The sequence below is a fragment of the Pseudomonas fluorescens genome (assembly GCF_041354075.1).
Classification (GTDB): domain Bacteria; phylum Pseudomonadota; class Gammaproteobacteria; order Pseudomonadales; family Pseudomonadaceae; genus Aquipseudomonas; species Aquipseudomonas fluorescens_CE.
This window is the reverse complement of the sequence record NZ_JARZGC010000026.1, coordinates 1-57,671: the sequence shown is the minus strand read 5'-3', so window position 1 is coordinate 57,671 and position 57,671 is coordinate 1. Positions and strand designations below refer to the sequence as shown.

The following is a 57,671-nucleotide window of genomic DNA, read 5'->3' as shown; positions in this document are numbered from 1 at the left end:
TGATCGCCAAGAACCAGTTTGGCCTCGGCAAGTTCCAGTTGGTGGAGTCCAGCGAGGCCGGCATGCTCGCCGCCGTGGATCGTGCCGTGCGCCGCAAGGAAGCCGTGGTGTTCTTCGGCTGGGCGCCGCACCCGATGAACGTCAACGTGCAGATGACCTACCTGACCGGCAGCGACGACGCCCTGGGCCCGAACGAAGGCATGGCCACCGTGTGGACCGTCACCGCCCCGACCTACGCCGAACAATGCCCGAACATCGGGCGCCTGCTGACCAACCTGACGTTCACCGCCGAGGACGAGAGCCGGATGATGCAGCCGCTGCTGGATCACAAGGACGCGTTCGAATCGGCCCGCCAATGGCTCAAGGATCACCCGCAGGACAAGGCGCGCTGGCTTGAAGGCGTCACCACGTTCGACGGCAAGCCGGCGGCTGAAAACCTGAAACTCACCGCTAACTGATCACCCGACCCAACCACCGATTCGCAGCCCGACCGGGCTGCGAACGGCACCACCACGCCTGTAAGGAACCGCCCAATGAACCACGACGTCATCATCACCTGCGCACTCACCGGTGCTGGCGACACGACCGCCAAGAGCCCCCACGTGCCGGTCACCCCCAAACAGATCGCCGCCGCCGCCGTGGAAGCGGCCAAGGCTGGCGCCACCGTGGTTCATTGCCACGTCCGCAACCCCGAAACCGGCAAGTTCAGCCGTGACGTGGCGCTGTACCGTGAGGTCATGGAGCGCATCCGCGAAGCGGACATCGACATCATCGTCAACCTCACCGCCGGCATGGGCGGCGACCTGGAGATCGGTGCGGGTGAAAACCCCATGGAGTTCGGCCCGAACACCGACCTGGTCGGCCCGTTGACCCGCCTGGCCCATGTCGAGGAGCTGCTGCCGGAAATCTGCACCCTCGACTGCGGCACCCTGAACTTCGGCGATGGCGACACCATTTACGTCTCGACCCCGGCGCAGTTGCGTGCCGGCGCCAAACGCATTCAAGAGCTGGGCGTGAAGGCCGAGCTGGAAATTTTCGACACCGGTCATCTGTGGTTCGCCAAGCAGATGATCAAGGAAGGCCTGCTCGACGACCCGCTGTTTCAGCTCTGCCTGGGCATCCCATGGGGCGCCCCGGCGGACACCACCACCATGAAAGCCATGGTCGACAACCTCCCGGCTGACGCGGTCTGGGCCGGATTCGGCATCGGGCGCATGCAGATGCCGATGGCGGCGCAAGCGGTGCTGCTGGGCGGCAACGTACGGGTCGGGCTGGAGGACAACATCTGGCTGGACAAGGGCGTCCTGGCGACCAACGGCCAACTGGTCGAGCGCGCCAGCGAAATCCTCAGCCGCATGGGCGCCCGCGTCCTGACCCCGGCCGAAGGCCGCAAGAAAATGGGCCTGACCCAGCGCGGCTGACCCCAGCAAACACTTCACCAGTGGGAGCGGGCTTGCTCGCGAATACGGTGGTTCTGCCGCAGGAAATTCGGCGGATGTACCGTCCTCATCGCGGGCAAGCCCGCTCCCACAGGGTTCCACGAACTCTTCAGGATGCGAACATGACCTTCATCACCCACATCAAAACCTTCGCCGCTCTGGGCAGCGGTGTCATCGGCAGCGGCTGGGTTTCCCGCGCCCTCGCCCATGGCCTCGACGTGGTGGCCTGGGACCCGGCCCCCGGCGCCGAAGCGGCCCTGCGCAAGCGCGTCGCCAATGCCTGGGGCGCACTGGAGAAACAGGGCCTGGCCCCTGGTGCCTCGCAGGATCGCCTGCGTTTTGTCGCCACCATCGAAGAGTGCGTGCGCGATGCCGACTTCATCCAGGAAAGCGCTCCGGAACGCCTGGAACTGAAACTGGAACTGCACAGCAAGATCAGTGCGGCAGCCAAGCCCGATGCCCTGATCGGCTCCAGCACCTCGGGGCTGCTGCCGAGCGAGTTCTACGAGAGTTCGACCCATCCGGAACGTTGCGTGGTCGGCCACCCGTTCAACCCGGTGTACCTGCTGCCACTGGTGGAAGTGGTGGGCGGCAAGAACACCGCCCCTGAAGCCGTGCAGGCAGCGATGAGCGTTTACGAATCCCTGGGCATGCGCCCACTGCACGTACGCAAGGAAGTGCCGGGCTTCATCGCCGACCGCCTGCTCGAAGCGCTGTGGCGCGAGGCGCTGCACCTGGTCAACGACGGCGTGGCGACCACCGGTGAAATCGATGACGCGATCCGCTTTGGCGCCGGCCTGCGCTGGTCGTTCATGGGCACCTTCCTCACCTACACCCTGGCCGGTGGCGATGCCGGCATGCGTCACTTCATGGCGCAATTCGGTCCGGCGCTGCAATTGCCCTGGACCTACCTGCCGGCGCCGGAGCTGACGGACAAATTGATCGACGATGTGGTGGAAGGCACTGGCGAACAACTGGGCACGCACAGCATTTCGGCGCTGGAACGCTACCGTGATGATTGCCTGCTGGCGGTGCTCGAGGCGGTGAAAACCACCAAGGAGAAGCACGGGATGGCGTTCAGCGAATAACGTGTCAACAGGGCTGGCCCCATCGCGGGCAAGCCCGCTCCCACAGGTCTTGTGTACACCGCGCTACCTGTGGGAGCGGGCTTGCCCGCGAAGAGGGCTGATCAGTCACCTCACATTCCGGATCAAACCCGCATGCCCACCCTTACCACCTACCAGACCCGCATCATCCCCGACTGGGTCGACTACAACGGCCACCTGCGCGACGCGTTCTACCTGCTGATCTTCAGCTACGCCACCGACGCCCTGATGGATCGCCTGGGCATGGACAGCCACAACCGCGAAGCCAGCGGCCACTCGCTGTTCACCCTGGAGCTGCACCTCAATTACCTGCACGAAGTGAAGCTCGACGCCGAGGTCGAAGTGCGCACGCAGATCATCGGCCACGACAGCAAACGCCTGCACCTCTATCACAGCCTGCACCTGGCCGGTGACGATCAGGAACTGGCAGGCAATGAACAGATGTTGCTGCACGTCGACCTCGCCGGCCCGCGATCCGCGCCGTTCAGCGAGACGACGCTGGCCAGCTTGCAGGCCATCGTCGCCGACCAGACCGACCTGCCGCCCCCCGACTACATCGGCCGGGTGATCGCTCTACCGACAAAAAAATAATCAAGGAGCTCGCCATGAACACCGCCGCAGCGCTCGCCGATTTTCGTACCTATCCGTTGATCAGCGCGCTGAATGGCGTGCAGGCCCTGGCGGATCGTGTTCTGGTCAAGTGGGCCGACAACCGCGTCAGCCCCTTCCATCATCAATGGCTGCGGGACAACTGCCCGTGTGCACAATGCGTCTACACCGTGACCCGTGAACAAGTGCTGGAAATCGTCGACGTCGCTCAGGACCTGACGGCCACTGACGCCGGTATAGACGGCCAAGGTTGCCTGAGCATCGACTGGCAGGATGGTCACCACAGTCGCTTCGACCCCGGATGGTTGCGGGCGCATGCCTACGATGACGAATCCCGCGCCGAGCGCCTGGCCAGCAAGCCCGGGGCCAGGCTCTGGTACAGCGATCTGGCGCTGCCGGTCTTCGAGTATTCGGCGCTGATGAACGACAACTCTGCGTTGTTGCAATGGTTACTGGCCGTGCGCGACATCGGCCTGACCCAGGTGCGCGGCGTGCCCACCGAGCCAGGCTCGCTGAAGTTGATCGCGCAGCGGATCTCGTTCATCCGCGAGAGCAATTTCGGTGTGCTGTTCAACGTGCAATCCAGGGCCGACGCCGACAGCAACGCCTACACCGCCTTCAATCTGCCCCTGCACAGCGACTTGCCGACCCGCGAGTTGCAACCGGGGCTGCAGTTCCTGCATTGCCTGGTCAACGACGCCGAGGGTGGCGAGAGCATTTTCGTCGACGGTTTTGCCATCGCCCAGGCGTTGCGCGAGGAAGATCCCGGATCGTTCCAGGCGCTCTGTGAAATCCCCGTGGAATTTCGCAACAAGGACCGCCACAGCGACTACCGCTGCCTCGCGCCGATCATCGCGCTGAACGCCCTGGGGCAGGTCTCGGAAATCCGCATGGCGAATTTTCTGCGCGGGCCGTTCGACACCTCGGTGGAACAGATGCCCACCCTTTACCGGGCTTATCGGCGGTTCATCGAAATGACCCGCGAGCAGCGCTTTCGGGTGATGCAAAGGCTCAACCCGGGCGAGCTCTGGTGCTTCGACAACCGCCGCACACTGCACGCGCGCAATGCGTTTGACCCCGCCACCGGGGCGCGGCATTTCCAGGGGTGTTATGTGGATCGCGATGAGCTGTTGTCGCGGATCCTGGTGTTGCAGCGGTAGACCGCATTGACTTCATCGCGAGCAGGACCACCCAAACCACACAAAACCCCAGGACTCACAGACAAAAAAATCCCCGATCAAGCCGTGACAGGATCGGGGCAGAGGGTACTGTTGAGGAGCCGCCATGCGAGGGTGACCAAACCTTCGTGAAGCAAGCTGGGGCCAGTGTGCCCAGTCCACGGAATGGCAAGTTAGCCGAAAACGACATGCTCATAGCCAATGTGGACATCGAGACAAATCGCCCTTGCCGCCACTTCCCGTGCCTCCCAGAATCGAGCCACGACCTCCATTGCCAAAGAAGGATTCGCGTCATGATGCATGCCGACTTGATTGACCAGGAAGACCTGTTGGGCCAACTGAAGTCGTTGGGTTTTCAAGTACCGAATGGCTCTACCGCCGAGCAGGCCTGCGAATGCGCCGTGCGCGGCTTGAACGATGAGCGGGCGATGACGTTGCGCACCATGGTCAAGCAGATGTACACCAGCAGCGCGACCATCCTGCCCGCCGTGCGCCAGGCGATCGACAAGCAGTTGTTGCCGGCGCTGGCGGCGTATCAACAACAGGGCCGTAGCGCCTGATACAGCCCATCGCGAACCGTTCGAATCGTCGCACCGACCCTCCCACAGCAATCCGACCTCGGAACTGTGGGAGCGGCGGTGCGACGATTTGCCTTGCCCGCGATAAAAGCGCCTCGGCCTAGAGCCTTACGCTGGCAAAGGTCGACTCGTTCCGCGCCTGGCTCAGCGCCGACAACGGCCCGGACAGTGGCGACAGTACCAGCGCTTGCGGCAGTGGCATCAATGCCACTTGTTGGGTGGTGTTGGAGCCCACGCGTTCGTCACGCGGTGGAATGCCGAAGTATTCGCGGTAGCACTTGGAGAAGTGCGGCGTGGAGACGAACCCGCAGACCGACGCCACTTCGATGATCGACATCGGCGTTTGCTTGAGCAACTGGCGAGCGCGGATCAGCCGCAGTTTCAGGTAGTAACGCGACGGCGAGCAGTGCAGGTATTTCTGGAACAGGCGCTCGAGCTGACGACGGGAGACGGCGACATACACCGCCAGTTCGTCGAGATCGATCGGCTCTTCGAGGTTGGCCTCCATCAGCGCGACGATTTCCTGCAGCTTCGGCTGGTTGGTGCCCAGCATGTGCTTGAGCGGTACACGCTGGTGATCCTGCTCGTTGCGGATACGCTCGTAGACGAACATCTCCGAAATCGCTGCCGACAGTTCGCGGCCGTGGTCGCGGCTGATCAGGTGCAGCATCATGTCCAGTGGCGCGGTGCCGCCGGAGCTGGTGAAACGGTTACGGTCCAGGGTGAACAGGCGGGTGCTCATGGCCACACGCGGGAAAGCTTCCTGCATCGAGGCCAGGCATTCCCAGTGCACGCTGCAATCGAAACCGTCCAGCAGACCGGCGCAGGCCAGAGCCCAGCTGCCGGTGCAGACCGCACCCAGACGCTTGGACTGCCGCGCCTGGCTTTGCAGCCACGACACGTGCTCACGGGTCACGGTGCGTTGAATACCAATACCGCCGCAGACAATGATGGTGTCCATGGCCGGGGCTTTGTGCATGGAGGCGTCGGGGGTGATCTGCAGGCCGTCACTGGCCCAGACCTGGCCGCCGTCGACGGTGAGCGTGGTCCAGCGATACAACTCGCGACCGGACAACTGATTGGCCATGCGTAGCGGTTCTACGGCAGAGGCCAGGGAAATCAGCGTGAAATTGTCCAGCAGCAGAAAGCCGATGGATTGAGGCGCACGGTTCTGGGGTTGGGCCCCGGAATTGAACGACGTCATCGCGGTATCTCCTCACACAAAGCGGGTGATGGCCTCAGGCGGAGGCTCTTGTTATTGCCATCGTTCTCGCGCGGGAGACGGGCTTTGTAATGACAGAGCAAATGCCATGCCTAAAGTTGAATGGCCAATCAATAACTCCTGAAAACGACCTCCGCACGTGTCTAAATAAGACACGCGGCAAGTAAGGGTTATAAGTGCCATCAGGGGTGAAGACTGCGCCTCACAGGGGCATGTGAGCAGATCGGTAGCACTTGTGGGATCAGGGCTGCGGGCCTCCCGGGGGGAGTGTCACCGCAGGCACAAGGTGGCGGGTGGCCAGGGTGCCGACGTATCCCTGACCGACAAGTCATGATTTACCTGTTTGCGACGCGCCAAAAGGTAGCGCGCTGGATGGGCGGTGTTCAATTTACGCGCAGTTTTGACTGGTCTGGCGCTATCGCGCGCAGGCTCGCTGCCACCAGTGGGATTCGGCCTACTGTGAGAACGAGCCTGCTCCGGGCCTCAACACTCGACAGCGCTGACGGCCAACCCGCCCCGGGATGTCTCTTTATACTTGTCATGCATATCCGCGCCGGTATCGCGCATGGTGCGGATCACCCGGTCCAGGGAAATGAAGTGCTGGCCGTCACCACGCAACGCCATCTGCGCCGCGTTGATCGCCTTCACGGCGGCGATCGCGTTGCGCTCGATGCACGGCACCTGCACCAGACCGCCCACCGGATCGCAGGTCAGGCCGAGGTTGTGTTCCAGGCCGATTTCCGCCGCGTTGCACAACTGTTCCGGCGTGGCCCCGAGAATTTCCGCCAGACCCGCCGCCGCCATGGCGCAGGCCGAGCCGACTTCCCCCTGGCAGCCGACTTCGGCGCCGGAAATCGAGGCGTTCTTCTTGCACAGGATCCCCACCGCTGCTGCACCCAGGAAGTAGTCGACCACGTTGGCGTCGGTCACCGCCTCACTGAACTTCATGAAGTAATGCAGCACCGCCGGAATGATCCCCGCCGCGCCATTGGTCGGCGCCGTCACCATGCGCCCGCCGGCGGCGTTCTCTTCGTTGACCGCCAGGGCGAACAGGTTGACCCATTCCATGGCGCTCAAGGTCGAGCCGATCACGTTGGGTTTGTTCAATTCCTGCAGACTGCGGTGCAGCTTGGCCGCCCGCCGGCGCACATTCAGGCCGCCGGGCAGGATGCCTTCGTGCTTGAGTCCGTGCTCGACACACTCCTGCATGGCGCGCCAGAGCTTCATCAGGCCGGCGCGGATTTCATCTTCGCTGCGCCAGACCCGCTCGTTGGCCATCATCAATTCGGCCACGCGCAGGTTGTGCCGCTTGCACAGTTCAAGCAGCTCGACTGCGCTGGAAAAATCGTAGGGCAGCTCGGTGCGATCCAGATCCACCACACCGCTGCGGGCTTGCGCCTCATCGACGACAAAGCCACCGCCGACGGAATAGTAGGTGTCGCGGTGCAGCTCGCCGTCGGCGCCATCGGCCACCAGGGTCATGGCGTTGGGATGGAACGGCAGGTTTTCATCGATCAGGCGCATGTCCCGGGCCCAGATGAACGGCACCGGCAGGCGACTGTCGAGCAACAGCGTGTCGGTTTCGCGCAAGGTGGCGATGCGGATGCCGATTTGCGACGGATCGATCGCATCCGGCCACTCGCCCATCAACCCCATGATCACCGCGTTGTCGCTGCCGTGACCGATGCCGGTGGCCGACAACGAGCCATACAGCTGAACCTCCACGCGCTGCACCTGTTCGAGCAGCCCCTGCTCACGCAAACCCTGCACGAACAGCGCTGCGGCACGCATCGGCCCGACGGTGTGCGAACTGGAAGGACCGATGCCGATTTTGAACAGGTCGAAAACGCTGATAGCCATTGCTGCCGAACTCCTGGATGTGCCAATTCCAGGCGCAGGAGCGCCCGGTGACGGAGCTGCTACGCTCAAGCTGCAATCCGCCGAGATGGCCGCATCATCAGGCTTTTGCGGTGCCGTGCGACGTCTCGAACCGACGCACTCATGTCCACGAACGCCGCTGGCGTTTTACGCCATGTTTCGCCGCTTTTTTGCGGCTCAGCGCGGCAAATGGACCTGAAAAAATCTGTAAACGACGTCACCGACACTGGATGCGACCCTCCCTGTACTGGTTACGACGCTGCCTGTAGGCGTCAGATTTTCACTGGTACATGATCTTATCGACTCGATTGCAAGGCGCTGCGGTAGAGCTGTCACAAGAACGCCACCCAACCGCAACCCATAAGTGCGGTGGTCCCAGTCGGAACACTGCCAAAAAAAAACACCAAGGAGTCCATTCATGAAAGGTTCCCCGTCGTTGTTGTTGGCCGCCATGCTTAGCCTGCCGTTTCTGGCGCAAGCCGCCGAACCGGCGCAATGCAATACCGTGAACTTCTCCGATGTCGGCTGGACCGACATCACCGCGACAACCGCCACCACCAGCGTCGTGCTCAACGCACTGGGCTACAAGACCAAGACCACCATGATTTCCGTGCCGGTGACCTACAAGTCCCTGGCCGACGGCAAGAACATGGACGTTTTCCTCGGCAACTGGATGCCGACCATGGAAAACGACATCAAGGCCTATCGCGACGCCGGCACCGTCGAAACCGTGCGCACCAACCTCAAGGGCGCCAAGTACACACTGGCCGTGCCTCAGGCCCTGTACGACAAGGGTCTGCACGACTTCGCCGACATCGCCAAATTCAAGAAGGAGCTCGACGGCAAGATCTACGGCATCGAGCCCGGCAACGACGGCAACCGCCTGATCCAGAGCATGATCGACAAGAACGCCTTCGGCCTGAAGGACGCCGGTTTCAAGGTCGTCGAGTCCAGCGAAGCCGGGATGCTGTCGCAAGTCGACCGCGCGCAGAAACGCGACACCGCCGTGGTGTTCCTCGGCTGGGCGCCGCACCCGATGAACAAGCGCTTCAAGATCCAGTACCTCACCGGCGGCGATGATTTCTTCGGCCCGGATTTCGGTGCCGCCACCGTGGCGACCAACACCCGCAAGGGTTACGCCGAGGAATGCAGCAACGTGGGCCAGTTGCTGAAAAACCTGGAGTTCACCGTCGACATGGAAAGCGAACTCATGGGCAACATCCTGGACGACAAGATGAAGCCTGACGCGGCCGCCAAGGCCTGGCTGAAAAAGAACCCACAGGTCCTCGATACCTGGCTCGCTGGCGTGACCACCATTGACGGTAAACCTGGCCTGGAGGCCGTGAAAGCCAAGCTGAATCAGTAATCGCTTATGCCGGGCAGGTTCGCCTGCCCGGGCTGTTTATTTCCTTGCATGCGGACGTTCACTACCATGCTGATTGATCAGAAAATACCTCTAGGCCAGTACATTGCCGGCTTCGTTGATTGGTTGACGCAACACGGCGCCAACACCTTCGACGCCATCGCCGTGTCACTGGAAACGATGATCCACGGCGTGACGTTTGCGCTGACCTGGTTCAACCCGCTGGTCTTGATCGGCCTGATTGCCCTGCTGGCACACTTCATCCAGCGCAAATGGGGCCTGACCGCCTTCGTCGTTGCCTCCTTCCTGCTGATCCTCAACCTGGGGTACTGGCAGGAGACCATGGAAACCCTCGCCCAGGTCATGTTCGCCACCCTGGTCTGCGTACTGATCGGCGTGCCGCTGGGCATCGTCGCCGCGCACAAACCCATGTTCTACACTCTAATGCGACCGGTACTCGATCTGATGCAGACCGTGCCGACCTTCGTATACCTCATTCCGACCCTGACCCTCTTCGGGCTGGGTGTGGTCCCGGGTCTGATTTCGACAGTGGTGTTCGCGATTGCCGCGCCCATTCGCCTGACCTACCTGGGTATCCGCGATGTTCCACAGGAACTGATGGACGCCGGCAAGGCCTTCGGCTGCTCGCGTCGCCAACTGCTGACGCGCATCGAACTGCCCCACGCCATGCCGAGCATCGCAGCGGGCATCACCCAGTGCATCATGCTGTCGTTGTCGATGGTGGTGATCGCGGCACTGGTGGGCGCCGACGGCCTCGGCAAACCGGTGGTCAACGCACTGAACACTGCTGATATCGCCTTGGGCTTCGAAGCGGGCCTGGCGATCGTACTGCTGGCGATCATGCTCGACCGTATCTGCAAACAACCCGACGCTAAAGTAGGGGGTGACGCATGAGCATTATTCGCTTCGAAGACGTCGACGTAATCTTCACCAAGGATCCGCGCGAGGCTCTCAAGCTGCTGGATCAGGGCCTGACCCGTAACGAGATCCTGAAAAAGACCGGGCAGATCGTCGGCGTCGAAAAAGCCAGCCTGGATATCGAGAAAGGTGAAATCTGCGTACTGATGGGCCTGTCCGGTTCCGGCAAGTCGAGCCTGCTACGCTGCATCAACGGCCTCAATACCGTGAGTCGCGGCAAGCTGTTCGTCGAGCACGAGGGCCGGCAGATCGACATTGCCTCCTGTACCCCCGCCGAGCTGAAAATGATGCGCACCAAGCGCATTGCGATGGTGTTCCAGAAGTTTGCTCTGATGCCCTGGCTGACGGTGCGCGAGAACATCAGTTTCGGCCTGGAAATGCAGGGCCGCCCGGAGAAGGACCGCAAGAAACTGGTCGATGAAAAACTCGAACTGGTGGGCCTGACCCAATGGCGCAACAAGAAGCCCGACGAACTGTCCGGCGGCATGCAGCAGCGTGTCGGCCTGGCCCGCGCCCTGGCGATGGACGCCGACATCCTGCTGATGGACGAACCCTTCTCGGCCCTCGACCCACTCATCCGCCAAGGGCTGCAGGACGAGTTGCTGGAACTGCAACGCAAGCTCAGCAAGACCATCGTGTTCGTCAGCCACGACCTCGACGAAGCCCTGAAGCTGGGCAGCCGCATCGCGATCATGAAAGACGGGCGGATCATCCAGTACAGCAAGCCTGAAGAGATCGTCCTGAACCCGGCGGACGACTACGTGCGCACGTTCGTGGCGCACACCAACCCGCTGAACGTGCTGTGCGGTCGCAGCCTGATGCGCACTCTGGACAACTGCAAGCGCATCAACGGTTCGGTATGCCTCGATCCGGGCGGCGATTCGTGGCTGGACCTGGCGGAAGGCAACACGATCAAGGGCGCCCGCCAGAACGGCTCGGCACTGGACCTGCAAAACTGGGCGCCCGGCCAGGCCGTCGAAGGCCTGGGTCGCCGTCCGACCCTGGTGGATTCCAGCATCGGCATGCGCGACGCCTTGCAGATCCGTTATCAGACCGGCAACAAACTGGTGCTGCACGACAACAACAGGGTGGTGGGGATCCTCGGCGACAGCGAGCTGTACCACGCACTGCTGGGCAAGAACCTGGGCTGAGCAGGCTGCATAAACGAAACGCCGCGATCCTTTCGCGGCGTTTTCGTTTGTGCGCCTTGATCGCTCCCACGATCTGCGTGGAACGGTCAAAAGCCGACGAACGGATGTTATAAAGACATGCCGAAATGAGCTTCCAACCTGCAAGCGCCTGCGCACGGCGGTTTCGAGCCAATCGGGATGTCGGTGGAACACCCTGTACATAGGGGCATAACCGGCAAGGAACGACGATTTGTCGTAACGCTGACTTTTTATTGATTGAACGTTCAATCAAATCAAAATAGACTGGCCCTCAAGCCGGTAGTCGCTTGACGACTGCCGCCAGGCCTCAAGGAGAAGTGCAAGATGCCCAAGGTCGGTATGCAACCCATCCGTCGCCAGCAGTTGATCGAGGCCACATTGCAGGCCGTCGATCAGGTCGGTATGGGGGACGCCAGCATTGCGCTGATCGCCCGTTTGGCCGGTGTCTCCAATGGCATCATCAGCCATTACTTTCAGGACAAGAACGGCCTGATCGCTGCCACCGCGCAGTACCTGATGACGGTCCTCAGCGAGAACGTCACCGCGCGCCGTCAGGCGCTGGCAGATGACAGCCCGCGGGCGCATCTGCAGGTGATTATCGAAGGCAACTTCGACGCCAGCCAGGTCAATGGCCCGGCAATGAAAACCTGGCTGGCCTTCTGGGCCACCAGCATGCACCACCCGTCCTTGCACAGGTTGCAGCGGATCAACGATCACCGTCTGTATTCCAACCTTTGCTGCCAGTTCCGCCGCGTGTTGCCGCTCGATGATGCGCGCAGCGCAGCCCGGGGCCTGGCGGCACTCATTGACGGCTTGTGGTTGCGCGGCGCGCTCTCGGGAGACGCTTTCGACACCGAGCAGGCGCACCGCATCGCTTACGAATACATGGATTTCCAACTGGCCAAGCGGGTGAGTTAGAGCACATCCAGAATGCTCAACACCCGGATCGAGCCAATCACCGATGCACTTGCGAGGACTTTATGGCCCGTTTCGAATTGCAAAAACTCTACATTGATGGCGGCTACAGTGACGCTGGCAGCGATGCCACGTTCGAGGCCATCAACCCGGCTAACGGCGAAGTCCTCGCAACCGTACAACGCGCCACCCAGCAAGACGTCGAGCGCGCCGTGGTCAGCGCCGAAAAGGGCCAGAAAATCTGGGCCGCCATGACGGCCATGGAGCGTTCGCGCATCCTGCGGCGCGCCGTGGAAATCCTGCGTGAGCGCAACGACGAACTGGCGGCCCTGGAAACCCTGGACACCGGCAAGGCCTACTCCGAAACCCGCTACGTCGACATCGTCACCGGCGCCGACGTGCTGGAATACTACGCCGGCCTGGTGCCCGCCATCGAAGGCGAACAGATTCCGCTGCGCACCACCTCCTTCGTCTACACCCGTCGCGAGCCGCTGGGCGTGGTGGCCGGGATCGGCGCGTGGAACTACCCGATCCAGATCGCCCTGTGGAAATCCGCACCGGCCCTGGCCGCCGGCAACGCGATGATTTTCAAACCCAGCGAAGTCACGTCGCTGACCACCCTGAAACTGGCCGAGATCTACACCGAGGCCGGTGTGCCGGCGGGTGTGTTCAACGTCCTGACCGGCAGCGGCCGTGAAGTCGGCACCTGGCTGACCGAGCACCCGCGCATCGAAAAAATCTCGTTCACCGGCGGCACCGACACCGGCAAGAAAGTCATGGCCAGCGCCTCGAGCTCCTCGCTCAAGGACGTGACCATGGAGCTGGGCGGCAAATCCCCGCTGATCATCTGCGACGACGCCGACCTGGATCGCGCCGCCGACACCGCGATGATGGCCAACTTCTACAGCTCCGGCCAGGTCTGCACCAACGGCACCCGCGTGTTCGTGCCGAGCCACCTCAAGGCCGCTTTCGAAGCCAAGATCGCCGAGCGCGTGGCGCGCATCCGCATCGGCAACCCGGAAGACGAAAACACCAACTTCGGCCCGCTGGTCAGCTTCGCCCACATGGAAAGCGTGCTGGGCTACATCGCCAAGGGCAAGGAAGAAGGCGCTCGCGTACTGTGCGGCGGCAGTCGCCTGACCGAAGGCGAGCTCGGCAAGGGCGCGTTCGTCGCACCGACCGTGTTCACCGACTGCACCGACGACATGACCATCGTGCGCGAGGAAATCTTCGGCCCGGTGATGGCGATCCTGAGCTACGAGAGCGAAGAAGAAGTGATCCGCCGTGCCAACGACACCGACTTCGGCCTGGCCGCCGGTGTGGTCACCAAGGACCTGAACCGCGCCCACCGCATCATTCACCAACTGGAAGCGGGCATCTGCTGGATCAACGCCTGGGGCGAGTCCGACGCCAAGATGCCGGTCGGTGGCTACAAGCAATCGGGTGTCGGCCGCGAGAACGGCATCAGCTCGCTGAACAACTTCACTCGCATCAAATCGGTACAGGTCGAGCTGGGCGATTACGTTTCGGTGTTCTGACACCCGAGTTCTGTATTGCCTGCGAGGGCCCTATCGCTGGCAAGCCAGCTCCCACAGGTTTGGTGTCGATCGCCAAACCTGTGGGAATCCCCGATCACTGTGGGAGCTGGCTTGCGAGCGATTCGAGTGCACAGCACTCGCCGAGGCCGATCTGACCATCTCAACAGAGGGAACATCCAATGTCCCAGGAATTCGATTACATCATTGTAGGCGCCGGCTCGGCCGGCAATACCCTGGCAACCCGCCTGACCGAAGACGCCGGCGTCACCGTTCTGCTGCTCGAAGCGGGTGGCCCGGACTACCGCCTGGACTTCCGTACCCAGATGCCGGCCGCCCTGGCCTTCCCGCTGCAAGGCCGGCGCTACAACTGGGCCTACGAAACCGATCCGGAACCGCACATGGACGGCCGCCGGATGGAATGCGGTCGCGGCAAGGGCCTGGGCGGTTCTTCGCTGATCAACGGCATGTGCTACATCCGCGGCAACGCCATGGACTACGACGGCTGGGCCAAGCTGCCAGGCCTGGAAGACTGGACTTACCTCGATTGCCTGCCGTACTTCAGAAAGGCTGAAACCCGCGACATCGGCCCGAACGACTACCACGGTGGCGACGGTCCGGTCAGCGTGACCACACCCAAAGCCGGGAACAACCCGCTGTTCCACGCCATGGTCGAAGCCGGCGTGCAGGCCGGATACCCGCGTACCGAAGACCTCAACGGTTACCAGCAGGAAGGCTTCGGCCCGATGGACCGCACCGTGACGCCCAATGGCCGTCGTGCTTCCACCGCTCGCGGTTACCTGGACGTCGCCAAGCAGCGCTCGACCCTGACCATCGTCACCCACGCCCTGACCGACAAGATCCTGTTCGAAGGCAAGCGTGCGGTCGGCGTGCGTTACCTGGTCGGCGCCGCCGAAGAACGCGTTGAAGCTCGCGCACGCAAGGAAGTGCTGGTGTGCAGCGGCGCGATCGCTTCGCCGCAACTGCTGCAACGCTCCGGGGTAGGTCCGGCCAAACTGCTGGAAAGCCTCGATATTCCGGTGGTCCACGACCTGCCGGGCGTCGGTGAAAACCTGCAGGACCACCTTGAGCTGTACCTGCAATACGCCTGCACCCAACCGGTCTCGCTGTACCCGTCGCTGCTCTGGTACAACCAACCGGCCATCGGTGCCGAATGGCTGTTCAACGGCACCGGCATCGGCGCCAGCAACCAGTTCGAAGCCGGCGGGTTCATTCGCAGCCGGCCGGAATTCGAATGGCCGAACATCCAGTACCACTTCCTGCCGGTCGCGATCAATTACAACGGCAGCAACGGCGTCAAAGAGCACGGCTTCCAGGCGCACATGGGTTCCATGCGTTCGCCGAGTCGCGGGCGCGTCCAGGCCAAGTCCAAGGACCCGCGCCAGCACCCGAGCATCCTGTTCAACTACATGGCCTCCGAGCAGGACTGGCAGGAGTTCCGCGACGGCATCCGCCTGACCCGTGAAATCATGCAGCAACCGGCGCTGGACGCCTTCCGTGGCCGCGAAATCAGCCCGGGCATCGAGGTGCAAACCGACGAGCAGCTGGACAAGTTCATCCGCGAGCACGCCGAAACTGCGTTCCACCCGTCCTGCTCGTGCAAGATGGGCACCGACGACATGGCCGTGGTCGATGGCCAGGGTCGCGTGCACGGCATGCAAGGCCTGCGTGTGGTCGATGCTTCGATCATGCCGATCATCACCACCGGCAACCTGAATGCGCCGACGATCATGATGGCCGAGAAAATCGCCGACAAGATCCGTGGTCGCCAGCCGTTGCCGCGCAGCACGGCCGACTACTATGTCGCGGGTGATGCGCCGGTGAAGGGCAAGCCACTGCGGGAAGTGAGCCAACCGGCTTAAGACCGCGTCGCCCGCAATCGTCGGAACGCCGCCCGGAGCAGGCCCGCTCCCACATTGGATTTGTGTACGACACAGATCCGATGTAGGAGCGGGCTTGCTCGCGATGGGGCCCTCAGAAACAGCGCATCACCTTGATACATCCCCTCGCAAAGGCCTACTCTAGCGCCACGCAACCGTTTCACCTCCCCTCGCGACACCGCTTCACTCCAGCATCAGGAGGCTCACGAATGTTCGATTTCCACCCCCAGCTCAAGCAACGGTTCGCCGGCTTGCGCACGGGCGCTGAATTCTTTTCCCTGCGATATGTGCGCGAGTCCGGGCAGTATCTGTCGGTGCGCAAGAACGTCGCCGAACCGCCGAGCCTGCGTCGTGACGAAGGGGCCATGCTGACCGTGCGGGTGAACGGCGTCGAGGCCTATGCCGCGACCAACGATCTGTCGCCATCAGGCCTGCAAGCCGCACTGGACAAAGCCGAGCAGCAGGCCCGCCAGCTCAAACCCCACGCCTTGCTCGACCTGCGCGATCAGCGAGTTTCCAGCGACCGCGCCGATTACTTCTCGCCGAATCTCGACCAGCCGTTCCCGTCCCTGAGCGAATGCTACGAGCTGCTCGGGGCCGAATCCGCCGCCGTGCCGAAAGACGAGCGACTGGTGAACTGGCAGGTCAGCATCGGCATGGCCCACGTCGAGCAGATCTACCTCAGCAGCGCAGGCGCCGAGCTGCGCCAGGCCCAGCGTTTCGTCTATCCGGGACTCGACGTCACCGCTTACGACGGCAACGACAGCCAGACCCGCAGCCTGGGCCGCGAGAACTTCGGCCAGCAGGGTGGCGCGGATGTGATCAGTCGCTGCGGCCTGATCGGTGCCGGTCCGCACATCGCCGACCAGGCCCTGCAACTGCTGCTCGCGCCGAACACCCCGCCGGGTGCACGAGACTTGCTGCTGATGCCCGACCAGATGATGCTGCAGATCCACGAATCCATCGGCCACCCGCTGGAACTGGACCGCATCCTCGGCGACGAACGCAATTACGCCGGCACCAGTTTCGTCAAGGCGCAAGACTTCGGGCGTCTGCAGTACGGTTCGCCATTGCTCAACGTGACCTTCGACCCGGACATTCCCGAGCAACTCGCCAGCTACGGCCATGACGACGATGGCAGCGCGGCGAACAAGCAGTTCCTGATCAGGGAGGGCTTGCTCCTGCGGCCATTGGGCGGCGCACTGTCGCAATTTCGCGCCGGCATGGACGGCGTGGCCAACAGCCGCGCCTGCAGCTGGAACCGCCCGCCCATCGACCGCATGGCCAACCTCAACATCGAGCCCGGCGATCAGCCGCTGGCGCAACTGATCGGCAACATCGAGCACGGCATCCTGATGTCGACCAACCGCTCGTGGTCGATCGACGACGCCCGCAACAAATTCCAGTTCGGCTGCGAATGGGGGCAATTGATCGAAAACGGCGAACTCAAGGGCGTGGTGAAGAACCCGAACTACCGCGGGGTTTCCGCACAGTTCTGGAAAAGCCTCAGCGCGGTCGGCGACGCCAGCACCTTCCAGGTCTTGGGCACGCCGAACTGCGGCAAAGGCGAACCCAACCAGGTGATTCGTGTCGGTCACGCATCGCCGGCCTGTGTGTTCAGCGACGTGGATGTATTCGGGGGAGACGCCTGATGAGTGCAACAGACAACCAGGCTGCATCATTCAAGGCCTTGGTCAGCGGGTTACGCGAAGCGATTCGCGAGCCTGAGCAGTTCACCCTCGGCTACGCGGCCGAATCGTCGGCCTTCGTACGCTTCAACCACGCCAAGGTGCGCCAGGCCGGCCAGGTACAGCAGGCCAGCGTGAGCTTGAAGCTGATCAACGATGGCCGGCACGCCGACCTCGACATCACGCTGTCGGGCGATGCCGAGGTGGATGCCCGACGCCTGGCCGACGGCTTGCAGCAACTTCGGCAAACCTTGCCGCTGCTGCCTCCAGACCCTTACCTGCTGCTCAACCACAACGGCTGGCAAAGCAATAATGTTCAGGCGCATCCGTTGCCGGACACCGAGCAGGTAGTCGGCGAAATCACCCGCGCAGCCGAAGGCCTGGACCTGGTGGGCTTTTATGCGGCGGGGCCGATCAGTCGGGGTTTCGCCAGTTCGGCAGGCGCCTTTGGCTGGCATCAGGCCAACAGCTTCAACTTCGATTTCAGCCTGTTCCACGGCAACGGTCAGGCGGTGAAAGCCAGCTACGCCGGGCACGACTGGAGTAGCGAAGGTTTCGCCCGGCGCTTCGCCCAGGCCCGGGAGCAACTGGCGTTTCTCGGTCGACCGCTGCGCACCCTGGCACCGGGACAGTACCGCGCCTACCTGGCGCCCGCGGCGCTGGAGGAAATCATCAGCCTGCTGAGCTGGGGCGGTTTTTCGGCGCAGTCGATTGCCAGCAAGAGCAGCCCGTTGCAGAAGCTCTACAGCGGCGACCATTCGTTCAGCCCGCAGGTGTCACTGGACGAGCAGGTCAGTGGCTCGTTAAGCCCGGCGTTCTCCGGCGAAGGTTACCCGCGCAGCGATCTGAAACTGATCGTCGAAGGCCGGGCCGAGGCGCAATTGGTGAGTTCACGCAGCGCCGCGGAATACGGCCTCACGGCCAACGGCGCCGGTGGCGGCGAGTCACCCAGTGCCTTGACCATGGCGGCCGGCGCCTTGCCCGAGGCCGAGGTGCTCAGGCAACTGGGCACGGGCCTGTACATCAGCAACCTCTGGTACCTGAATTACTCGGACCTGCCGGGTGCGCGCATGACCGGCATGACGCGGTTCGCGACCTTCTGGGTCGAGAACGGCGAGATCCAGGCGCCCGTCAGCACCATGCGCTTCGACGACAGCGCCTTCAGCCTGCTCGGTTCGCAGCTCGAAGCATTGACCCAGGAGCGGGAACTGTTGCTCTCTGCCAGCACCTATACCCAGCGGGCTACCGCTTCTGCGTTGCTGCCAGGGGCGTTGGTGAGCCGGGTGACCCTGACCCTGTAATCGTCACCCTGTAGGAGCGAGCATGCTCGCGATGGTCGTTAACGATAACGCTGGCAACCTGACACCCAGCGGTGCCGGGCCCACCATCGCGAGCATGCTCGCTCCTACAGGTAAAATCGTTCACCGGACAAACTGACAAGAGGCCCCATGCCCAACCGCCCACCGCTCGACGCCGTCACCGCCCGCTGGTTGCCGTGGGTGGTCGCGATCGCCTTTTTCATGCAGTCCCTGGACGGGACCATCCTCAACACCGCCCTGCCGGCCATGGCCAGCGACCTGGCGGAAGACCCCTTGCGCATGCAGGGCGTGATCATCGCCTACATGCTCACCGTCGCCTTGCTGATCCCGGCCTCGGGCTGGATCGCCGATCGTTTTGGCACCAAGAAAATCTTCTTTGGCGCGATCCTGTTGTTCAGCATCGGATCATTACTCTGCGCGCTGTCGAGCAGCCTGGGGATGTTGATCGGCGCCCGGGTGATCCAGGGTCTGGGCGGCGCGCTGATGCTGCCGGTCGGGCGACTGGTGGTGCTGCGCGCCTACCCGCGCTCGGAACTGGTGCGGATCATGGGATTCATCACCATTCCCGGCCTGCTCGGGCCGTTACTCGGGCCGACCACGGGCGGCTGGATGGTGCAGTACCTGTCGTGGCACTGGATTTTCCTGCTCAACCTGCCCGTGGGCGTCATCGGTTGTTATGCCGTGTGGAAATTCATCCCCGATCTGCGCGGCAGCGAGCGCACGCGCTTCGACAGCCTGGGTTTCCTGCTGTTTGGCGCCGCGATGGTGCTGATCACCATTGCGATGGAAGGCCTGGGCGAACTGCACCTGCCGCACTTGCGGGTGATGTTGCTGCTGTTCGGCGGCATGGCGTGCCTGGCGGCGTACTGGCTGCGGGCCGGACACATCGAGAACCCGCTGTTCGCGCCGTCGCTGTTCAAGACCCGCACCTTCGCCGTGGGTATTCTCGGCAACCTGTTCGCCCGCCTCGGCAGCGGCGCCCTGCCCTTCCTCGTGCCGTTGCTGCTGCAAGTGGCGCTGGGTTATTCGCCGTCCCAGGCCGGGATGAGCATGTTGCCGCTGGCCGCAGCGGCGATGGTCGCCAAATCGGTGGCGCGCCCTCTGATCGAACGCCTGGGCTACCGCATCGTGCTCACCGGCAACACCCTGGCGCTGGGCCTGATGCTGGCGAGCATGGGGCTGGTCAGCGAGCAGACGCCTTATTGGCTGCTGCTGGGGATGCTGGCGATCCTGGGCGCGATCAACTCCTTGCAGTTCACCGCGATGAACACCGTGACCCTGATCGACCTCGACGACGCCAGCGCCAGCAGCGGCAACAGCCTGCTGTCGGTGGTCGCGCAACTGTCCCTGAGCCTGGGGGTGGCCTGCGCCGGGGCCTTGCTCGGCGGGTTCACCGCGCAAGTGGGTAACGACGGCGTGGACACGGTGCTGGGGGCGTTCCAGCTGACGTTCGTCACCGTCGGCATCATGGCGATGCTGGCCGCGACGATTTTCTCCCAGCTGTCGCCCAGGGACGGTCGGCGGGTGGTCAGCCGCGAGCACGATATCGAGCACTGAGACCCGTAGCGGCAAAAAGCTATTCGTCCAGAAATTGCAGGCAGGGGCAGCGGGACTGGTACACTGCGCGACATTTTGTTTTGCAGGCCAGTCCCGTGACCACCATTGCCACCGCTTTTAATACTTTGCCGCTGTCCGCCGCCATGCTGGCTAACCTCGAATCCCTCGGTTATGCCCAGATGACGCCGATCCAGGCGCAAAGCTTGCCGGTGATCCTCAAGGGGATGGACCTGATCGCCCAGGCCAAGACCGGCAGCGGCAAGACCGCCGCCTTCGGCATCGGCCTGTTGAACCCGATCAATCCGCGTTATTTCGGCTGCCAGGCGCTGATCCTGTGCCCGACTCGCGAACTGGCCGACCAGGTGGCCAAGGAAATCCGCCGCCTGGCCCGCGCCGAAGACAACATCAAGGTCCTGACCCTGTGCGGCGGCGTATCCCTGGGCCCGCAGATCGCTTCGCTGGAACACGGCGCACACATCATCGTCGGCACCCCCGGGCGCATCCAGCAGCACCTGCGCAAGGGTTCGCTGGTCCTGCATGGCCTGAACACGCTGATCCTCGACGAAGCCGACCGCATGCTCGACATGGGTTTCTACGACTCCATCGAAGAAATCATCATGCAGGCCCCGGAGCGTCGCCAGACCCTGCTGTTCTCCGCGACTTACCCGGTCGGCATCAAGCAACTGGCGGCGAAGTTCATGCGCAACCCGCAGCAGGTCAAGGCCGAGGCGTTCCACGACGACTCGCAGATCGAGCAGCGTTTCTACGAGATTTCCCCGGACGAGCGCATGAGCGCGGTGACCAAGGTGCTCGGCCATTTCCGCCCGGCGTCCTGCGTGGCGTTCTGTTTCACCAAGCAGCAGGTTCAGGAAACCGTCGATCACCTGACCGCCAAGGGCATCTCGGCGGTCGGCCTGCACGGCGATCTGGAGCAGCGGGATCGCGATCAGGTCCTGGCGATGTTCGCCAACCGCAGCACCTCGGTGCTGGTGGCCACCGACGTCGCCGCCCGCGGCCTGGACATCGACTCGCTGGACATGGTGATCAACGTCGAACTGGCCCGTGACTCGGAAATTCACATCCACCGTGTCGGCCGTACCGGTCGTGCCGGTGAGAAAGGCCTGGCGATCAGTCTGGTCGCGCCGGCCGAAGCCCAGCGTGCACAGGCCATCGAAGAACTGCAGAAGACACCGCTGACCTGGGATCAGGTGGACAACCTCAAGTCTCAGGGCGGCGGTCCGCTGCTGCCGCAGATGAGCACCCTGTGCATCGCCGCCGGCCGCAAGGACAAGGTACGTCCGGGGGATATCCTCGGGGCCTTGACCGGTGATGCCGGCATTCCCGGCGCCCAGGTCGGCAAGATCGCGATTTTCGACTTCCAGGCCTACGTGGCGGTGGAACGCGGCGTCGCCAAACAGGCCTTGCAGCGCCTCAACGACGGCAAGATCAAGGGCCGTTCGTTGCGCGTGCGGATTTTGTAACAGCGCTACACCGCCCTTTCTGTAGGAGCGAGCATGCTCGCGATGGACTCGAGAACGCCGCTGGGTGTCAGATGTCCAGCGTCATCGTTGACGACCATCGCGACGGTTCGACGCCTCGACATGCTCGCTCCTACAGATTTGATTTGTGGTGAATCCAGAGGACACCGTTTTGCGTTCTACCGAAGTCGTGATCATTGGCGCTGGCGCCGCAGGGTTGATGTGTGCACTGACCGCCGCCGGGCGTGGGCGTCAGGTGTTGTTGCTCGACCATGCCAACAAGGCCGGCAAGAAAATCCTGATGTCGGGCGGTGGCCGCTGCAACTTCACCAACATGTACGCAGAACCTGCCAACTTTCTCTCGCAGAACCCGCACTTCTGCAAATCCGCCCTGGCGCGCTACACCCAGTGGGACTTCATCGGCATGGTCGCCAAGCACGGCGTGCCCTACCACGAGAAGAAACTCGGCCAGCTGTTCTGCGATAACAAATCCAGTGACATCCTCGACATGCTGCTCGACGAGTGCGGACAGGTCGGCGTCAGCCTGCATCTGGACACCTCGATCCAGAGCATCGAGAAGCTGGAAAGCGGGTACCTGCTGGACACCACCCTCGGCCAGGTGACCTGCCAATCCCTGGTGATCGCCACCGGCGGCCTGTCGATTCCGACCCTGGGCGCCACCGGTTTCGGCTATCAGGTGGCGAAGCAATTCGGCCACGAACTGCTGCCCACCCGCGCCGGCCTGGTGCCGTTCACCATCACCGACCAGCTCAAGGCACTGTGCACCGAGCTGTCCGGCACCTCGGTAGATTGCCTGGTGAATTGCAACGGTCAGAGTTTCCGCGAAAACATCCTGTTCACCCATCGCGGCCTCAGCGGCCCGGCCATCCTGCAGATTTCCTCGTTCTGGGAATCCGGCGATGCGGTCGAGATCGACCTGATGCCGGACCATGACGTGCCGCAGTGGTTGCAACAGCAGCAGGCCGAACGCCCGAACAGCGAACTGAAAACCCTGCTGGGCGAGGTCTTCACCAAAAAGATGGCCACTCTGCTGGCGGACAACTGGTTCGTGTCCAAACCCCTCAAGCAGTACACCCACGCCGAACTGGCCGACATTGCCGAGAAACTGTCGAGCTGGACAGTGGTGCCGGCCGGCACCGAAGGCTATCGCACCGCCGAAGTCACCCTGGGCGGCGTGGATACCCGTGAAGTGTCGTCCAAGACCATGGAGTCGCTGAAAAGCCCTGGCCTGTATTTCATTGGCGAAGTGCTCGACGTCACCGGGCACCTGGGCGGCTTCAATTTCCAGTGGGCGTGGGCCTCGGGGTATGCGGCGGCGCAGTACGTTTGAGTCGATGCCCATACCCCCTGTAGGAGCGAGCTTGCTCGCGATGAGGGTATGTCAGCGGCATTTGATTGGCTGACACACCGCCATCGCGAGCAAGCTCGCTCCTACAGGAGAAAATGCATGCCAGGATAAGGAACAGATTTTGCTGTCAGATGTGATCGGCGCCATTGCGTCGGCGTCATTACTGGCTCAATTTAGCGTCATTGCCTCGGAAGGCCTTCGCACTTCATGTCATCTACCCCTCTTCGTCAGTCTCTGCGTCGTATCTGGGCGCTGGATAAATTCAGCTACAGCGTGCGGGTATTCATCGCCCTGACCGGCAGCATGGCGCTGTGCTGGTATCAGGATGAAATGGGCCTGCTCATTCCATTGTTCCTCGGCATCATCGCCAGCGCCCTGGCCGAGACTGACGACAGTTGGCAGGGCCGCATCAATTCGCTGGCGGTGACGCTGGTGTGTTTCAGCATCGCCGCCCTGTCGGTCGAACTGCTGTTCCCCTACCCGATTCTCTTTGTCATCGCCCTGGCCCTCGCCGGTTTCGGCCTGACCATGCTCGGCGCCCTGGGGGAACGTTATGGTGCGATTGCCTCGGCGACCCTGATTCTGTCGGTCTACACCATGATCGGTGTGGACCAGCGTGGCGGCGCGGTCACCGACTTCTGGCACGAACCGATGCTGCTGGTGGCGGGCGCCGCGTGGTACGGCTCACTGTCGGTCCTGTGGCAGGCGCTGTTTTCCAACCAGCCGGTGCAGCAGAGCCTGGCGCGCCTGTTCCGCGAACTGGGCTATTACCTGAAGCTGAAATCGTCGCTGCTGGAACCGATCCGGCAACTGGACGTGGAAGCGCGCCGGCTGGAACTGGCCCAGCAGAACGGCCGCGTCGTCGCCGCCCTGAACGCCGCCAAGGAAATCATCCTGCACCGCGTCGGCAATGGCCGGCCGGGGTCGAAAGTCAGCCGCTACCTCAAGCTCTACTTCCTCGCCCAGGACATCCACGAGCGCGCCAGTTCTTCGCACTATCCGTACAACGCCCTGGCCGAAGCGTTTTTCCACAGCGACGTGCTGTTTCGCTGCCAGCGCCTGCTGCGCCAGCAAGGCAAGGCGTGTCGGGCGCTGGCGGAGTCGATCCAGATGCGCCAGCCCTTCGTTTACGACGCCAGTTTCGCCGAGGCCCTGGGGGACCTGAATGCCTCCCTGGAGCACCTGCGCATCCAGAGCAATCCCGCCTGGCGCGGGCTGTTGCGATCCTTGCGAGCCTTGTCCGCCAACCTCGGCACCATGGACCGCCTGCTCAGCGACGCGAGCAACCCCGACGCCCTCGCCGACGCCAGCGACAGCAGCCTGCTCGACCGCTCGCCACGCAATCTCAAGGATGTGTGGGTGCGCCTGCGCACGCAGCTGACACCGACCTCGTTGTTGTTCCGCCACGCCCTGCGCCTGCCCCTGGCCCTGACCATCGGCTACGCCATGGTGCATTTGATTCACCCGTCCCAGGGCTACTGGATCATCCTCACCACGCTCTTCGTCTGCCAGCCGAACTACGGCGCCACACGCCGCAAGCTCGGCCAGCGGATCATCGGCACCGCCATCGGCCTGACGGTGGCGTGGGCACTGTTCGACCTGTTCCCCAACCCGTTGGTGCAGTCATGCTTCGCCATTGTCGCCGGGGTGGTGTTCTTCATCAGCCGAACGACCCGCTACACCCTGGCCACTGCCGCGATCACGGTGATGGTGCTGTTCTGCTTCAACCAGGTGGGCGATGGCTACGGCCTGTTCCTGCCGCGACTGTTCGATACCTTGCTCGGCAGCCTGATTGCCGGGCTGGCGGTGTTCCTGTTCCTGCCCGACTGGCAGGGTCGGCGCTTGAACAAAGTGCTGGCCAACACCCTGACCTGCAACAGCATTTACCTGCGCCAGATCATGCAGCAATACGCGGCGGGCAAAAGCGACGACCTGGCCTATCGTCTGGCCCGGCGCAACGCGCACAACGCCGACGCGGCGCTCTCGACGACCTTGGCCAACATGCTGATGGAGCCGGGGCATTTCCGGAAGGAAGCGGACGTCGGGTTCCGCTTCCTGGTGCTGTCCCACACCTTGCTCAGCTATCTGTCAGGACTCGGCGCACACCGCGAAACCCTGTTGCCGGCGGATGTGCGCGAACACCTGATCGAAGGCGCCGGTGTGAAACTGGCGAGCAGCATCGATGAAATCGCCCAGGGCCTGGCGAGCAAAACGCCGATTACGATTCAGAGCGATGAAGAAGAAGCGCTGGCCAATGAACTGGAACAGATGCCGGACGAGATCGATGAAGGTCAGCGACTGGTCCAGACGCAACTGGCGCTGATCTGTCGGCAGCTGGGGCCGTTGCGCACGCTGGCAGCGCATCTGATCAAGGACACTGGCGAGGGTTCGTAGCCGCTGATCCGGCGCCATCGCGAGCAAGCCCGCTCCCATAGGGAAACGCATTCCGGGGTGGGAGCGGGCTTGCTCGCGAAGAGGCCGTCAGCCGCACCGACACTCACATCCCATGCTGCTTGAGTAACCGCGCATAACTGCCGTCCGCCTTCATCTCGGCAATCTCCCGATCAAAGCCGGCGACGATCTGAGCATGTTGCGGATTTTTCAGGCTGACCAGAATGTGCAGGCTGTTTTCGCTCAGCGGCTTGGGCAGAAACTCCACCGAGTTGCGCACCTTGGCCGACTCGCGGGCCAGGTAGTACCGCGCGACGTATTCATCTTCCAGGGTCAGCTTGACCCGGTCGGCGGCGACCATGCGCACCGCCATCGCAAAGCTGTGCACCGGGACTTTCTGTAGCGCGGCATCCTCCTCGAAGGCCGGCGAATAGGCATAGCCGCGCACCACGGCAATGGGGTACATGTGCAGTTGCTGCAGGTTATTGAATTCGATGGGCGTGTCCTTGCGCTTGAGAAAGCGCACGCGATTGAGCAGGTACTCGCCGGAGAACTGTCCCAACCTGGTGCGTTCCTCCGCGTACCAGGCATTGACCAGCACGTCGTAACGCCCTTCGCCAATGCCCATCAACGCTCGGGCCCAGGGCACCTGTTCGAATTCGCTGGCGTAGCCGGCACGGGCCAGCGCGGTGGCGACGATGTCGGTGGCCAACCCGCCGTTGACCAGCGTGGCATCGGTAAAGGGTGGCCAGGCGTCGGCGACCAGTCGCAGCTTCTCCGCTGCCGCGTTTTGAGTCAGCAACAGCCATCCGATCAAGGCCAACGCTCGATGCAATCGCGGCATGCTCGAAAATCCTTAGCGGGCAGGCTGCCCACGTGTTTTCAGCCAAAACTCCAGGGCCCCTTACCGGCAAGACCCAGCTACTTACCTTAGTTCATAGAAGCCACCGCGCAGCGCATCGCTTCAGATTACACAAAGAAGACGAAACCGCACGAAATGAATGATGGCATTTTGGTCTTTCTCACAGATTTCTCCGCCATGCAGACATCCTTCGCCCGGACGCTTAGTATCGGAACCACTGATTCAAGGAAACGTGAAGATGACAATCGATTGGGTCTGCAAACACCACAGCGATCTGGGCAAGGAGCAGCTGTACGCCATTGTGCAACTGCGCGTCGAGGTGTTCGTGGTCGAACAGAAATGCGTCTACCAGGACGTGGATGGCCAGGACCTGGAGGGCGATACCTGCCACCTGATGGCCTGGGACGGGGATCGGCTGGCGGCCTACCTGCGATTGCTCGACCCAGAGCTGCAGGGCGGCGATGTGGTGATCGGACGGGTACTCACCGCGCCTGATTATCGCGGCAAGGGGCTGGGTCATGAGCTGATCGACCAGGCATTGAAGCAGGCTCAGAAGCGCTGGCCGGATGTGCCTATCTACCTGTCGGCCCAGGCGCATCTGCAGGGATACTACGGGCGCTACGGGTTTGAGGTGGCGGGTGAGGAGTATGTCGAGGATGGCATTCCACATATCGGAATGCGACGCTCTTGAGGACCCCATCGCGAGCAGGCTCGCTCCACAGTAATTGAATACAATGGAGATCCATTGTGGGCGCGAGCCTGCTCGCGATAGGCGTCCGATCTACCACGGCGAGAGCTAGGGATACTCCAACACCGCCTTGATCTGCCGCAGATGGCGCTCGATCCACCCACGATCGATCGCCCCCCACTCGCGAATCCGATAACGCCCGGCGTGGTTGCGCGCGCCCTCTTCCTGTTCGAACTCGCAGACAATGTCCAGGTCCGCCAGCGCCGCGATGGTGTCCTGAGCCGTGCGCCGGGGCATGCCCGTCACGTCGGTGAGGGCCGGTACACTGCTGGCCAGCCCGCTGTCGATCAGGTACGCCACGTACAGGCGACGATAGAAGCTGCTCTTGGTCTTGCTCACGTCCATCCACACACTCCTTGGCTACTGCATTTCCCGCCACGTCAGGTACACCCGCAGATCGAATTCCACCTGGTGATACCCCGGCAACATGTGCTCGCACAACTTGTAGAACGCCTTGTTGTGGTCCGACTCCTTGAAGTGCGCCAACTCGTGCACCACGATCATTTTCAGAAATTCAGCGGGTGCTTCCTTGAACAGCGAGGCAACGCGAATTTCCTTCTTGGCCTTGAGCTTGCCGCCCTGCACCCGGGAGATCGTAGTGTGCAGGCCGAGGGCGCGGTGCGTCAGGTCCAGGCGGTTATCGAACAACACCTTGTCGATGGCCGGGGCGTTACGCAGGTATTCCTGCTTGAGATCCAGGGCATAGGCGTACAGCGCCTTGTCGCTCTGCACATCGTGTTGTTGCGGATAACGCCGGCTCAGGTACTCGCCCAGCCGATCCTCGGCGATCAGCTGGCGCACCTGGTCCTGCAACGCAACGGGGTAGGCCTGAAGGTATTTCAAGGCAGTCATGGGGGGGGCAGCACATCAATTACGCAAAGTTCGCCAGTGTAGCGAATTCAGGCCGTCAGCGCGCTCCAGTCGAAGGGTTGCGCGAAGCCGGCGACGTCCTCAGCCACCATCGGGTGTGCCACCAGGAAACCTTGCACGTACTCGCAGCCATTGGCGCGCAGCCACTCATATTGCTCGACAGTTTCCACGCCCTCGGCGATCACCAGAATCGAGTATTGCTTGCACAGGTCGATCACATTGCGCACCAGCGCTGCGTCCCGGGATGAATCAGGCAAGCGGGCGATCACGTGGCGATCGAGCTTGAGTGTATCCAGCTCCAGGTCGCGCAGATGAGACAGCGAGCACGGCCCGGAACCGAAATCATCCAGCGCCACACGAACCCCCAGGTTGTGCAACAGCCGCAGTTGCTTGCGGGTTTCCTCGGGGTTTTGCATCAAGGCTTCTTCAGTCACCTCGACTTCCAGATGACAGGCCTGCAAACCATGGCGCTCCAGCACCTGGCGCAACTCGGTCACCAGGTTGGGCATGCCGAACTGCGTGCTGCTCAGGCTGATGCCAAGCACAAGGTCTTCGGCGAACCCGCTTTCCCACGCCTTGCGCTGTCCGGCGCCACGTTGATAGATCCAGGTGCTCAGACGGCTGATCAGGCGCGCCTCTTCCAGCAAGGGCAAAAACAGTCCGGGAGGCACATCGCCGACACTCGGGTGCTGCCAGCGCAACAGCGCCTCGAAGCCACGAATCCGTCCATCGTCGATGGCCACCTGGGGCTGATATACCAGGTTGAAATCACGGTTCTCGATGGCGCTGCGCACGCTTTCTTCGAGCATCAGCCGCGAACGGGCGCGACCGTTCATGTCGTGGTCATAGAAGCGATACTGCTGGCGGCCGGCACGCTTGGCCTCGTACATGGCGATATCGGCTGCGCGCAACAGGCCATCGAGGTTGGCACCGCAGTCCGGAAAGGTGGCGATACCGATACTGGCGCCCAGGGCGATATCCAGGCCGTCGATCTGTTGGCAGATCGACACCCGCTCGATGAGTTTCTCGGCAATCTTAGCCGCTTGCTCGGGGAACTCCAGATCAAGCAGGGCGGTGAACTCATCACCGCCCATGCGCGACAGAATGTCGAAGGGACGCAGGCAGGCTTTCAACTGCTCGGAGACCCAGCGCAGCACCCGGTCACCGGCGTCATGCCCGAGGGAGTCGTTGACCCGCTTGAAACCATCGAGATCCAGGTACAGCAACACCCAGGCACGCTCGCTACGCTCCCCGCGCAGCAGGAGGTTTTCCACGGTCTGGTAGAAACCCCGACGATTGAGCAGGCCGGTCAAGGGATCGGTGACCGCCTGGAATTCCAGCTGCTGATGCAGGTGGCGCACCACCGACATGTCCAGCACCGTCACCACCATCGCATGCTGCTCGGCGGGCAGCGGCGCGCAGGAAAGAGCCACAGGCACCTGCTGGCCGGCAGCGGTGCGCAGCAATGCGTCGTGCAGGCGAAAGGTTTCCCCGCGCTTGTAACCGCAGAACAGCTCGGAATCGGCCCAGACCGGAATATGCGGTTTTTGCAGAAAATCGAGGAATTCCCGGCCCTGCAGATCCTGCTGCGTGGCATTGAGCAGGCGCGACATGGCCGGGTTGGCAAAGCCGATCACCCCGCCTTCGTCGACCACCAGGATGCCCTCGGCGGCGTTATCCAGCACCGACGCATTGAAGGCGCGCGCCACCTCCAGGTCGTGGCTCAGGCGCTGCAAGGCGCGGCGATTGCGCTGGTGCTCCAGCAACGCCTGCACCTTGGGCTTGAGAATCTGCGGATCGAAGGGTTTGAACAGGTAATCCACGGCGCCGCTGGCATAACCCTTGATCACGGCGTCCTGGGACTGTTCGTTGGCGGTGAGGAAGATGATCGGCGTCAGGCGGGTTCGCTGGCTGCCGCGCATCAGCCGCGCGACCTCGAAACCGTCCATGCCCGGCATCTGCACATCCAGCAGCACCAGGTCGACATCATGCTCGAGTAGAAGGCTGAGGGCTTCAAAACCGGATGCAGCCGTCATCACCTGCCAATCCTGACGCTGCAGCAACGCCCGCATGCTGATCAGGTTTTCAGGGTAATCATCGACGATCAAAAGGGTTGAGGTGCCTTCGGCTGGCGTAGTTTGCGCGCATTCCATGCTGCTTCTCTTATCGGGACGTCGGCCGGTTTCTCATGAAAACCGGACAGTACAGAGCCTTCACTCTAGACCGGGAACTGCGAAAGCAGAAGCTGTCAGTCCGCCATCATTTAAACACAGCCTTCATTTACCGACTAACGGTCACCCCTGCAGCCCGCTAATCATGGGAAAGATGGCGTTTTAACAGGATTTTGACGTCATCCATCTGTCAGTCCGGCATTAACAAAAATTTCCTCTACGATTATAAAGGGCGCCCTCCAAGGCCCGTGCTAGAGCTTCTGGCACGTCCGTGCCGGAAAAACGTTGTGGAAATTTGCCTATGATCGACCTCGCATCCTGGAATCTCAGTGTTCCCGTCGGCAGCCCGCCGTACACCGTTGAAACCAACAAACTGGTGAAGGGATACAAGAACCAGTATTTCCATTCCAACACCGGCACACTGTTTTTCTGGTCGCCGGTGACAGGGACGCGCACCGAAAACGCCAAGTACCCCCGCACCGAACTGCGCGAAACCTACAGCAACGGCACCCTGAAAAACTGGTATTACCCCGACGCCGACAACTCCCTGCGCGCCACCCTGGCGGTGAACCAGGTGCCCAGCTCGGGCAAGATCGTCATCGGCCAGATCCACGCCTACGAAAGCCAGAAACCCATGGTCAAGGTCGAGTACCAGTACAAGACCGCCAGCAAGACCGGCAACATCGTCGCCAAGGTGCGCATGCACCCCGACGACGGCGAAGGCCGGGTCATCACCATCGCCACCGGGGTGAAACTCGATCAGGAGTTTTCCTACCTCATCCACCTCAGCCCCGGCGGCGCGCTCGGCATCAGCGCCGCCGGCTACCAGTGGGACACCAAAATCAGCGCGACCTGGCGCGTCAAGCCCCTGTACTTCAAGGCCGGGGTCTATGTGCAGGACAACACCGGGTACACCAGTGAAGGTGGCAAGGTGACGTTCAGCAAGCTGGATATTGATCACGACAAGTAGCGCACATGAACATCTCAACTGCTTCAGGTGATCACATAAGAGCGGAGAAAACTCAAAGCAACGACTCTACTGGGGGTTGCAGGCACCTGAGCCGCCGGATCGGGAGGTGTCGGCACACCCGGCGCGCTCGCTCCGAACTGTGCTACTTCTAGATCGTAGGTGCCCGGGACAATACCAAGACCGGGCCAAGAACTCGTGTTTATCTCCGCCCTGACAAAAATACCTCGGTTTCTGCGAATTGCACGAAACAAGGAATTATCATCAAGGTGTATTTTCAGAATCAACGTTGGGAAGAGCCCTGAATCTATCAGGAAAACCTCCAGTACATCGCCAACCCTGGTGGATTGTGGCAAGCAATACTCCAATGAAGCCCAGGATGTTTGCTTTACCTGCGAAAGTATTGCGGGCATGCTTCTTAAACGAGGAAACGCATAGACAGCATCGTCGAAGGCTTCCTCCATCAAGACGGCTGGCCCAAAAGGCAGCAGGCTCTGTGGAAACTGCGACACCTGAGCAATGTTCATTACTAGCCCACTCCGATGTTTAACACCCAAGTCTCTTGACTTACTTGATAAAACTACCGGTTACCCACGAATTTAGCACCTGTCAGAAGTTACAGGCCTTTATATAATTTTGTTCTATTCCTGATGGGTTTAGCAGACTTCAACTAGCTCTAACCAGTCGTTCGGGCCAACTAACTAATCAAGGCACCATAAAAAAACCCGCATTTCTGCGGGTTTTTATTGCTGGATGCTGAAGGCTTAGTTGACCTTGGCGTTCAACTCACCCTTCAGGTAACGCTGGTACATCGCTTCCAACGAGATCGGCTTGATCTTCGAGGCGTTGCCGGCGGTGCCGAAGGCTTCGTAACGGGCGATGCACACGTCGCGCATGGCGGTGACGGTGGCGCCGAAGAATTTACGCGGGTCGAACTCGCTCGGGTTGGTGGCCATCAGGCGACGCATCGCACCGGTGGACGCCAGGCGCAGGTCGGTGTCGATGTTGACCTTGCGCACGCCGTACTTGATGCCTTCGACGATTTCCTCGACCGGCACGCCGTAGGTTTCCTTGATGTCGCCGCCGTACTGGTTGATGATCGCCAGCCATTCCTGCGGAACCGAAGACGAACCGTGCATCACCAGGTGGGTGTTCGGAATGCGCTTGTGGATTTCCTTGATGCGGTCGATCGCCAGCACGTCGCCGGTCGGCGGCTTGGTGAACTTGTAGGCGCCGTGGCTGGTGCCGATGGCGATGGCCAGGGCGTCGACCTGAGTGCGCTTGACGAAGTCAGCGGCTTCTTCCGGGTCGGTCAGCATCTGGCTGTGGTCCAGAACGCCTTCGGCGCCGATACCGTCTTCTTCACCGGCCATGCCGGTTTCCAGCGAGCCCAGGCAGCCCAGCTCACCCTCTACCGAAACACCACAGGCGTGCGCCATGGCCACGGTTTGCTGGGTCACGCGCACGTTGTAGTCGTAGTCGGTCGGGGTCTTGCCGTCTTCGCCCAGGGAACCGTCCATCATCACCGAGCTGAAGCCCAGTTGAATGGAACGCTGGCAGACGTCAGGGCTGGTGCCGTGGTCCTGGTGCATGCACACCGGAATGTGCGGGAATTCTTCGATGGCTGCCAGGATCAGGTGACGCAGGAACGGTGCACCGGCGTACTTGCGCGCACCGGCCGACGCCTGGACGATCACCGGAGAGTCAGTCTTGTCAGCGGCTTCCATGATGGCGCGCATCTGCTCAAGGTTGTTGACGTTGAAGGCTGGAACGCCGTAGCCGAACTCGGCTGCGTGGTCCAGCATCTGGCGCATGCTGATAAGTGCCATTGTGTGTCTCTCTCCCGGTTTGGGTCGTTAATCGTGCCAGCCTGCCGGAGCGGCGGCGGCTATTCAAGTTTTTGCAGATCGGGGGTTGGTCCGGCCTGCCAATTCGGTGTTGCAAAATTCTGTACGTTACGCAGAACCCTGTGGGAGCGGGCTTGCTCGCGAATGCGATCTGACATTCAACATCGATGCAAGCTGACCCACCGCTTCGCGAGCAAGCCCGCTCCCACATTTGGTCCGTGGCGTTTCAGTTATTGCGCTTTACAGCCACGGCCAATCAAATCATTGGTGGCGACCCAGTAAACCAGGCCTTCATCACCTTTCATGTGAAACGCCAGCATGTCATTGCTGTACAGCACACCCGACGCACCTGGCTCCTCCTTCAGGCGATAGACCTGATCGGCGCCGCCGAGACGCACATCGACGGCCTTGCGACTGTCATCAGTGTAGCGCCAGAGCACTTTGGCCTGGCTGTCACAGGTCCAGGTGGTCCAGTTGTCCGTCGATTCGGCCGATTTGAACAGGTCGAAATTGGAGCAACCTGCCAGCAGTGCCAACGCCGTAATGGCGATAAACCCTTTCATCCGTGTTCCTCGACTGACGGCACACGCCGCCTGTCCTGAGTAAGGAGTCAGACCCGTCAAGGACAACCATGTTCCTTGGCGGGCGTCTGAGTTTCGTATTTGTCCAGGCCGTCGGGCCCGGATCGCTTGTTGATCACGGGATTGGTTTCCGCTTGCCAGTCAGCCTGGTAGCAGCCCTTTTCCACCGCCTGCGGTGCGGGCTCCGGAGTGGCCTTCGGAGAACTCCCGCAGGCCGCCAGCGCCCCCGCAACGATCAGCAATCCAAGCACCCTGACCATGTGAACACTCCCTTGCCGGGTCAATTCAACGACCTCAGGCCTTGGCCCGACTTTCCAGGACTTCAACGGCCGGCAGCACTTTACCTTCGACAAACTCGAGGAAGGCACCGCCACCGGTGGAGATGTAGGAGATCTGCTCGGCCACGCCATATTTATCGATGGCCGCCAGGGTGTCGCCGCCGCCAGCGATGGAGAACGCCGCGCTTTGCGCAATGGCCTGGGCCAACACTTTGGTGCCGTTGCCGAACTGGTCGAATTCGAACACGCCGACCGGACCGTTCCACAGGATGGTTTTCGAGGACTTCAACAGTTCGGCGAAATTCGCCGCGGTCTGTGGGCCGATGTCCAGGATCATGTCGTCGGCCGCCACGTCGGCGATCAGCTTGACGGTGGCTTCGGCGCTTTCAGCGAACTCCTTGGCGACCACGACATCCACCGGCAATGGCACGCTGACCTTGGCCGCGATGGCACGGGCGGTGTCCAGCAGGTCCGGTTCGTACAGCGACTTGCCGACCGGGTGACCGGCAGCGGCCAGGAAGGTGTTGGCAATGCCGCCGCCCACGATCAACTGGTCGCAGATCTGGCTCAGGCTGTTCAGCACGTCGAGTTTGGTCGAGACCTTGGAACCGGCCACGATGGCCGCCATTGGCTTGGCCGGCGAACCCAAGGCTTTGCCCAGCGCTTCCAGCTCGGCAGCCAGCAAGGGACCTGCCGCCGCGACCTTGGCGAATTTCGCCACGCCATGGGTCGAACCTTCTGCGCGGTGGGCAGTGCCGAAGGCGTCCATCACGAACACGTCGCACAGGGCGGCGTACTGCTGGGCCAGTTCGTCGGCGTTCTTTTTCTCGCCCTTGTTGAAGCGCACGTTTTCGAACAACACGATGTCGCCGGCCTTGACGTCAACGCCGCCCAGGTAATCGGCCACCAGCGGCACTTCACGGCCCAGCGCCTTGCTCAGGTAGTCAGCGACAGGCTTGAGGCTGTTCTCGGCAGAGAATTCGCCTTCGGTCGGACGGCCAAGGTGCGAGCAGACCATCACGGCCGCGCCTTTTTCCAGGGCCAGCTTGATGGTCGGCAGCGAAGCCAGGATTCGCGCATCGCTGGTGACAACACCGTCCTTGACTGGGACGTTGAGGTCTTCGCGAATCAGTACGCGCTTACCTTGCAGATCGAGGTCGGTCATCTTCAACACGGTCATGGGTCGCATTTCCTACTGTTTTGGAGAGCAGTGTTTTTGAGAGTCAGCTGATTGCAGATAGTGTTCTGCAACGTCCAGCATTCGATTGGCAAAACCCCATTCGTTGTCGAACCAGGCCAGGATGTTCACCAGCCGTGGGCCGGAAACGCGGGTCTGACTGGCATCGACGATCGCCGAATGTGGGTCATGGTTGAAATCACAGCTTGCATGGGGCAACTCGGTGTAGGCCAGAAGGCCCTTGAGCGGGCCGCTGGTAGCGGCGTCGCGCAGGATCCGGTTGACCTCGGCGGCGTCGGTGTCGCTGACGGTCTGCATCGTAATATCGAGGCAAGACACGTTCACCGTCGGCACGCGTACGGCTTTGGCCTGAATTCGCCCGGCAAGTTCCGGCAGCAGGCGTTCGATGCCGCGCGCCAGACCAGTGGACACCGGGATCACCGACTGGAACGCCGAACGGGTGCGGCGCAGGTCTTCGTGGTGATAGGCATCGATGACCGGCTGGTCGTTCATCGCCGAGTGAATGGTGGTGATCGACACGTATTCCAGACCGATGGCCTGGTCCAGCAGGCGCAACAGCGGCACGCCGCAGTTGGTGGTGCAGGACGCGTTGGACACCAGCAGTTCGTCACCGCTCAGGCAATCCTGATTCACCCCGTAGACGATGGTCGCGTCGACATCCGCCTCGCTGGCCATCGGCTGGGAAAACAGCACGCGGGGCGCACCGGCGTCGAGGAAACGCTGGCCGTCTTCGCGGGTGTGGTAGGCGCCTGAGCATTCCAGCACCAGATCGACGCCCAGCGACGCCCAATCGATGCCTTCGGGGGTGGCACTGCGCAAAACCTTCACGCAGTCGCCATTGATATGCAGACAATCGCCATCGACCTTCACCTCACCGGGAAAACGCCCGTGGGTGGAGTCGAAACGTGTCAGGTATTCGATACTGGCCATATCCGCCAGATCGTTGATCGCGACAATCTCGAACCCAGCCTTCTCGCCTCGCTCGAACAACGCACGCAAGACGCAACGACCAATCCGGCCGTAGCCGTTGAGTGCAACTTTGTAGGGACGCGGTTGAGGCATGGGGGTTCTCGATGGACGCAGGCAATCTCATAAACAACACAACCCCCCTGTAGGAGCGAGCATGCTCGCGATGGTCGCCAACGATAACGCGGGAAATCTGACTCCCCGCGGTGCCTGAGCCACCATCGCGAGCATGCTCGCTCCTGCAGAGGACGCGGCAGCCTGGGCCGCCGCGTTGTGCCTTAGTCTTCCAGCAGCTCTTCAGCCTGACCCAGGATGTTTTCCAGGGTGAAACCGAACTCTTCGAACAACGCCGACGCCGGCGCCGACTCACCGTAGGTGGTCATGCCGATGACGCGACCTTCCAGGCCCACGTACTTGTACCAGTAGTCCGCATGGGCGGCTTCGATGGCGATACGGGCACCGACCTGCAACGGCAGGACCGATTGTTTGTAGTCGGCGTCCTGGGCATCGAACACGCTGGTGCAAGGCATGGAAACAACGCGCACCTTGCGGCCCTGCTCGGTCAGCTTGTCGAAGGCCTGAACGGCCAGGCCGACTTCGGAACCGGTGGCGATCAGGATCAGCTCAGGCTCGCCCGCGCAGTCCTTGAGCACGTAACCACCACGGCTGATATCGGCAATCTGGCCGGCATCACGGGTTTGGTGCTGCAGGTTCTGACGCGAGAAGATCAGCGCCGAAGGGCCGTCCTTGCGCTCCAGCGCGTGTTTCCAGGCCACGGCCGATTCAACCGCGTCACCTGGGCGCCAGGTGTCGAGGTTCGGCGTGCAGCGCAGGCTCGCCAGTTGCTCGATGGGCTGGTGCGTCGGACCGTCTTCGCCCAGACCGATGGAGTCGTGGGTGTAGACGTGAATCACACGCTGCTTCATCAGGGCGGACATGCGCACCGCGTTGCGCGCGTATTCCATGAACATCAGGAAGGTCGCGCCGTAAGGCACCAGGCCGCCGTGCAGGGCGACGCCGTTCATGATCGCGGTCATGCCGAACTCGCGCACGCCGTAGTACATGTAGTTGCCACTGGCATCTTCCGCGCTGACACCCTTGCAACCTTTCCACAGGGTCAGGTTGGAACCGGCCAGGTCGGCCGAACCGCCGAGGAACTCGGGCAGCAGCGGGCCAAAGGCATTCAGGGTGTTCTGGCTGGCCTTGCGGCTGGCGATGGTTTCGCCCTTGGCGGCCACTTCGGCGATGTAGGCGTCGGCCTTGTCGCTGAAATCAGCCGGCAGCTCACCGCTCAGGCGACGGATCAGCTCGTTGGCTTCGGTCGGGAAGGCAGCGGAGTAGGCCGCGAAACGTTGGTCCCACTCGGCTTCGGCGGCGCGACCGGCTTCCTTGGCGTCCCACTCGGCATAGATGTCGGCCGGGATTTCGAACGGGCCGTGGTTCCACTTCAGCGCTTCGCGGGTCAAGGCGATTTCCGCGTCGCCCAGCGGGGCACCATGGCAATCTTCCTTGCCTTGCTTGTTCGGCGAACCGAAACCGATGGTGGTCTTGCAGCAGATCAGGGTTGGCTGCGCGCTCTTGCGGGCCGTCTCGATGGCGGTCTTGATCTCTTCAGGATCGTGGCCGTCGACATTGCGGATCACCTGCCAGTTGTAGGCTTCGAAACGCTTTGGCGTGTCGTCGGTGAACCAGCCTTCGACTTCGCCGTCGATGGAAATGCCGTTGTCATCGTAGAAGGCGATCAGCTTGCCCAGGCCCAGGGTGCCGGCCAGCGAGCCGACTTCGTGGGAAATGCCTTCCATCATGCAGCCATCACCCAGGAAAACGTAGGTGTGGTGGTCGACGATGTTGTGACCCGGACGGTTGAACTGCGCCGCCATGACCTTTTCTGCCAACGCAAAACCCACGGCGTTGGCCAGCCCCTGGCCCAGTGGGCCGGTGGTGGTTTCAACACCCGGGGTATAGCCGAATTCCGGGTGACCCGGGGTGCGGCTGTGCAATTGACGGAAGTTTTTCAGGTCATCGATCGACAGGTCGTAGCCAGTCAGGTGCAGCAGCGAGTAGATCAGCATCGAGCCGTGGCCGTTGGACAGCACGAAGCGGTCACGGTCGGCGAACGATGGATTGCTCGGGTTGTGCTTGAGGTAGTCACGCCACAGTACTTCGGCGATATCCGCCATACCCATCGGGGCACCGGGATGGCCGCTGTTGGCTTTTTGCACGGCATCCATGCTGAGGGCACGAATGGCGTTGGCACGCTCACGACGGCTGGGCATCGCTGATCTCCTAGGGTTTGAATAAAACGAAACGGAAAAAAGGCGAGCATTTTCCCTCACCGACCCGCCTCGGGGCAATGACAGATAGTCATCTGGAGGCGTTTTTCCGGTGGATAAATTCTCATTCGCCTGGTGAAACCTTTCCGCTGACGATTTGTAGAGTGACTCATCCCCTGAGAAGTGCCATCTATCGAGCAATATCAAAACTTTTTGATATTGCCCTTGCGATGCTTTCCGGCCGTCACTAGACTGCTGGCCCTATGAACTTGCGCGTGCCTTCCATTCAACATGACGATTGCGACGAACTGGCGGCCCTGTGCAAGGCCGGCGGCGATCCGCTGCGCTTGAATGTATTGCGTGCGTTGGCCAACGATTCGTTTGGCGTGCTGGAGCTGGCGCAGATTTTCGGCATCGGCCAGTCGGGCATGAGCCACCACCTCAAGGTCCTGGCCCAGGCCGACCTGGTGGCGACACGCCGCGAAGGCAACGCGATCTTCTATCGCCGCGCCCTGCCGCACACCGAGCTGCTGGGCGGCAAGCTGCACGCCGCGCTGCTCGAAGAAGTGGATAACCTGACCCTGCCTGCCGATGTGCAGTCGCGGATCGGTCAGGTCCATGGACAGCGAGCGGCCGCCAGCCAGGACTTTTTCGCCCGGGTCGCAGAGAAATTTCGCGCCCAGCAAGACTTGATCGCCGGCCTGCCACAGTACCGCGACAGCGTGGTCGCGCTGCTCGACAAACTGAGCTTCAACGAGAGCGCCAGCGCCCTCGAAGTCGGCCCCGGCGACGGCGCTTTTCTGCCCGAACTGGCGCGCCGCTTCCATCACGTCACGGCGCTGGACAACAGCCCGGCCATGCTGGAACTGGCACGCCAGGTCTGTGAACGGGAACAGCTGGCTAACGTCAGCCTGCAACTGGCCGATGCACTGACGGGTGTAAGCCTGCAGGCCGATTGCGTGGTCCTGAACATGGTGTTGCACCACTTTGCCGCACCGGCCGAAGCACTCAAGCACATGGCCGGCCTGCTGCAACCGGGCGGTAGCCTGCTCGTGACAGAGTTATGCAGCCACAACCAGAGTTGGGCCAGGGAGGCCTGCGGTGATCTGTGGTTGGGGTTTGAACAGGACGATCTGGCCCGTTGGGCCACCGCTGCGGGACTCGTTCCCGGGGAAAGCCTCTATGTAGGCTTACGTAATGGTTTCCAGATTCAGGTTCGCGCCTTTCAGCGGCCGGCTGGCGACACTCACCATCGGTAAATTCAGGAAACAATCGAGATGAGCGAATACTCCCTCTTCACCTCAGAGTCCGTGTCCGAAGGGCATCCGGACAAAATCGCCGACCAGATTTCCGACGCGGTGCTGGACGCCATCATTGCTGAAGACAAGTTCGCCCGCGTGGCGTGCGAAACCCTGGTGAAAACCGGTGTGGCAATCATCGCAGGTGAAGTCACCACGTCGGCCTGGGTCGACCTGGAAGAGATCGTGCGTAACGTGATTCTCGACATCGGCTACAACAGCTCCGACGTCGGCTTCGACGGCGCGACCTGCGGCGTGATGAACATCATCGGCAAGCAGTCCCCTGACATCAACCAGGGCGTGGACCGCGCCAAGCCTGAAGATCAGGGCGCCGGCGACCAGGGCCTGATGTTCGGCTACGCCAGCAACGAAACCGACGTGCTGATGCCAGCACCGATCACCTTCTCGCACCAGTTGGTGCAGCGCCAGGCCGAAGCCCGCAAATCCGGCCTGCTGCCGTGGCTGCGTCCGGACGCCAAGTCGCAAGTGACCTGCCGTTACGAAGGCGGCAAGGTCGTGGGCATCGACGCGGTCGTTCTGTCGACCCAGCACAACCCTGAAGTCTCGTACAAAGACCTGCGCGAAGGCGTGATGGAGCTGATCGTCAAGCACGTGCTGCCTGCCGAGCTGCTGACCAAGGACACCCAGTTCCACATCAACCCGACCGGCCAGTTCATCATCGGCGGCCCGGTAGGCGACTGCGGTCTGACCGGTCGCAAGATCATCGTCGACAGCTACGGCGGCATGGCCCGTCACGGCGGCGGTGCCTTCTCCGGCAAGGACCCATCGAAGGTTGACCGTTCGGCGGCCTACGCCGGTCGTTACGTGGCCAAGAACATCGTCGCGGCCGGCCTGGCCGAGCGTTGCGAGATTCAGGTTTCCTACGCGATCGGTGTTGCCCAGCCGACGTCGATCTCGCTGAACACCTTCGGCACCGGCAAAATCAGCGATGACAAGATCGTCAAGCTGGTTCGTGAAGTGTTCGACCTGCGTCCATACGCCATCACCACCATGCTCGACCTGCTGCACCCGATGTACCAGGACACCGCGGCATACGGCCACTTCGGCCGCACCCCGGCGACCAAGACCGTGGGCGAAGACACCTTCACCACCTTCACCTGGGAAAAAACCGACCGCGCCGACGACCTGCGTTCGGCTGCCGGCCTGTAAGACTGCCCACGCGGTACCAAAAGCCCCGCACGGTTCGCCGTGCGGGGCTTTTTGCTGTTGATCCTCTACCGCCCCATTGCGCGCCCCACCTTTTGAATGCATTCCCTGTGGGAGCGAGCCTGCTCGCTAGCGGTCAGTGCGGACGACGGAAATGTCAGGAAAAACACCGGTCCGGTGCGACAAAAAATACCGACTAGCCTTCAAGAACACCCATGAGCAAGGACGCTCAAGATGCTTCAACGGCTGCTATGCGCTTTCATTCTGACGCTGCTCTCTTCAACGGTCCGGGCCTTCGACTGCCCCGACTGGCCACCCGCCAGGGCCGTGAACGAAATCTCCCGCCTGCAAGAGCAGATCGACATCTGGGATGAGAGTTACCACCGTGGCGGACGCTCGCTGGTCGCCGACGAGCTCTATGATCAGGCCCGGTCGCGCCTCACCGAATGGCGCCAATGTTTTGCAGAAGCTCCGGCGCCCTCTCCTCTGCGCACCCTGCGTGGCAAAGTTGCCCACCCGATCGTCCATACCGGGCTGGATAAACTGCACGATGATCGAGCGGTCGAGCACTGGCTACGGGACCGCAGGGACATCTGGGTACAACCCAAGGTCGACGGCGTCGCGGTGACGCTGATCTATCGAAAGGGCGTGCTGCACCAGGCAATCAGTCGCGGCGATGGCACTCAAGGCCTGGACTGGACATCCACGGCACAGCAAATCCCCGCCATCCCCGGCACACTGACGCAGCCCGTGGATATCCTGGTGCAAGGCGAGCTTTACTGGCAACTGACCGCCCACGTGCAAGCCACCTCCGGCAGCCTCAATGCACGCAGCACGGTGGCGGGCCTGATGGCCCGCAAGACGCTCACGCCTGGGCAAACCGCCGGCATCGGGCTGTTCGTCTGGGACTGGCCACAAGGCCCGGCCGAGCCAACCTCGCGCACCCGCACACTGGATGAATTGGGGTTCCCCGCTACCGCGCCGTACACCCAGCCGGTCCTGTCATTCGCGGATGCCGGACAGTGGCGCGACCGCTGGTATCGCTCGCCCCTGCCCTTTGCCAGTGACGGGGTGGTGTTGCGCCAGAGCCGGCGCCCACCGGCCCAACGCTGGCAGGCCAAGACGCCCCATTGGGCCGTCGCCTGGAAATACCCTTTCGCCCAGGCGCTGGCCGAGGTGCGCAAGGTCGAATTCAAGGTCGGTCGCACCGGACGGATCACGCCGGTGCTCGAGTTGAAACCGGTGAGGCTCGACGATCGGCAGATCAGGCAGGTGAGCGTCGGCTCCCTGCGCCGCTGGCAGACGCTGGATATACGCCCCGGAGACCAGGTCGCGATCAGCCTGGCCGGGCTGACGATCCCGAGGCTGGACGGGGTGATTGTGCGCGCCACCGAGCGCCGCGAACTGGAGGTGCCAAGGGCCGCCGACTTCCACCCGTCAAGCTGCTGGCAGCCGACGCCGGGGTGCAAAAGCCAGTTTCTCGCACGGATGGCCTGGCTCAGCGGCAAGCAGGGCCTGGCCTTGCCCCATGTCGGTCCCGGCACCTGGGAGAAACTTTTCGAAACGGGTCACCTCAACGGCCTGTTGGATTGGTTGACCCTTGATGCGCAAGAGCTTGCTAACATTGACGGTTTCGGCGAGCGCCAAACGGCTCGTCTTTTAAACAGTTTCAACAGTGCCCGCCAACGTCCTTTTTCTCGCTGGCTCAAAGCGCTGGGTTTACCGCCAACCGGCCAGGCACCGCTTGCTGATTCATGGCAGGTGCTGGCTCAACGAAACATCGCACAATGGCAGGCCGAATCCGGTATCGGACCGGGGCGCGCAGCGCAATTGAGCGCTTTTTTCCGCGACCCTCAGGTACTGGCCTTGAGTGAAACATTGCGTGCGGCAGGAATCGACGGTTTCCAGTGACCGCGATAGCTCGCCCACCCGGGAACCCAAAGATACCCACGGGCTCAAACGCCCAGCGCCGCATCGACCCGATTGCACATGCACATGGAGCTTTTATGAAATTTCTTGCACCGCTCGCCTTGCTGACCCTATGCGGCGTGATGGCTGCCCCGCTGATGGCAGCCGAGCAGGCGCCGGAGCTGACCGGCTGCGCCGCCAAAAAGCAGAACATCATCAACCAGCTCGAGCAGGCGAAGTCCCAGGGCAACACCGATCAGCAGGCGGGCCTTGAAAAGGCCCTGGGCGAAGTCACCGACCATTGCACCGATGCCTCGCTGAAGAAAGAGCGCGAAAACAAGGTCCTCGACGCCCGGCACGAAGTCGGCAAACGCCAGGCCGATCTCGAAAAAGCCATGAAAAAAGGCGATCCCGAGAAGATCAACAAGCGCAAGGACAAACTGGCCGAGTCCCGCAAGGAATTGCAGGACGCACTGGATGAGCTGGATAAATGAAGACAGCAGGTTGATCACTCCCACGCCAGGCGTGGGGAGGATCGCCGCCCGTCAATGATCCCGAAACTCCTTATGGCACGCACTGCAGGCATCTTCGACTTTCTGTACCGCCGGCCCAAGGTTGCTCGCCTTGTAAGGCTGGACCTTGCTGGCGACTACCAATTCACCGGTGGCCGCTTCGAGGGTGCGAGCCAGTTCCTGAAAACGCGCCTGCTTCTGCCAGACATCATCCTTGGCGCTGGTGTGATCTTCTTCGCGCACCTGCGGGAAATGCTTCCAAGGCTCGTGGGACAGCGTATCGAGCTTCACGGCGCCCTCCGCAAATCGGGGGCCGTCGAACGGAATGCGACCGCGCAACATGCCTCCCAGGTCTTCGCCGGTCTTGAGCATTTGCTTGAAGATCGCCTTGCGTTGACCCAGTGGCGAATTCGGGTCGACGCCGCCACAGGCAGACAACGTCAGGCAGGCCAGCAGTACAACGGTGATTTTTTTCAAAGTCATGGTGGCTTCAGGTCGCGGAAAACGGCGGCCAGTATCCTCGTGTCACCGGCAAACACCAATACCCCTATTAATAACAAGGGTTGCTCGGGCGCAGCAGGCACCCGGGCAACCGTCACAGGAATGAATTCATGAACAGCCGTTTCAAGGCATGGCGGGCCCACCTCGCGTGGACACTGCCGATGGTAGCCGTGCTCGCAGGCTGCACCGGCGGCGACAGCGGCCAACCGAAAACCCACGCCCTGGCGACCTATTCCAGCGCCTCCTGGGATGCGCTGCCCGCCGTCACCGACAGCGACCTGGTCGCCGGCTTTGGCTCATGGCGCAGCGCATGCACCCGACTCAAGGCCGATGCGGTCTGGGGCCCGACCTGCGCCGCTGCCGCCAATGTGCCGCAGACCGCCACCGACATCCGCGCCTTTCTCAAGCAACAGCTCGATGTCTACGGCCTGCGCGCCGCCAACGACAACCCCAACGGCCTGATCACCGGCTACTACGAGCCGGTCTACCCCGGCAGCCTGACCCAGACCAGCGTGGCCAACATTCCGGTGTACGGCGTGCCGGAGGACATGATCATCGTCGCCCTCGACAGCCTCTACCCGGAACTCAAGGGCAAACGCCTGCGTGGCAGGCTCGAAGGTCGTGTGCTGAAGCCTTACGACGATGCAGCCACCATTGAGAGCAAGGGGGTCAAGGCGCCTGTGGTGGCCTGGCTGACCGACCCGATGAACCTGCAATTCCTGCAGATCCAGGGCTCAGGCCGTATTCAGCTCGACGATGGCCGCCAGTTGCGCATCGCCTACGCCGATCAGAATGGTCATCCTTACCGCCCGATAGGTCGCTGGCTGGTGGAACAAGGTGAACTGAAGAAAGAAGACGTGACCATGGGCGCCATCAGCGACTGGGCCAAGGCCCATCCCGAGCGGATTCCGCAATTGCTCGGCAGCAACCCCAGTTATGTGTTCTTCACCCGCAACCCGGACAGCAACGAAGGCCCTCGCGGTTCGCTGAACGTGCCACTGACTGCCGGTTACAGCGCGGCAGTTGACCGCAAGGTGATTCCGCTGGGCAGCCTCATGTGGTTATCGACCACCCGACCGGACGGCACGCCACTGGTTCGCCCGGTGGCCGCCCAGGACACGGGAGGCGCAATTACCGGCGAGGTCCGTGCGGACCTGTTCTGGGGCACGGGTGAAGCCGCCGGGCATCTGGCGGGCGACATGAAACAACAGGGTCAGATCTGGATGTTGTGGCCCAAAGGCATGGCGTTGCCACAAGTGCCGCAGGTGGCTGATCAGTAAGACCATGGGGCAGATAGATCCCATCGCGAGCAGGCTCGCTCCCACCGGTTGACGCATTCCACTGTGGGAGCGAGCCGGGCGGCGTTCCGACGATGAGGCCGGCGAAGTCGAAGAAGGTTGATCAGGCAGATACCACGAAGAAACTGACGATCAACCCCGCCCCCACGAACCACACCAGCGATCGCAACGTCGCCCAGTCCGCCAGGTAGCAAATGATGTACAGCAGGCGGCTGGTGATGAACAGCACCGACAGCACATTGATCGTCACCAGTTCGGCGTTACCCGCCAGGTGGGCGACGATCACGGCGGCGGCAAAGGCCGGGGTGATTTCAAAACTGTTCAATTGCGCCGCGTGGGCGCGCCGGCCAAACCCTTCCAGCGAATCGAGAAAATCCCGCGGGTCATGGTTGTCCTGCAGCCGATAGCCGCCACTGATCTTCGCCACGAGCGTGCACAGGTAAGGCAGGAAAATCGCGATCAAAATGCACCACAGAGCCACCGTCATAAACATCATCCTTCTTGGTTTTCAGGTAGGGAGGCTGTTATCCGTCAGAACTTCATCACCAGGATGCCGATCAACACCAGTCCACAGGCTAAGAGCCGTGGCCGGCCGAAAGGTTCTTTCAAGTAGCGCATGCCGAACAGCACCACCAGAATCACGCTGATCTCGCGCAAGGCCGCCGCTTCGGCAATCGACCCCAGTTGCATCGCCCACAGCACCAGAGCGTAGCTGAACAACACGCAAAACCCGACTGCCAGACCCAAACGCCACTGCTCCCGCCAGAACAGCCTGAAGGCCGGACGCTTGCGCACCAGCGCCAGCAGCGGGAACGGCCAGGCGCTGAGCAGCGTGACCCAGACCAGGTAATCCAGCGGATGCGACCAGCGCCGCAGCGCCTGACCATCGATGAAGGTGTAGCAGCCGATGCACAGGCCGATCAGCACCACCACCGGCAGCATCGACCACGGCAGGCGCGCCCCGCCACCGCCCTGCCACAACAGGCAGAGCATGCCAAAGGGAATGAGCAGGATGCCGAAGATCTGCTGATGGGTCAGCACCTCCCCGGCAAAGATCAGCGTCAGCGCCAGCACCACCAGCGGCGACAGGCCGCGCATCAACGGATAGACCAGCCCCAGGTCACCGACGCGATAAGCCTGGATCAGCAAGAAGCGATAGAGCAGTTCGAACGCCGCCGAGGCGAGGATCCAGGGCCAGATGTCGATCGGCGGCAAAGCCACGAACGGCAGCATCAGCGCAACGAACAACAGTGCGACGCTGTCCATGCACGCCACCACCAGCAACCGTTCGGCGCTGAACTTGATCAACGTGTTCCATGCGGCATGCAACAGCGCCGCCAACAACACCAAGGCCGTTGCAAGCACGGCACACTCCTTTGATTTACGCGCCCCCCCGTAGGAGCGAGCATGCTCGCGATGGTGGATCAGACACCGCTGGGTGTCAGGCTGCCAGCGTTATCGTTGACGACCATCGCGACGGTTCGACGCCTCGACATGCTCGCTCCTACAAGGGGGCGCGCGGGAAATTGATTCGCCATATTTCAGCAGCTGTTTATACTGCAAGCGACCACGCCGCACTCGGTTGCGCACAGACTAATTCCAATAATTTCTGCTTCGAGCCGCTTTCAAGACCACGGTTCCGGGCATGCGTCTGCCTGATCGCTGCACCAAACGATAGAAAGAGACCTTGCGCATGCCCCTCGCCTTGCTTGCCCTCGCTGTTGCCGCATTCGGCATCGGCACCACTGAGTTCGTCATCATGGGCCTGCTGCCCGATGTGGCGCGTGACCTTTCGGTCAGCATTCCCCACGCCGGCCTGCTGATCACCGGCTATGCCCTGGGCGTCGTGTTCGGCGCACCGATCCTCGCAGTCGGCACCGCCAACATGCCGCGCAAGGCGACCTTGCTGGGCATGACGCTGATGTTCATCCTGGGCAACATGCTCTGCGCGCTGGCACCGAACTACGCCACGCTGATGGCCGCCCGGGTGGTGACCGCGCTGTGCCACGGCGCTTTTTTCGGCATCGGCTCGGTGGTGGCCGCCGGGTTGGTGGCCCCGAACAAACGGGCCCAGGCCATCGCCATGATGTTCACCGGCCTGACCCTGGCTAACGTGCTCGGCGTCCCCCTGGGCACGGCGCTCGGACAGTACGCTGGCTGGCGCTCGACGTTCTGGGCGGTGTCGGTGATCGGCGTGATTGCCGCCGTTGCACAATGGGTCTGGCTGCCGAAAGAGATCGCCATGGACAAGGCCAACCTGGCCAGCGAGTTCAAGGTGCTGGGCAAAGCCAATGTGCTGCTCGCCCTAGGGATGAGCGTGCTGGCCTCGACCAGCCTGTTCAGCGTGTTCACCTACATCGCGCCGATCCTGCAGGACATCACCGGCGTCAGCCCCCATGGCGTGACGATCATGCTGCTGTTGTTCGGCGTGGGCCTGACCGCTGGCAGCATGCTCGGCGGCCGCCTGGCCGACAGCCGCCTGCTGCCTTCCCTGGTGGGCATGGCCCTGGCCGTGGTGCTGGTGCTGGCCGCGTTCAGCCAGACCAGCCGTTCGCTGATCCCGGCGGCGGTGACCTTGGTGCTGTGGGGGATTTTCGCCTTTGCCCTGTGCCCGATCCTGCAACTGCTGATCATCGACCAGGCCCATGAAGCCCCCAACCTCGGTTCAACCCTGAACCAGAGCGCCTTCAATCTGGGCAACGCCGCCGGCGCCTGGATCGGCGGGCTGGTGGTCGCCAGCGGCGCGGACCTGGCGGACCTGCCCTGGACCGGCGCCCTGGTGAGCGGCTTGACGGTATTGACCGCGCTCTATTTCATCCATCGCCAGCGCCGTGGCAGTGCGGTAATCGGCGCAACGGACTAGGCCCTCGGCCCTGACCTTTGCTGCGAAACACCCACCGACCCACACAGCAATCTGGACACTGGTTGTACGAAACATCCACAGACGCCCATCCAGCATTCAAAGCTACCCTCCAGAAAGGCTCTATTCAGGGCCTTTCAACGCATATCTCAGGTTGTCCCCCAAAATCGCCAGGCGTGTGTAGCAAGCCATTTCCTCATGCTCCGTCGCGCCCTTGTCTCGCCTAAAGTGCCGCCTTTCAGCCTCCAAGGACGAGACATCCAATGATCAGCCCCACTCTTTCCCCATCGCCCCTTTCAATCCCGTCATCGCCAACCGACCGTCCCGCCGCTCAGGTCTCCACTGGCGGTGATGGCGCCGACTGGGGGGATTTCGCCAAGGGATCTGCACAGGTCGGCCAAGGCCGATCAGAAACGCTCTTGCACGCGTTGACCGAGCGAAACCTGTCGATTCGCCAATTCACCAATGGCGTCGTCGAAGTAGAACTCAAGCGTCCCGCCATCGAACGCCTGGTGCTCAGCGGCGGGGGCGCCAAGGGCGTTGCGATCTCCGGGATGGTCAAGGCATTGGCCGACCATCAGGCCCTGGACCCGGTACGCACCCTCTCGGGTTCGTCGGCGGGCGCCATCTCCGCCGCGTTCCTGGCCAGCGGCATGCAGCCTGCGGACTTTGACAAACTGTCGGATGAAACCAATCTCGTCTCGCTGCTGGACAGCCAGAACAAAGTGCTGGGACCGATACAGCAGGTCAGTTCGACCCTGGGACGCGCTGTGGCCAAGATACCCGGCAAGGCCGGCAATATCGGCCAATTGCTGTTCGACCTGATGCCGCGCCTGCAATCGAAGGCCACGCCGCTGGAAACCCTGATCCGCGAGAAAATGACCGAGTCGATCCAGGCCTGTGTCGATCGGGCGTCCAGTGACCCTCAACGCTCGCTATCGCCGGCAAGCGAGATCTGCATGGCGCAGATAAGGAGCAAGGGGTATGTCACCTTCGCCGACCTGGCGACCCTGAGCAAGGAGCTGCCGCAAATCAAGCAACTGAACGTCACGGGCACCGCCATGTTCGACGGACGCCCGCAAATGGTGATGTTCAATGCCAGTTTGACCCCGGACATGGATGTCGCCCGCGCGGCTCATATTTCCGGCTCCCTGCCGGTGGTCTTCGCCAAACCCTGTGAACAGCAGCTGCCGTTCCAGACCGACACGCAACGCACCGCCTTTCAAGACGGCGGGATCATGCTCAACACGCCGGTGCTGGAGCTGTACGAACCGCAATTTTCGACGAGCGTCATTCCCGACAGTGAACAGTTGGTGTTCAAGTTCGAGAGCGCGGGCAGCGGCAAGAAAAAAGACCGTGGCACCCTGTTCTCGACCTTGGGCGACCGGTTTATCGGTGCGCCCCACTCGGCCCGGCACGCCCAGCAGAACGCCGGACTTGCCGCGTTCGCCAACCAGACCGTCACCGTGCGACTGAAAACCGACAAGGACGACTTCACCGGTACGCTGCAGGGCACCGTCAACTTCAGCATGGCGACCGAGCACAAGAACCAATTGCAGCACATGCTGGAAATCGACGTGAATCAGTACCTGGCCGGTCATCAACAGTGCCAGACGTACACCTTCGCATCGATGGGGGGAGCCCTGCTGGCATTGAACGAGTCGATGTTCGAAGCAGCGGCGCTTGAGTTGCACGATCACCCGGACGCGGCTGCCGTCATCGAGTTCCGGCATCACGCGCAACAGGCGCTGGCCGATCTCAAGCGCACTCTGGTCGCTGTCGTTGCCAGCCAGGAAGGACCATTGACCCTGACCGCGCCCCTTCGCGTCGCCGTGGACGCCCTGGATCGGTTGGGGGATGCGCCCGGCAAACGGGATTGGCTGGCGAGACAGCTCAACCAGGGCAACGACCCGATGTTCATGTCGTTGCTGCAAGCCGTCAAACGCCTGGACGCCGGATCCACGGGGGAAAAATCCCCGGTCATGACCGGGGCGATCCAGGAAATGGATCTGCGCGATATCGTCACCAAAAGCGAGAACGTCATTCGCGAAGTGATCTACCCCTCGCTGTTTCGCCTGGGCCAGCCTGACGCGAACGTCGCGTTGCTGCGCACGGCCATCGAGGACTTGCACAAGGTCGACACGCGCGAAGGGTTCAACGAGGTCTTGCATCGGATCGCCGATCAATACGTCTCGCGCACCTGGCCGTCCTCGACGCGAGCGTTCAGCTCCACGACGGTTGATCAGGCCCGCGCCTGGCTGATCCCTTGAGGATGATCGAAAAAACGCGCGGGCCGACGCCTCACTCCCGGTCGTCCTTGTCGACCGGTGTTGCGGCTTCTGCATCCTTGTCCCTGGGGGTGCCGGACTCGCTACGGATCTGCGCATGGCTGATCAGCGCGAAGATAAAGCTGCCGCCAATGATATTGCCCGCCAGCGTGGGCCCGGCGAACACCAGCCAGAAATCGTTCCACGGCAGCTCGCCGGCAAACACCAGGTAAGACACCTCCAGCGAGCCGACCACGATGTGAGTGAAGTCCCCCAGCGCCATGAAGTAAGTGATGAGGACGATGATCCACACCTTGGCGCTTTCCATGGACGGAATCATCCACACCATGGTGGCGATCATCCAGCCGGAAATGATCCCCTTGGAGAACATCTGGCTGGGGTCGCTTTCCATCACCTTGCGCCCGATGTCGAGGAAGGCGATATCGGTCTTGCTGTCGAAGATCGGCAGTTCCAGCATCACATACGCCACCAGCAAGGTGCCGCAGAGGTTGCCCACCAGCACCACCGTCCACAACCGCAGCAAACGGCCGAAGTTGTTCAGCGTGGGCTTGCTCATGATCGGCAGCACGGCGGTCAGGGTGTTTTCGGTGAACAATTGCTGGCGGGCAAGAATCACCGCAAGAAACCCGGCGCAGTAACCAAAACTGGCAATGACCTTGAAGCCCTCGCCCTCGGGTAGCCGTGAATTGAGCAACCCCATCGCCATCAGTGACAGGCCCATGGTCAGGCCGGCGGCCAGGGCTGACCACCAGAGCGCAGCAATGCTGCGTTCCAGTTCCAGGTCGCCCTGGGTGCGGATGATTTCGTGCAGCACCGCCGCGCGCGGTGGCTGGCTTTTCTCGACTTCGTGCCGCTCTTTTGCCGAGAGGTCCGGCGTCTTGCCGTCTTTTTGGGTATTCATGGAATGTGAACCTGTGGCGTACCTGATGGTACGACACGCGGCGCGCGGCGCTGTTCACTGGCCGACTGAATCATCCTCGCCAGGCTCAGCACCTTCGCGAGCAGGCTCGCTCCCACAGTGGACCTCGATCATCCTTGGGAGCGGGTTTGCCCGCGAAGGGAGCACCAGAAAATCTCATTCGTGGAGATCGTCATCCTTGAACTGATCCTTGACGTAGCGGATCTCGGTCCGACCGTGGGGCGCGGGCAGGCCGTCCTCGCCGAGGTTGACGAAGACCATCTTTTCCACCGTCAGGATGCTCTTGCGGGTGATCTTGTTGCGCACTTCGCAGGTCAGGGTGATCGAGGTGCGGCCGAACTCGGTGGCTGTAATGCCCAGCTCGATGATGTCGCCCTGGCGCGAAGCACTGACGAAGTTGATTTCGGAAATGTACTTGGTGACCACGCGCTGGTTGCCCAGCTGGACGATGGCGTAGATCGCCGCCTCTTCGTCGATCCAGCGCAACAGGCTGCCGCCGAACAGCGTGCCGTTGGGGTTCAGGTCTTCCGGTTTTACCCATTTGCGGGTGTGAAAATTCATACACTCTCCTGACCGTCTTGCCGATTGATGCCTGGCATCATGGCAGAGCCCGGGCCAGAGCTCTATCAGGCATTGACTATGGTCTCGATTACCGTTCGGACATTGACGTGCAGAAAGGCTTTGGAAGATCAGCATAGCCCGCTATAATCGCCCCCGTTTCAAAACGGTAACTTCCAATTGCTACCGTTTTCCCGCCACCTGTCCGAGGGGCGCTGCAGCAGGTTCGACCTGTCAGGCTCGGATGGGGCGTTGTCAGGCCAATGCCCGACACTAAACGCACAACGGCGCCCATTCGCATACATTACGAATGGAGGCTCTTCATGAGCGCTGTCATCACGCCTGCAGATTTCAACGACTACAAAGTCGCCGACATGTCCCTCGCCGCCTGGGGCCGTCGCGAAACCATCATCGCCGAATCGGAAATGCCTGCCCTGATGGGTCTGCGCCGCAAGTACGCCGGCGAGCAGCCGCTCAAGGGCGCAAAAATCCTCGGCTGCATCCACATGACCATTCAGACTGCCGTGCTGATCGAAACCCTGGTCGCCCTGGGTGCCGAAGTGCGCTGGTCGTCCTGCAACATTTTCTCGACTCAGGACCAGGCCGCTGCCTCGATTGCCGCCGCCGGCATTCCGGTTTTCGCCTGGAAAGGCGAGACTGAAGAAGAGTACGAGTGGTGCCTGGAGCAGACCATCCTCAAGGATGGCGCGCCTTGGGACGCCAACATGATCCTCGACGACGGTGGCGACCTGACCGAGCTGCTGCACAAGAAGTACCCGCAAGTGCTGGATCGCGTCCACGGCGTGACCGAAGAAACCACCACTGGCGTGCACCGCCTGCTGGACATGCTGGCCAAGGGCGAACTGAAGATCCCGGCCATCAACGTCAATGACTCGGTGACCAAGAGCAAGAACGACAACAAGTACGGCTGCCGTCACAGCCTGAACGACGCGATCAAGCGCGGCACCGACCACCTGCTGTCCGGCAAGCAGGCGCTGGTCATCGGTTACGGTGATGTGGGCAAGGGCTCGGCCCAGTCCCTGCGCCAGGAAGGCATGATCGTCAAGGTGTCCGAAGTCGACCCGATCTGCGCCATGCAAGCCTGCATGGACGGTTTCGAACTGGTATCGCCGTTCATCGACGGTATCAACAACGGCACCGAAGCCAGCATCGACAAGGCCCTGCTGGGCAAGATCGACCTGATCGTGACCACCACCGGCAACGTCAATGTTTGCGACGCGAACATGCTCAAGGCCCTGAAGAAGCGCGCTGTTGTCTGCAACATCGGCCACTTCGACAACGAAATCGACACCGCTTTCATGCGCAAGAACTGGGCATGGGAAGAAGTGAAGCCACAGGTGCACAAGATCCACCGCACCGGTGCCGGCAGCTTCGACGCCCAGAACGACGATTACCTGATCCTGCTGGCCGAAGGCCGTCTGGTGAACCTGGGTAACGCCACCGGTCACCCAAGCCGCATCATGGACGGTTCGTTCGCCAACCAGGTTCTGGCGCAGATCTTCCTGTTCGGCCAGAAGTACGCCGACCTGTCGCCAGCCCAGAAAGCCGAGCGCCTGACCGTTGAAGTACTGCCAAAGAAACTCGACGAAGAAGTGGCCCTGGAAATGGTCCGCGGTTTCGGCGGCGTCGTGACTCAACTGACCAAGACCCAGGCCGACTACATCGGCGTGACTGTCGAAGGTCCGTTCAAGCCGCACGCTTACCGCTACTGATTGGCTGTCCGCTCCCCCTGTAGGAGCGAGCACGCTCGCGATGGTCGTCAACGATGACGCTGGGTACCTGACACCCCACGGCGTCCTCAAGACCATCGTCGGAGCGCCGCCCGGAACATGCTCGCTCCTACAGGGGAGAGTTCGCCTCACGCGTCTGCAAGGATATGACCATGTCCCAAGATCGTCGCTACAGCTTCGAGTTCTTCCCGACGAAGACCGATGCTGGGCAAGAAAAGCTCCTCGCCACTGCGCGTCAGCTGGCTACGTACAACCCCGATTTCTTTTCCTGCACCTACGGCGCCGGCGGTTCGACCCGTGATCGAACCCTCAACACCGTGTTGCAACTGGAAAGCGAAGTCAAAATCCCCGCCGCCCCGCACCTTTCGTGCGTCGGCGACAGCAAGGACGACCTGCGCGGCTTGCTCAACGAGTACAAGGCAGCCGGCATCAAGCGCATTGTCGCGCTGCGCGGCGACCTGCCGTCCGGTATGGGCATGACCAGCGGTGAGCTGCGTCACGCCAATGAGCTGGTCGAATTCATCCGTGAAGAAACCGGCAGTCATTTCCACATCGAAGTCGCCGCTTACCCGGAAATGCATCCGCAGGCGCGCAACTTCGAAGACGATATCGCCAACTTCGTCCGCAAGGCCAAGGCCGGCGCCGACAGCGCGATCACCCAGTATTTCTTCAACGCCGACAGCTATTTCTACTTCGTCGACCGTTTGCAGGCCCTGGGTGTGGATATTCCGGTGGTGCCGGGGATCATGCCGATCACCAACTACAGCAAGCTCGCGCGCTTCTCCGATGCCTGCGGTGCGGAAATCCCGCGCTGGATCCGCAAGCAGCTGGAAGCCTATGGCGATGATTCCCGGAGCATCCAGCGCTTCGGCGAGCAGGTCGTCACCGACATGTGCGAACGCCTGCTGCAGGGTGGCGCGCCGGGGCTGCACTTCTACTCCATGAACCAGGCCGAACCTAGCCTGGCGATCTGGAACAACCTGAAGCTGCCGCGTTAAGCGAGCCGTCAGGCAAGCCCGAAAAACCGCCGTTTCCGGCAGTGCCCGCAGGCGTTCACACGCTGTAGCAGACACGGCCCGGAACGGCGGTTTTTTTTGCGTTTTGCGCCTGTTTTTTGTGCAGCAATGCACGGAGCCAGAGCTTCGCGAGCGGGTTTCTGGCGGTTTGGGCTTTCTCGTCGTAATCTCAAGCCATGCCTTTGATTACCCGGTTACTTACCCTACTGCTTTTCACTTGCCTGAGCGTCACCGCCCGGGGCGAGAAATTGCGCATTGTCACCGAACCCTGGGCGCCTTACGTCTACGAGGAGAACGGCAAGGCGCGGGGCCTGGACTATGAAACCACGGCCATCGTCTTCAAGCGCCTGGGGATCGAAGTCGAGTGGCAGTTCCTGCCCTGGAAACGCTGCCTGTCGATGCTCGAAACCGGCCAGGCGGATGGCGCACTGGACATTTTTCACAGCGACGAGCGTGATGCCACCCTGCTCTACCCCAGCGAACCCCTCTCGGAAGTCGAGTTCGTGATGTTCTACGCCAACGAACGCCCTCACCCGTTCCGTACCCTCGAAGACCTCAAGGGCCTGACCATCGGCACCTCGCCGGGCTATCTGTACAGCCCCGACTTCAGGGAGTCGCCCCTGTTCATCCGTGAGCCAGCGCCGACCCATGAAGCCAACTTCGGCAAGCTGGTGCGCGGCCGGATCGACCTGCTGATCACCGACCGACGCGTGGGCCAGCATTTGCTCGATGAATTGAACATTCGCGACAAGATCAGCGAAAATCCCACCGTCATCAGCCAGCAGAGCCAGTTTCTGGCGGTGCGCCGCAATGCCGGCATGGACCTGCTGGTGCAACGCTTCGGCGCCGAACTCAAGCGCTTCAAGCGTGAACCCGCCTACGCCGAGCTGAGTGCCCGCTACGGTGCCGCACCGAAAACCGACACGGCTGCCGTTGCCCGGGAAAAAACCGTTGAGCAGCAGGAAAGCGGCGCGCAGTGATTGCTCTGTTATACTCCGGCGTTCCCGCCAGGCTCACGCCCGGACGCTCGGACTTTTTCAAGGCATCTCGAACCGCTACTGCGCAGCTTCAAGCCCCGCGCGAGCGCACCCGGCGTGCTTTCAAGGCCCAGCAGGACCGGACGGGATTGCGCTTCTCTTGAACGCCATTCGCGCCAGGCAAGACTCCCATTGGGCCAAGCCCTAACTAAAACAGGATTACTCATGTCCTTTGCTTCCCTCGGTCTCTCCGAGGCTTTGGTCCGCGCTATCGAAGACGCGGGCTATACCGAGCCTACTCCGGTGCAACAGCGGGCCATCCCCGCCGTGTTGCAAGGTCGCGACCTGATGGTTGCGGCACAGACAGGTACTGGTAAAACCGGCGGCTTCGCCCTTCCGATTCTGGAGCGGTTGTTCCCCAACGGTCACCCGGACAAATCCCAGCGTCACGGCCCGCGCCAACCGCGCGTGCTGGTCCTGACCCCGACCCGCGAACTCGCCGCTCAGGTTCACGACAGCTTCAAGGTCTACGCCCGTGACCTGAAATTCGTCAGTGCCTGCATCTTTGGCGGCGTCGGCATGAACCCGCAGGTGCAAGCCATGGCGCGCGGTGTCGATGTGCTGGTGGCCTGCCCCGGTCGCCTGCTCGACCTCGCCGGCCAGGGCAGCGTCGATTTGTCCCACGTGGAAATCCTCGTGCTGGACGAAGCCGACCGCATGCTCGACATGGGCTTTGTCCATGACGTGAAGAAGGTCCTGGCCCGTCTGCCGGCCAAACGGCAGAACCTGCTGTTCTCGGCGACCTTCTCCAAGGACATCACCGACCTCGCCGGCAAACTCCTGCACAACCCGGAACGCATCGAGGTCACGCCGCCGAACACCACGGTCGAACGCATCGAACAGCGTGTGTTCCGTCTGCCGGCGAACCACAAGCGTTCGCTGCTGGCGCACCTGATCACCGCCGGTGCCTGGGAACAGGTGCTGGTGTTCACGCGTACCAAGCATGGCGCCAACCGCCTGGCCGAGTACCTGGACAAGCACGGCCTGAGCGCGGTCGCGATCCACGGCAACAAGAGCCAGAACGCGCGCACCAAGGCCCTGGCTGACTTCAAGGCCGGCAGCGTGCGCATTCTGGTCGCCACCGACATCGCCGCCCGTGGCCTGGACATCGACCAGTTGCCCCATGTGGTCAACTTCGAACTGCCGAACGTCGACGAAGACTATGTGCACCGTATCGGCCGTACCGGCCGTGCCGGTCGTTCGGGCGAGGCGATCTCGCTGGTGGCCCCGGACGAAGAAAAACTGCTGAAAAGCATCGAGCGCATGACCAAGCAGAAAATCGCCGACGGTGACCTGATGGGCTTCGACTCGAGCGCTGTGGAAGCCGAAAAACCTGAAGTGCGCGAGCGTCCGGATGTGCGCAACCCGCGCAACCCACGTGGCCCGCGCGGCGACGGTCCGAACGGCAGCGGCGGTGGCGGCGGTCGTAAAGACAAGGGCAAGGACAAGGGCGGCAAGGAAAAGTCGGCCTCCAGCGGTCGTGGCGAGCGTCCGGCACGCGAACAGAAGCCACGCGAAGGCACAGCGGCTCGCGAGCAACAGCGTGCGGCAGTCCCACGCCCGGCACCAGACCGTGCCCCGGACGAGTTCCTGGATGACGACATCGACAACTTCGGCAACCGCGTCGACTACGTGCCTCAGAGCAAACCGGCCCCGGGTCGCGGCCGCCGTCCGGGTGCTCCGGCACAGGGCTCGGCGGGCGGTGCTGGTGCCCCACGCAACGGCGCCAAGCCTCAGGGCCGTCAGGGCGGTCCACGCAGCGACGGCGCTAACGGCGCCAAGCGTAGCGGGCCTCGCAGCGGCGCCCCCCGTGATGGCCAGGCCCGTCGCGAGGAAGGCCGCAACCGTCGTCCGCCACGTGATGATCAGCCGCGTTCGGAACCGGCCGTGCAAAACCCGCGCGGTCCGGCACCGAAGATCATTCACAAGGAGTCCAAAAGCGACCGTTTCCCGACTCCTGAGCAACTCGATCAGTTGCCAAGCCGTCCCCGTGGCGAAAAACCGGCGTTGCTGACCCGCAACCGCTGAGTTTGAGCCGCAACAAAAAATGCCCCTGATTTTGCAATCAGGGGCATTTTTTATGGCTCACACAAAGCAAATGTGAGAGCGGGCTTGCTCGCGAAAGCGGTGTGTCAGTCAACACATTGGCCACTGTTACACCGC

Annotated in this window: 49 protein-coding genes and 1 riboswitch (1 of these 50 running past the window's edge); of the genes, 31 read left to right on the top strand and 18 right to left on the bottom strand. The window is 62.0% G+C overall.

The window, feature by feature from the left end:
* The 6 genes from QIW53_RS24285 to QIW53_RS24260 form a co-directional block, all read left to right on the top strand.
* Positions 1–458, top strand: the 3' portion of a protein-coding gene (locus tag QIW53_RS24285; RefSeq protein WP_371052095.1) for a choline ABC transporter substrate-binding protein. It extends 487 nt beyond the left edge of the window; only the last 458 of its 945 coding nucleotides appear in the window; its start codon lies beyond the left edge, outside the window; it ends in the stop codon at positions 456–458.
* 75 nt (positions 459–533) lie between these two features.
* Positions 534–1,421, top strand: a complete 888-nt coding sequence (locus QIW53_RS24280) for a 3-keto-5-aminohexanoate cleavage protein (RefSeq protein WP_192306676.1) — start codon at positions 534–536, stop codon at positions 1,419–1,421.
* Positions 1,422–1,561: 140 nt separating this feature from the next.
* Positions 1,562–2,527: an L-carnitine dehydrogenase gene (locus QIW53_RS24275; protein WP_371052094.1), complete on the top strand. Its 966-nt coding sequence runs from the start codon at positions 1,562–1,564 to the stop codon at positions 2,525–2,527.
* 132 nt (positions 2,528–2,659) lie between these two features.
* Positions 2,660–3,136: a thioesterase family protein gene (locus tag QIW53_RS24270; protein ID WP_371052093.1), complete on the top strand. Its 477-nt coding sequence runs from the start codon at positions 2,660–2,662 to the stop codon at positions 3,134–3,136.
* 14 nt (positions 3,137–3,150) lie between these two features.
* Entirely contained in the window at positions 3,151–4,314 is a 1,164-nt protein-coding gene (locus QIW53_RS24265) for a gamma-butyrobetaine dioxygenase (protein WP_371052092.1), read from the top strand.
* A 311-nt stretch (positions 4,315–4,625) separates the two neighbouring features.
* Positions 4,626–4,892, top strand: a complete 267-nt coding sequence (locus tag QIW53_RS24260; protein WP_192306684.1) for a hypothetical protein — start codon at positions 4,626–4,628, stop codon at positions 4,890–4,892.
* A gap of 118 nt (positions 4,893–5,010) precedes the next feature.
* On the opposite strand, the gene QIW53_RS24255 is transcribed toward QIW53_RS24260, so the two are convergent.
* Together QIW53_RS24255 and QIW53_RS24250 are read right to left on the bottom strand one after the other, a co-directional pair.
* On the bottom strand, positions 5,011–6,114 hold the full coding sequence (locus QIW53_RS24255; RefSeq protein WP_192306686.1) for a GlxA family transcriptional regulator: 1,104 nt from the start codon (positions 6,112–6,114) through the stop codon (positions 5,011–5,013).
* 501 nt (positions 6,115–6,615) lie between these two features.
* Positions 6,616–7,992, bottom strand: a complete 1,377-nt coding sequence (locus tag QIW53_RS24250; RefSeq protein ID WP_371052091.1) for an L-serine ammonia-lyase — start codon at positions 7,990–7,992, stop codon at positions 6,616–6,618.
* A gap of 436 nt (positions 7,993–8,428) precedes the next feature.
* Here QIW53_RS24250 and QIW53_RS24245 point away from each other — a divergent pair, with 436 nt between their 5' ends.
* From QIW53_RS24245 to yccS, 12 genes are all read left to right on the top strand, one after another.
* A complete protein-coding gene (locus tag QIW53_RS24245) occupies positions 8,429–9,376 on the top strand; it encodes a choline ABC transporter substrate-binding protein (protein ID WP_371052090.1) in 948 nt (315 codons plus the stop codon).
* Between the two features lie 66 nt (positions 9,377–9,442).
* Positions 9,443–10,288, top strand: a complete 846-nt coding sequence (gene choW, locus QIW53_RS24240) for a choline ABC transporter permease subunit (protein WP_371052089.1) — start codon at positions 9,443–9,445, stop codon at positions 10,286–10,288.
* Positions 10,285–11,463, top strand: a complete 1,179-nt coding sequence (gene choV, locus QIW53_RS24235) for a choline ABC transporter ATP-binding protein (RefSeq protein ID WP_371052088.1) — start codon at positions 10,285–10,287, stop codon at positions 11,461–11,463. The genes choW and choV overlap by 4 nt, the downstream gene beginning before the upstream one ends.
* Before the next feature lie 342 nt (positions 11,464–11,805).
* Positions 11,806–12,399 (top strand): transcriptional regulator BetI, encoded by a 594-nt coding sequence (gene betI / locus QIW53_RS24230; protein ID WP_371052087.1) that lies wholly within the window; start codon positions 11,806–11,808, stop codon positions 12,397–12,399.
* Positions 12,400–12,461: 62 nt separating this feature from the next.
* Entirely contained in the window at positions 12,462–13,934 is a 1,473-nt protein-coding gene (betB, locus tag QIW53_RS24225) for a betaine-aldehyde dehydrogenase (protein WP_371052086.1), read from the top strand.
* A 179-nt stretch (positions 13,935–14,113) separates the two neighbouring features.
* Positions 14,114–15,814 (top strand): choline dehydrogenase, encoded by a 1,701-nt coding sequence (gene betA, locus QIW53_RS24220; protein ID WP_371052085.1) that lies wholly within the window; start codon positions 14,114–14,116, stop codon positions 15,812–15,814.
* Between the two features lie 227 nt (positions 15,815–16,041).
* Positions 16,042–17,484 (top strand): TldD/PmbA family protein, encoded by a 1,443-nt coding sequence (locus QIW53_RS24215; protein ID WP_371052084.1) that lies wholly within the window; start codon positions 16,042–16,044, stop codon positions 17,482–17,484.
* Entirely contained in the window at positions 17,484–18,821 is a 1,338-nt protein-coding gene (locus QIW53_RS24210) for a TldD/PmbA family protein (RefSeq protein WP_371052083.1), read from the top strand. The genes QIW53_RS24215 and QIW53_RS24210 overlap by 1 nt, the downstream gene beginning before the upstream one ends.
* A gap of 147 nt (positions 18,822–18,968) precedes the next feature.
* Positions 18,969–20,396 carry a multidrug transporter subunit MdtD gene (gene mdtD / locus QIW53_RS24205; RefSeq protein ID WP_371052082.1) on the top strand — a complete coding sequence of 476 codons (1,428 nt, stop codon included), beginning with the start codon at positions 18,969–18,971 and terminating at the stop codon, positions 20,394–20,396.
* Positions 20,397–20,539: 143 nt separating this feature from the next.
* Positions 20,540–21,877, top strand: coding sequence for an ATP-dependent RNA helicase DbpA (dbpA, locus tag QIW53_RS24200; protein WP_371052106.1), 1,338 nt, complete (start codon positions 20,540–20,542; stop codon positions 21,875–21,877).
* 169 nt (positions 21,878–22,046) lie between these two features.
* Positions 22,047–23,225: an NAD(P)/FAD-dependent oxidoreductase gene (locus tag QIW53_RS24195; RefSeq protein ID WP_371052081.1), complete on the top strand. Its 1,179-nt coding sequence runs from the start codon at positions 22,047–22,049 to the stop codon at positions 23,223–23,225.
* 225 nt (positions 23,226–23,450) lie between these two features.
* The gene (gene yccS, locus QIW53_RS24190) at positions 23,451–25,637 is read left to right on the top strand and encodes a YccS family putative transporter (RefSeq protein WP_371052080.1); all 2,187 of its coding nucleotides are present in this window, start codon (positions 23,451–23,453) and stop codon (positions 25,635–25,637) included.
* Between the two features lie 103 nt (positions 25,638–25,740).
* Here yccS and QIW53_RS24185 read toward each other — a convergent pair whose 3' ends face one another.
* Complete coding sequence (locus QIW53_RS24185; RefSeq protein ID WP_371052079.1) at positions 25,741–26,478, bottom strand: substrate-binding periplasmic protein; 738 nt, start codon at positions 26,476–26,478, stop codon at positions 25,741–25,743.
* A 256-nt stretch (positions 26,479–26,734) separates the two neighbouring features.
* Here QIW53_RS24185 and QIW53_RS24180 point away from each other — a divergent pair, with 256 nt between their 5' ends.
* Positions 26,735–27,187: a GNAT family N-acetyltransferase gene (locus tag QIW53_RS24180; RefSeq protein WP_371052078.1), complete on the top strand. Its 453-nt coding sequence runs from the start codon at positions 26,735–26,737 to the stop codon at positions 27,185–27,187.
* Between the two features lie 105 nt (positions 27,188–27,292).
* On the opposite strand, the gene QIW53_RS24175 is transcribed toward QIW53_RS24180, so the two are convergent.
* From QIW53_RS24175 to QIW53_RS24165, 3 genes are read right to left on the bottom strand one after another with little or no spacing between them, the layout of a single operon-like run.
* Positions 27,293–27,589: a winged helix-turn-helix domain-containing protein gene (locus QIW53_RS24175; RefSeq protein ID WP_371052077.1), complete on the bottom strand. Its 297-nt coding sequence runs from the start codon at positions 27,587–27,589 to the stop codon at positions 27,293–27,295.
* A gap of 15 nt (positions 27,590–27,604) precedes the next feature.
* Positions 27,605–28,096 carry a M48 metallopeptidase family protein gene (locus QIW53_RS24170; protein WP_371052076.1) on the bottom strand — a complete coding sequence of 164 codons (492 nt, stop codon included), beginning with the start codon at positions 28,094–28,096 and terminating at the stop codon, positions 27,605–27,607.
* A 47-nt stretch (positions 28,097–28,143) separates the two neighbouring features.
* Positions 28,144–30,267 (bottom strand): putative bifunctional diguanylate cyclase/phosphodiesterase, encoded by a 2,124-nt coding sequence (locus tag QIW53_RS24165; RefSeq protein WP_371052075.1) that lies wholly within the window; start codon positions 30,265–30,267, stop codon positions 28,144–28,146.
* 319 nt (positions 30,268–30,586) lie between these two features.
* Here QIW53_RS24165 and QIW53_RS24160 point away from each other — a divergent pair, with 319 nt between their 5' ends.
* The gene (locus QIW53_RS24160; protein ID WP_371052074.1) at positions 30,587–31,255 is read left to right on the top strand and encodes a polysaccharide lyase family 7 protein; all 669 of its coding nucleotides are present in this window, start codon (positions 30,587–30,589) and stop codon (positions 31,253–31,255) included.
* A gap of 23 nt (positions 31,256–31,278) precedes the next feature.
* On the opposite strand, the gene QIW53_RS24155 is transcribed toward QIW53_RS24160, so the two are convergent.
* The 7 genes from QIW53_RS24155 to tkt form a co-directional block, all read right to left on the bottom strand.
* Positions 31,279–31,779 (bottom strand): hypothetical protein, encoded by a 501-nt coding sequence (locus tag QIW53_RS24155; protein ID WP_371052073.1) that lies wholly within the window; start codon positions 31,777–31,779, stop codon positions 31,279–31,281.
* Between the two features lie 237 nt (positions 31,780–32,016).
* The gene (fba, locus tag QIW53_RS24150) at positions 32,017–33,081 is read right to left on the bottom strand and encodes a class II fructose-bisphosphate aldolase (protein WP_007913760.1); all 1,065 of its coding nucleotides are present in this window, start codon (positions 33,079–33,081) and stop codon (positions 32,017–32,019) included.
* A 248-nt stretch (positions 33,082–33,329) separates the two neighbouring features.
* Entirely contained in the window at positions 33,330–33,662 is a 333-nt protein-coding gene (locus QIW53_RS24145; protein ID WP_371052072.1) for an MliC family protein, read from the bottom strand.
* Between the two features lie 56 nt (positions 33,663–33,718).
* A complete protein-coding gene (locus QIW53_RS24140) occupies positions 33,719–33,940 on the bottom strand; it encodes a hypothetical protein (protein WP_371052071.1) in 222 nt (73 codons plus the stop codon).
* Between the two features lie 34 nt (positions 33,941–33,974).
* Positions 33,975–35,138, bottom strand: a complete 1,164-nt coding sequence (locus tag QIW53_RS24135; protein ID WP_371052070.1) for a phosphoglycerate kinase — start codon at positions 35,136–35,138, stop codon at positions 33,975–33,977.
* A 12-nt stretch (positions 35,139–35,150) separates the two neighbouring features.
* Positions 35,151–36,218, bottom strand: coding sequence for an erythrose-4-phosphate dehydrogenase (epd, locus tag QIW53_RS24130; RefSeq protein ID WP_371052069.1), 1,068 nt, complete (start codon positions 36,216–36,218; stop codon positions 35,151–35,153).
* A gap of 182 nt (positions 36,219–36,400) precedes the next feature.
* A complete protein-coding gene (gene tkt / locus QIW53_RS24125; protein WP_371052068.1) occupies positions 36,401–38,398 on the bottom strand; it encodes a transketolase in 1,998 nt (665 codons plus the stop codon).
* A gap of 260 nt (positions 38,399–38,658) precedes the next feature.
* On the opposite strand from tkt, the gene QIW53_RS24120 reads away from it, so the two are divergent.
* The 4 genes from QIW53_RS24120 to QIW53_RS24105 all read left to right on the top strand — a co-directional run bounded on the left by QIW53_RS24120 (position 38,659) and on the right by QIW53_RS24105 (position 43,262).
* A complete protein-coding gene (locus QIW53_RS24120; RefSeq protein WP_371052067.1) occupies positions 38,659–39,654 on the top strand; it encodes an ArsR/SmtB family transcription factor in 996 nt (331 codons plus the stop codon).
* 18 nt (positions 39,655–39,672) lie between these two features.
* On the top strand, positions 39,673–40,863 hold the full coding sequence (gene metK, locus QIW53_RS24115; protein WP_371052066.1) for a methionine adenosyltransferase: 1,191 nt from the start codon (positions 39,673–39,675) through the stop codon (positions 40,861–40,863).
* Positions 40,864–41,094: 231 nt separating this feature from the next.
* Complete coding sequence (gene ligB, locus QIW53_RS24110; protein WP_371052065.1) at positions 41,095–42,771, top strand: NAD-dependent DNA ligase LigB; 1,677 nt, start codon at positions 41,095–41,097, stop codon at positions 42,769–42,771.
* Positions 42,772–42,866: 95 nt separating this feature from the next.
* Positions 42,867–43,262, top strand: coding sequence for a DUF1090 domain-containing protein (locus QIW53_RS24105; protein WP_371052064.1), 396 nt, complete (start codon positions 42,867–42,869; stop codon positions 43,260–43,262).
* Between the two features lie 51 nt (positions 43,263–43,313).
* On the opposite strand, the gene QIW53_RS24100 is transcribed toward QIW53_RS24105, so the two are convergent.
* On the bottom strand, positions 43,314–43,763 hold the full coding sequence (locus QIW53_RS24100; protein WP_371052063.1) for a c-type cytochrome: 450 nt from the start codon (positions 43,761–43,763) through the stop codon (positions 43,314–43,316).
* A gap of 128 nt (positions 43,764–43,891) precedes the next feature.
* Here QIW53_RS24100 and mltA point away from each other — a divergent pair, with 128 nt between their 5' ends.
* The gene (mltA, locus tag QIW53_RS24095) at positions 43,892–45,061 is read left to right on the top strand and encodes a murein transglycosylase A (protein ID WP_371052062.1); all 1,170 of its coding nucleotides are present in this window, start codon (positions 43,892–43,894) and stop codon (positions 45,059–45,061) included.
* Positions 45,062–45,182: 121 nt separating this feature from the next.
* On the opposite strand, the gene QIW53_RS24090 is transcribed toward mltA, so the two are convergent.
* Together QIW53_RS24090 and QIW53_RS24085 are read right to left on the bottom strand one after the other, a co-directional pair.
* Entirely contained in the window at positions 45,183–45,566 is a 384-nt protein-coding gene (locus QIW53_RS24090; RefSeq protein WP_371052061.1) for an MAPEG family protein, read from the bottom strand.
* A gap of 44 nt (positions 45,567–45,610) precedes the next feature.
* Positions 45,611–46,444 (bottom strand): EamA family transporter, encoded by an 834-nt coding sequence (locus QIW53_RS24085; protein ID WP_371052060.1) that lies wholly within the window; start codon positions 46,442–46,444, stop codon positions 45,611–45,613.
* A gap of 328 nt (positions 46,445–46,772) precedes the next feature.
* Here QIW53_RS24085 and QIW53_RS24080 point away from each other — a divergent pair, with 328 nt between their 5' ends.
* Positions 46,773–47,942, top strand: a complete 1,170-nt coding sequence (locus QIW53_RS24080; RefSeq protein WP_371052059.1) for an MFS transporter — start codon at positions 46,773–46,775, stop codon at positions 47,940–47,942.
* Between the two features lie 416 nt (positions 47,943–48,358).
* The gene (locus tag QIW53_RS24075) at positions 48,359–50,209 is read left to right on the top strand and encodes a patatin-like phospholipase family protein (protein ID WP_371052058.1); all 1,851 of its coding nucleotides are present in this window, start codon (positions 48,359–48,361) and stop codon (positions 50,207–50,209) included.
* A gap of 31 nt (positions 50,210–50,240) precedes the next feature.
* On the opposite strand, the gene QIW53_RS24070 is transcribed toward QIW53_RS24075, so the two are convergent.
* Positions 50,241–51,128, bottom strand: coding sequence for a formate/nitrite transporter family protein (locus QIW53_RS24070; RefSeq protein WP_371052057.1), 888 nt, complete (start codon positions 51,126–51,128; stop codon positions 50,241–50,243).
* Positions 51,129–51,302: 174 nt separating this feature from the next.
* Entirely contained in the window at positions 51,303–51,707 is a 405-nt protein-coding gene (locus tag QIW53_RS24065; RefSeq protein ID WP_371052056.1) for an acyl-CoA thioesterase, read from the bottom strand.
* Positions 51,708–51,905: 198 nt separating this feature from the next.
* Positions 51,906–52,004, top strand: a riboswitch (S-adenosyl-L-homocysteine riboswitch).
* Between the two features lie 23 nt (positions 52,005–52,027).
* On the opposite strand from QIW53_RS24065, the gene ahcY reads away from it, so the two are divergent.
* The 4 genes from ahcY to QIW53_RS24045 all read left to right on the top strand — a co-directional run bounded on the left by ahcY (position 52,028) and on the right by QIW53_RS24045 (position 57,536).
* Entirely contained in the window at positions 52,028–53,437 is a 1,410-nt protein-coding gene (gene ahcY, locus QIW53_RS24060) for an adenosylhomocysteinase (protein WP_371052055.1), read from the top strand.
* A 170-nt stretch (positions 53,438–53,607) separates the two neighbouring features.
* Entirely contained in the window at positions 53,608–54,453 is an 846-nt protein-coding gene (metF, locus tag QIW53_RS24055) for a methylenetetrahydrofolate reductase [NAD(P)H] (RefSeq protein WP_371052054.1), read from the top strand.
* Between the two features lie 194 nt (positions 54,454–54,647).
* The gene (locus tag QIW53_RS24050; RefSeq protein WP_371052053.1) at positions 54,648–55,451 is read left to right on the top strand and encodes a substrate-binding periplasmic protein; all 804 of its coding nucleotides are present in this window, start codon (positions 54,648–54,650) and stop codon (positions 55,449–55,451) included.
* Positions 55,452–55,673: 222 nt separating this feature from the next.
* Positions 55,674–57,536, top strand: coding sequence for a DEAD/DEAH box helicase (locus tag QIW53_RS24045; RefSeq protein ID WP_371052052.1), 1,863 nt, complete (start codon positions 55,674–55,676; stop codon positions 57,534–57,536).
* Positions 57,537–57,671 lie beyond the last annotated feature (135 nt).

Bases quoted from the DNA above. Each gene is read 5' to 3' on its own strand.
- QIW53_RS24180 (WP_371052078.1), top strand. From the start codon at position 26,735: ATGACAATCGATTGGGTCTGCAAACACCACAGCGATCTGGGCAAGGAG.
- QIW53_RS24080 (WP_371052059.1), top strand. From the start codon at position 46,773: ATGCCCCTCGCCTTGCTTGCCCTCGCTGTTGCCGCATTCGGCATCGGC.
- QIW53_RS24160 (WP_371052074.1), top strand. From the start codon at position 30,587: ATGATCGACCTCGCATCCTGGAATCTCAGTGTTCCCGTCGGCAGCCCG.
- metK (WP_371052066.1), top strand. From the start codon at position 39,673: ATGAGCGAATACTCCCTCTTCACCTCAGAGTCCGTGTCCGAAGGGCAT.
- betI (WP_371052087.1), top strand. From the start codon at position 11,806: ATGCCCAAGGTCGGTATGCAACCCATCCGTCGCCAGCAGTTGATCGAG.
- choW (WP_371052089.1), top strand. From the start codon at position 9,443: ATGCTGATTGATCAGAAAATACCTCTAGGCCAGTACATTGCCGGCTTC.
- QIW53_RS24070 (WP_371052057.1), bottom strand. From the start codon at position 51,128: ATGAATACCCAAAAAGACGGCAAGACGCCGGACCTCTCGGCAAAAGAG.
- QIW53_RS24050 (WP_371052053.1), top strand. From the start codon at position 54,648: ATGCCTTTGATTACCCGGTTACTTACCCTACTGCTTTTCACTTGCCTG.
- mltA (WP_371052062.1), top strand. From the start codon at position 43,892: ATGAACAGCCGTTTCAAGGCATGGCGGGCCCACCTCGCGTGGACACTG.
- QIW53_RS24260 (WP_192306684.1), top strand. From the start codon at position 4,626: ATGATGCATGCCGACTTGATTGACCAGGAAGACCTGTTGGGCCAACTG.
- ligB (WP_371052065.1), top strand. From the start codon at position 41,095: ATGCTTCAACGGCTGCTATGCGCTTTCATTCTGACGCTGCTCTCTTCA.
- betB (WP_371052086.1), top strand. From the start codon at position 12,462: ATGGCCCGTTTCGAATTGCAAAAACTCTACATTGATGGCGGCTACAGT.
- dbpA (WP_371052106.1), top strand. From the start codon at position 20,540: ATGCTGGCTAACCTCGAATCCCTCGGTTATGCCCAGATGACGCCGATC.
- tkt (WP_371052068.1), bottom strand. From the start codon at position 38,398: ATGCCCAGCCGTCGTGAGCGTGCCAACGCCATTCGTGCCCTCAGCATG.
- QIW53_RS24065 (WP_371052056.1), bottom strand. From the start codon at position 51,707: ATGAATTTTCACACCCGCAAATGGGTAAAACCGGAAGACCTGAACCCC.
- QIW53_RS24175 (WP_371052077.1), bottom strand. From the start codon at position 27,589: ATGGACGTGAGCAAGACCAAGAGCAGCTTCTATCGTCGCCTGTACGTG.
- ahcY (WP_371052055.1), top strand. From the start codon at position 52,028: ATGAGCGCTGTCATCACGCCTGCAGATTTCAACGACTACAAAGTCGCC.
- QIW53_RS24135 (WP_371052070.1), bottom strand. From the start codon at position 35,138: ATGACCGTGTTGAAGATGACCGACCTCGATCTGCAAGGTAAGCGCGTA.
- QIW53_RS24105 (WP_371052064.1), top strand. From the start codon at position 42,867: ATGAAATTTCTTGCACCGCTCGCCTTGCTGACCCTATGCGGCGTGATG.
- QIW53_RS24045 (WP_371052052.1), top strand. From the start codon at position 55,674: ATGTCCTTTGCTTCCCTCGGTCTCTCCGAGGCTTTGGTCCGCGCTATC.
- QIW53_RS24140 (WP_371052071.1), bottom strand. From the start codon at position 33,940: ATGGTCAGGGTGCTTGGATTGCTGATCGTTGCGGGGGCGCTGGCGGCC.
- QIW53_RS24185 (WP_371052079.1), bottom strand. From the start codon at position 26,478: ATGCCGCGATTGCATCGAGCGTTGGCCTTGATCGGATGGCTGTTGCTG.
- QIW53_RS24170 (WP_371052076.1), bottom strand. From the start codon at position 28,096: ATGACTGCCTTGAAATACCTTCAGGCCTACCCCGTTGCGTTGCAGGAC.
- QIW53_RS24210 (WP_371052083.1), top strand. From the start codon at position 17,484: ATGAGTGCAACAGACAACCAGGCTGCATCATTCAAGGCCTTGGTCAGC.
- QIW53_RS24155 (WP_371052073.1), bottom strand. From the start codon at position 31,779: ATGAACATTGCTCAGGTGTCGCAGTTTCCACAGAGCCTGCTGCCTTTT.
- fba (WP_007913760.1), bottom strand. From the start codon at position 33,081: ATGGCACTTATCAGCATGCGCCAGATGCTGGACCACGCAGCCGAGTTC.
- betA (WP_371052085.1), top strand. From the start codon at position 14,114: ATGTCCCAGGAATTCGATTACATCATTGTAGGCGCCGGCTCGGCCGGC.
- QIW53_RS24270 (WP_371052093.1), top strand. From the start codon at position 2,660: ATGCCCACCCTTACCACCTACCAGACCCGCATCATCCCCGACTGGGTC.
- QIW53_RS24265 (WP_371052092.1), top strand. From the start codon at position 3,151: ATGAACACCGCCGCAGCGCTCGCCGATTTTCGTACCTATCCGTTGATC.
- epd (WP_371052069.1), bottom strand. From the start codon at position 36,218: ATGCCTCAACCGCGTCCCTACAAAGTTGCACTCAACGGCTACGGCCGG.
- QIW53_RS24120 (WP_371052067.1), top strand. From the start codon at position 38,659: ATGAACTTGCGCGTGCCTTCCATTCAACATGACGATTGCGACGAACTG.
- QIW53_RS24090 (WP_371052061.1), bottom strand. From the start codon at position 45,566: ATGACGGTGGCTCTGTGGTGCATTTTGATCGCGATTTTCCTGCCTTAC.
- choV (WP_371052088.1), top strand. From the start codon at position 10,285: ATGAGCATTATTCGCTTCGAAGACGTCGACGTAATCTTCACCAAGGAT.
- mdtD (WP_371052082.1), top strand. From the start codon at position 18,969: ATGCCCAACCGCCCACCGCTCGACGCCGTCACCGCCCGCTGGTTGCCG.
- QIW53_RS24165 (WP_371052075.1), bottom strand. From the start codon at position 30,267: ATGGAATGCGCGCAAACTACGCCAGCCGAAGGCACCTCAACCCTTTTG.
- QIW53_RS24275 (WP_371052094.1), top strand. From the start codon at position 1,562: ATGACCTTCATCACCCACATCAAAACCTTCGCCGCTCTGGGCAGCGGT.
- QIW53_RS24245 (WP_371052090.1), top strand. From the start codon at position 8,429: ATGAAAGGTTCCCCGTCGTTGTTGTTGGCCGCCATGCTTAGCCTGCCG.
- metF (WP_371052054.1), top strand. From the start codon at position 53,608: ATGTCCCAAGATCGTCGCTACAGCTTCGAGTTCTTCCCGACGAAGACC.
- QIW53_RS24280 (WP_192306676.1), top strand. From the start codon at position 534: ATGAACCACGACGTCATCATCACCTGCGCACTCACCGGTGCTGGCGAC.
- yccS (WP_371052080.1), top strand. From the start codon at position 23,451: ATGTCATCTACCCCTCTTCGTCAGTCTCTGCGTCGTATCTGGGCGCTG.
- QIW53_RS24250 (WP_371052091.1), bottom strand. From the start codon at position 7,992: ATGGCTATCAGCGTTTTCGACCTGTTCAAAATCGGCATCGGTCCTTCC.
- QIW53_RS24100 (WP_371052063.1), bottom strand. From the start codon at position 43,763: ATGACTTTGAAAAAAATCACCGTTGTACTGCTGGCCTGCCTGACGTTG.
- QIW53_RS24145 (WP_371052072.1), bottom strand. From the start codon at position 33,662: ATGAAAGGGTTTATCGCCATTACGGCGTTGGCACTGCTGGCAGGTTGC.
- QIW53_RS24215 (WP_371052084.1), top strand. From the start codon at position 16,042: ATGTTCGATTTCCACCCCCAGCTCAAGCAACGGTTCGCCGGCTTGCGC.
- QIW53_RS24255 (WP_192306686.1), bottom strand. From the start codon at position 6,114: ATGACGTCGTTCAATTCCGGGGCCCAACCCCAGAACCGTGCGCCTCAA.